The sequence below is a fragment of the Haemophilus haemolyticus genome (genome assembly GCF_003493685.1).
Classification (GTDB): Bacteria; Pseudomonadota; Gammaproteobacteria; order Enterobacterales; family Pasteurellaceae; genus Haemophilus; species Haemophilus haemolyticus_O.
In genome coordinates this window covers 345,738-400,126 of record NZ_QQJW01000001.1, presented here as the reverse complement: position 1 = coordinate 400,126, position 54,389 = coordinate 345,738, and the positions used below count along the sequence as shown (strand labels likewise).

Sequence of the window (54,389 nt, the reverse complement as noted above, 5' to 3'; positions counted from 1 at the left end):
AAACGGAACCATCATCACAAAGCCCATATAAGATATGTGGATAAGGTCGATTATCGCCTTTTACCGAATGGTTATGCATAACAATTTGAACAATTTTTCTCATTTTTAACCTCACTTTTACACTAATTAACCCTAAAATCCCCCAAGCTCTCGCCCCAACCAAAGGCTTGAGCCAACGGAATTTTTTCTTCTTTAATGAAAACTTCATCGTTTTCACAACAAATCCACCGATAGTCATTAAGCCGTAACCGTCCATGGCGTATTAAAAGATCAATTTGTGACGGTTTTAATGGCGCACCAATAGGCAACATCAATAAATTAGCTTGCTGTTCAATTTTTGAACGGTTACAGTTATTGACACAAGTCCAAGCGGCGCGATGCGCCTTGTTTGTTTCGGTGGGCTCCGAATTAAGTGCGGTGGAACCCAACGCACTTTTCGCTGATTTAATCACCCAGTTTTTTAATTTGGTGATGATTTTCTTTTCTGTGAATCTGTTTTTTACCCCCACAATTTTCTTACGAATCTCCCCGTATTTATTCGGTTCGCATTCCTCGTAGTCAATACAAATCGGCTGATCACAACGTTTTGTCATTGCGCCACCTTGCACTTCTATATAGCTTGCAAAACAGCTTACATCTGCCACAACACGTGCAATATCCAACGTTTCATCATCTGCTACCTCAGACATAGAATCATCAATTTTGCGTAGCTCACGCCACGCGGAAATAGAAGGAAGTCCAAAGAATTGGAATTGACGAAGCCCCCAAATATGATTCCAAGCTGTTGCACGTATCACGTTTTCACGTAAAGTTAAGTTTTTTACTTCATCGGATTTCTCATCTGCTTGATTACCAGCATAAATATTTTTTGACATGTATTTCATTACATAGCCAATCGCTGAACCTTTTTCGCGGTCGATAACTTCTACTTTGCAGCGATATTTTTTAGCACCAAACTCATGACCGTCCATTTCCAAGGCTTTTTTCTTGAATAGTCGGATCACTTCATCTTGATATTTCGGCGATGTATAAACTAATAAATGCCAGTGTGGTGTGCCGTCGTGGTGTGGTTCCACGCCACGATAGCCATAAATCCCTATACCACGTTTAGCATATTGAGCCCGTAATTGTGCCCAAACTTTATTTAAATAAGCCTGCGTATCGCGCGGACTTGCTCCTTGCCATTTTTTATTGCTGGTTCCATTACTGTGCGTAGCATGGAAAGACGATGGGGCGGTTAATGTAAAAAATAGTGCGACATCATTATTTTTTTCTGCATAGTCATCGACACCACGCAATTTATTAATCGTTTCATAGAACTTAATGAGCGGATTCGCGACAGATTTTTTCCACATTTCTATCAATGGCAACTGTTCTGTTTCATCTTCGAGATTCACAAGCATCATTTGTTCGAGATATTCCATATTTGCCGCGCGTTGCGTTTTATATTCATTTAAAGCACTTTGCGACACATAAGGGCTCACTTTTGCCGATACTGCACCACAGCCAATCTCCACATGTTCTTTCAATCGTTTTTGTGCCGTAGTAAGTTGGCGTTTCCAATGTTTTGGGCAAACTGATTTATTCAGATCAACCTCAATGTCATTTACATCTAAGAAACGGTTATCTTGATAAGCGAACCAGTGCTTCAACGGAAAACCAATATCTGCACACACTTCGCCCACTAAACGATAAAGGTCACGAGAAAGTGCGGTAAAATCATCAAAAGATATTTCCCCACGTTCTTTCCGCTCGGCTTGTTCAGTGACAAAATCAGACTGTAATTTCGTAAACAACAGGGCTAATTTGTCTGCCATTTCTTTTAGCTGATGATCACCTAACAAATAAAACGGAAAGTTAGCCGCCTTTTTGCCTTTAGAAAGTGCGACCACTTGTGAATGCGTATCACGGTCAATCAACCAATCAAGGCTAACCTGATAATGTTGAAAAACGGCTTTCAAGCGATTAGTGAGGATTTCACGCAAATAGGTATTGGCATACGCTGCCTGTTTATTACCAAATTTAAACCCGATAGAACCATCATCTTTCACACCGTTGAACGCACGCAACCAAACATGGCGAAAATGCTCACGTTGGCGTTTGCGAGGGAGCGTAGAAAGCAGTTTTTCAACATAATCGAACTGGTGCGGCGCAACAGAAAATAATTCCATTTGCGCCGATGTCGCTTGAACAGTATCGAAAGTGCGGTCAATATTCACCGCACTTTGCATCATCACTGCACGTGCATCTGCCATCGCTTGCTCACGTTTGGCAAGATTGGCATTGCACTCAAGTTCCCAGTTCATCATCAAGAATCCTTACATTGCCGTATTGGCTAAATATTCACTGTGATATTCAAAATATTCTTTGATTTTGTTGTTGGTCGAACTCACTGCACTGAGTAATTCTTCCAAACTCAACACTTCATATTGGGCTAAGTCATAACGGCGTACTTCTTCGATTGCGCCCCAAATGGTATTGTGTAAATTGCCCACCGTTCTTGTTTTTTGTTTGCCATACCAACTATCTTGATCGCCAATCACTTCAACCACTTGAAAGCGGGTGCCAATCGGTAAAATTTCTAGCGTTGCGCCACAATCTAGCGCGATACAAATATTGTTTTCCATCATTTCTCCTTACCAGCGTCTATCTAACCAATCGACAATCAACGCAATTAATCCCATTACCGTCACAGCCGCGCCAAGCACAGCAAATACGGCCATTAAAAAAATCATAAAAAGCTCACTCATCACGTTTCCCCATAAATTGCTTAAAGTCATATTGGCGGGTCTTTTCCTGTTTGATTTGCCCTTCCTCAATCCCTTTTTTGAAACAATATTCAGCGCGTGCAAAACTCCAGTTTGTTTGAGTTTCGGTTGGTGCCGCTATCCACGCTGAACGCCATTGTTTGGCGGCTAAGCCATAATTGCCTTGTTGCTCACTTTCTTTTGCGTGTTGCGCATGGTCTAAATAAGTTTTAATCGCTAATTTTTTCATTTTGCATTTCTCGCTAAGTAAATTACCGCGTCGGCAGCATCAATCATTTTGGGAAAAATCAAATCGGCGTCGTCATCACACCCTTGTGCTTTCAACTGCAGCCACAGCGCGCGAAAATAACGATATTTGAGGTGCCATTTCTGCGCGGATTTATTGGCAAGGTTGGTCATCTTTTTCTCCCCATTTGTCGATTTGGAAAAATTCACTGGCAGTGATGCCTTGCGGAAAAGACTTGGAAAGTTCCCGCACTTCATATAAGGCATTGGCAATCTTACGTTTTCCATCATCGTTAAATTGAGCTAGCTTATTACCGCGGCTGTAACGGTTGATCAGATACAGGCTACGCACTACGTCCGCATTTTTGTTTTCTGGTGTAATGTCAATGCCAGCCCACTGCAGCAATTTGGTGCGTAAATAAGGCGAAAGCTCATTGAATGCACGCTCTACGCGATAACGGCTTTTGCCGGTGAAATGCAGCGCATCGGCATAACTGCGCACCTTCGGTACCGCCACCTTATGCGCCCAACACCATTTCTCTGCCAGTGATTCCGTTTCATCGTCAAAGCAATAAGGCATTAAGGCCATCACTCACCCCCATTCATTTATTTACGGAACCACCGTGCAACGCGTTGGAAAATACTTTGTTCACGTGCCCACTGTTCTTCTTCAAGTAACGCAATGCGATCACTGAGTGATTCATTCAGCAATACTTGCTGTGAGTTCACGCCTGCTTGGTGCGAAATAGCCCGTTGTAAAAGTAAAATATGGCGCGTTTGTTCATTCAATTTTTGTTGTAACTGCCACACATTCACACGGCTACGCGGCGTGTTTTTTTCTTTACTGTACACATATTTTTTGCTTGTCATTTGCTCAAACTCCTAAATTTTGGTTGCAAAAATCCTGTCGAATGAATTTCTTCAAACGACGGCGGTTAAATTACTGTTGGAAAATTAAGAATTAATCGGTTTCGATTTGAATCTGCCGAGGGTCAATATTCTTGCGTGATTTTTCTGATGCTGTCCACGTTGCAATCTCATGAGCATCACGCATACCAAGGCTGCGTTTAAAATTGGACAGAATGATTTCAAAATCGCATTCAAAATCACGACAACGCGGATTACAGCACACGAGATGACCTTTAAAATAGGTCAAACTAATTGCACTTGATGTATCAATGTTTAAAGGCCCTTCACAAATTGGGCATTTCACTAATGATTTAACGGTAAAACTTGGATATTGAGACACACACACCACCTTTTGTTATACTGATTATCCCATTTCGTTAAAAAAGGAATTTTTATGTCATTAGAACAACGCATTGAAAAACTTGAAGCGCAAATGCAAAAACGCATTGAACGTTATGCTTTGCTATCAGACTTGCTTTATCAACAAGTAAAACTTCAAAGCATTATTCTGCATCATTTAAAGACACGCGAGACGTTGCTTGGATACGATCCTTTATTTGCGCCACTTCTTGAGCAACAACTCGCCCAATATGATCAGATGTTATCTGAGCTTGCTCTGGAAGATACGGTTGCCCGTGAATATATACATTCACTAAAAGATCTCCTTGAACCGTAATATTCATTCCTGATGTTGTATTACTAAGCTCAGTCCCCGCTGGGCTTTCTTTTTTTTCACACATACACACCTTCTTTTTTGTTCTACGCTCTCCACATTCCCCAATATGGATTGCACGGTTATTAAAATTAAAAGATAATCAACACCATAAAGCACGACACCATTGAAAATAACGCCACGAGGTATGCCATGCTGACTCGATTTTTACGATTTCTCATATTTATCCTTAACTGGTCTATTGTTGCTGGAATTGTTTGGCTTAATTTCATCTTATTAAGTAACAATCCCACTCTTACCCTGCTTGATTACACTTTTAACCCACGTCAACTGTGTTTTTTTAATGCGTTGTTAATGGGTTTATTCACTTACAAAGAACGCCACTGCATAAAACAAGAAATCATTCGTTTCGTTCGTTGGTTTAAAAGTCTTTAATTCCTTTCAAACACCTGTTTCAGACTTTCGTAAATTGTTGACCAATCTACATCGGGTCTGAGTTCGGTTGGGTTTACTTCAAATTTTGTGGCTTGGATGATGGGGGGAATATATTTCACATCCATCATATTTTTACCACAGACCCATTTATTCACAGCTTGCTGACTTGCTCCGCAAGCTTGAGCTAATAACTTCTGTTTTCCGCAGATTTCAACTGCTTTTTTAATTCCAGTCATAGTCCACCTTTGCTATTCAAAAGGCATTTTACAACCTTATGGTTGTAATTTACAACCTTAATATATAAAAATCAACTACTTTTGTTGATTTATTTTATACTACTTAAGTTGTAAAATTAAAAAATAGGAGATTGATTATGCAAACTTTAGCTGATCGCATACGCATTGAATTAAGTAAAAAACGTCTTTCACAACAATGGTTAGCAGAACAAGTCGGTGTTTCACAACAAGCCATTGCAAAAGTTGTGAATGGCGATACGAAGTCACCAAAAAATATCGTTGAAATTGCGACCGCACTTGGTGTGGATGTGAATTGGTTAAAAACTGGGGAGGGGGAGCCAAACTCCGATTATATTCGTGTCGTCAGTATGTATGAACCGAAAGTTGAAAACACTATCCGAGTAGAAATATTGGATATTGAAGCCAGTGCAGGAAATGGCTCGTTTTTAACTCGGACAGAACAAGGCTTATTAGCACAAGAGTTCGACCTGGATTTCTTTCGTCGCCAATTTGGGCGCACCGATGCTAAAAATTTAAAAATTATTGCGGTGAAAGGCGATAGCATGGCGCCGACATTGGAAAGCGGCGATTTGCTTTATGTCGATGTATCAGAAAATTATTTTAGTGCGGATGGGCTTTATGTGTTCACGTTTGATGATCACACATTCATTAAACGCTTGCAAAAACGTGGACGTGAAATGTGGGCGATTTCTGATAATAAAGAAGAGTATAAAGAGTGGGAGATAAAACAGGATGATCCTGTCTATATTCACGGACGCGTGGTGTTTAGTTTGCCGATGAAGATGAAGAAGTGGTAGCGATTAACTCGAGGGATTTGTAGGGGAAAATTATCATCGACATAACAAAAGATAAAAATGGATAGAGAAAATGAACTTTGTTTCACTTATTACAAATGATGCTGATTTTGAGGTTTTTGCGGTTGCCTGTTGTGCTAAGATTCTTGGGCGTGGTGTAGTCGGATTTTCTAAAGGTCCAGATGGTGGGCGTGATGGCTTATTTTCTGGAACAGCAAATGATTTTCCAAGTGCAGCCAAACCTTGGAAAACAGAAGGAAGTAAGATAGTTGTTATTCAGGCAAAACATACCCAGAAATTAAACCTCACGACAGGACTTAAAGATTTTAGAGATATTATTGAAGGGGAACTTCCTAAACTGAAAAAAATGGTAGAAGAAGGAAAAATCGGTTTCTATTTATTGATAACGAATAGAAAAGAAACTGGTAAGCCTCATTCAACTCTTATTGATCTTATTCATCAAGAAACAGGGTTGCCTTATGAAAATATTGCAATATTAGGCAGAGAATATCTTGATCGTTTAATTAGTAGCTATCCAGAAATTATCAGGGAAGCAGGGCTTGAGCACTTAATTGAAGTTTATGCGGAGTTATTGACAACTAGTCATATTGCAGATGTAATAAGAAAATGTAAGTTATTAGTTGCACTAACAAATAGTCAAACGCAAGACGATAACAGCCTGTTAGAACGTTGTGATTTAGCCACAAAGAACGAAAAAAACAATGCGTCACCTAATTTTGCTGAAATAATGATGCGTTATTTTGACCCTTACATTAAACAGATTGATGATGTATTACGCAATCCAGAGAATAGTGCGTTAAAAGAAGACTATAAAGATCTTGTTTTAGATACTAAAGCCAAACTTGAAGCCCTTTATAGTGATAATTATATAAATAGAAGATTGGAAGATTTAATTTCTCATTTTGTTGAAAGTGAAAAGAGCCATGGCAAAGATTTTGAGAAAAGAGTTCGAGTATTGGTTTATTATATGTATTGGAATTGTGATATAGGTCGCAAAGAGTAGGATATGATAAAAATTCAACCTGATAAATATACGGATCCTGACAAATCAGTTATGTATGCTGCAACTTTAATGTTGAAATCATTAAAGGAAGGTAGATACATCTCTTTTGATGAATTACTTTCCGTTGTAAAAAAAGCAACGGATTGCGATTATGTTTTATTTATGCCAGCAATAAATTTACTTTATTTATTGGGTTTGGTTGAGTATCACTCAACAAATGATTCCTTTGAATATATAGGAAAATAAAATGCGATTAATGAAGCTTTACTCAAATAAAGAGAATATTTTTAAAACCTTAATGTTCAATAACGGTGTTAATGCAGTTGTTGGAACAGTTATGAGTGAACAGAAATATTTAGATGATGGAAAAAAGCATTCCCATAATCTAGGTAAATCTACATTAGCCCAAATTATTGATTTTTGTTTGATTTGTGAGCATCAAAAACATGTTTTATTATCCGTAGATAAGCTTAATGACTTTGAGTTTTACCTTGAAATATATTTAAATGATTCAAAAACGGAAGAAATCCCCCAGTATTTAACAATTTGTAGAACTGTGCGTAATCCTTCAAAAATAAGTTTTAAGAAGCATACTTCCCCAAATCAAGATTTTCGGGGATTAATGCCGGATGAGTGGTCAGCTTATCAACTAAGTTCCAGGGAGGCTCGTAGCTATTTAGAAGGTCTGTTAGGATTTAAATTTCTAAGAGGGTATTCTTATCGTAAATTTTTTGCTTACTTACTTCGTACGCAGTCTGATTTTACAGATGTATTCAAATTAAGTCGTAATAGCCGTTCAAAAGATAAGGATTGGAAACCTTTTCTATCTCGTTTGTTGGGGTTTGATGATGAGCTATTGAGCCGTCTGTATAATAAAGAAGATGAAATCAAGGCGTTAAATGAAGAAATTAAATTAAGAAAAAAAATTAATCGGATAGATAATAAAGGATTTTCAGAAATCGAGGCACAAATTGCATTTATTAAAACACAAATTTCTAATGCTGAAATTGCATTGTCAAAACTTGATTTTGGAAGTGAAGATAAAGAAAGTATCCGAAAATTGGTCGATAATATTGATGATAATATTGTTTCATTAAATGCTCAGTTGTACCAACTAGAAGGGAGAAAACAACGCCTTGAAAGCTCCTTAAAGCCAACAAAGATTCTTTTTGATACAACAGAGGCTGACTCTCTTTTTAAAGAAGCAGGCGTGTTTTTTTCTAATCAGTTGAAAAAAGATTTTGATCAACTGATTAGGTTTAATCAGGCTATTAACCAAGAGAGAAATGAATACTTATCTGATGATTTGGAAAAAACAAATTCTAGAATAGGAAGTATTCAATCTCGCTTGATGGAACTAAATCAAGAAAGAAGTGAAAAATTATCATTTCTTAATGAAAAGGAAATTTTTGAAAAATATAAACAAACATCTGCGTTCTTAGATAAAAATAGAGTTGAGCTCATTCTTTTAGAACAGCAAAAAAGCGTTATTGAAGATCTCTCTAATGCAAATACTATTTTAACTGAAGAAAAACAGAAACGTGGTGATTTGGTTCAATCTATTGAAAAAGACCTAACATATAAAGTGCGAAATGATTCAAATAGTCAGTTCATCAAAATTCGGGATTATTTTGTTTCAATTATTATGGATGTCGTTGGAGAGCAGGCAATTATTAAGGTTGAGCAAAATACAAAAGGATATATTGATTTTGATGCTTATTTCGAGAATCAAGGTATAAAAAATCATAAAGATAAAGGAACATCATTTAAAAAGTTACTATGTATTGCATTTGATATGGCAATCGCTCGTTATTATGCTGAGCAAGGTTATCATTCTTTTATTTATCATGATGGGATCTTAGAATCGCTTGATAATAATCCTAAAAGGAATTTATTAAATGTTATTCGTGAGTATTCACAATTTGGTATTCAGCACTTTATTACATTATTGTCAGATGAAGTTGTTTCGTTATTAGATGAGGGCGTTAAACCTGATGAAATTACTCTTGCATTAAATGATGCAGAAGATAATACAGGAAGATTATTCCAAATGGATACTTGGTAACAGATAGCCTACGCAACACGTAGGCTTTTTTACAAGGAAAACCCATGAAAAAACTCATCGCACTTTTTGCCTTACTGCCGTTTGTTTCGCACGCTGCGATTCTACCCAATGCGGCGATTGCGGAATTTGATGAATTTGAACGCGTGGAAGATGTATCATTAATGCATAGGGAGCTGACGGTGCATACGACGCACGAAAGCCTTTCTAAACAATTAGGCAAATATTATGCCTTTGGCGCGTGTGAAATTGCTGGACTTTCTGATGAATGGCGTGATGTGCAGTTTAATCGCATTCGTGTGGAAAATTTATCTGGCAATCAGGGCGTGAAATGGCAAATTAGCCGCGAGGAATGCAAGAAAATTATGGGGGGCGATTATTCTGATGTTCAAATTGAAAAAGGTTATTTAGGGCGTAAACGGTTTCGTCAATTCTAGGGCGAAGATTCGCCCTACTATGCTTTTTCGTTCATTTCCTCTAACATTAATTCACATTCTATTTGGCTGGTGAAGCCGTTTTCTGGTGTGATGTTATGTGTCACGCGTGTGATTAGCCAGAGAGAACCATCAATTTCTGTTTTAAACCCACTCACTTCAACTGGCATTTCTGGTATCAGTTCTGCATTGCCTAGAGCTAAATTCAGGTTAAATTTTGCTGTGCCTCGTTTCAGTTTTTTGAAGGTTTTTTCTGCAAGCTGAATGGCATAGCTTCGGCTGGCATAGGTGTGTGGTAAGGTTTTAATGCTTTCGGCATCACTTTTGATTTGTGTGCCTTTTACATCATTAATCATTCTGCTCTTTCCAGTTTGATAGCGGGTGTCTTTAATGCTTTTGCCATTTTCACCTTTGATAAGTTCGCCTTGTTGATTGCGTCGGGCGCGTGTTACTTTTCGCATTGTGGCTTTTTTGATTTGAATGCGTTGGGAATGTTTATCCCAAAGTACTTCGCCGCGCTTGCCAGTGTTGTTATCGTGCCAATAAACTTTCACACCGTCATAGTTTTCGCTTTCTGAAATGGAAAAATGGTGACTATCGCCCGATTGACGCGTAATCATCAACGGCGGTATGGGCTTTCCGTTCACGGTTTTGGCTTCACCAGCTTTCATAAACAGCAAGTAGTCATTTTTTACACCAGCAATGGCATCATAGGCTTCCGCAAGGCGTTGTAATAAATTGAGCGAACTTTCATTGGTTTGATCTAAGTGAGAAATCTCAATTTGTGCGAGGCTTTCGCTAATTTGCGCGGTGAGTTGATTTTCTTGGGCAATTTGGCGAACAATTTGACCTAATGTGGTGTGATGAAAACTGCGCTCAAAGTGATTTTTTAGTGAACCGCGCAAATCCGCACTACGCGCTCGAATGGTGAGGCTATCTGGTGCGCCACTATGTTCGACTTCATCCACGATATATTCCCCTTTAAAAATCAGCGGTGCCCCTTTCCACCCCATACCTAGTGATAATAAAGCACCGCGTGCTGGGATGGCTAATTTGCCGTCACTATCGTCTAGTTGGATATCGAGCTGATCGGCTTCAAAACCGCGGTTATCCGTAAGCGTTAAACTCATCAAACGGCTGGATATTAAAAGGGAAATATCCTCTTTTTTGCCTTTTTCCGCTTTCGGGTGAACCGTTAAATGCACTTGTGGAATGGGGTGGGTTTTATCAAAATTAAACATTAAAACATCCCCATGATAGATTCAGCAATATCGATTAGCATTGGATCATCGGTGCGTTTTAGGCTCATGCTGAAATCAATCGCACGAGGTGCACCATCGCCAAAAAATTCTGTTCGGGTTTCTTGCACGCTTTCGATCACAAAAAAACCGATAATTTCAAAGGTTGCACCGTCAATTAGCGGAAATGCACCGCCACTGTCTGCCATTAATTCCAGGGCTTTAATGGAAAATCTACCGCCAGTGATTTCTGGGATTAATCTGCCACTAATCGTCACAGTTTCGCTTTCTTTGCCGGTGAACTGTGTTTTTGGCATTGCTCCAACAATGGCATTGGTTGGATGTCGCCAATTTGATGTGCGGTCTAAACTTTGAAAAGGCACGGTTTGCCGAGTAAAAACAAACATACCCAATGTGGCAAGTGCGAAGTTTTGGAACATAAATAATCCTAAAGAAAAGTGCGGTCAAAAAATCCCATGATTTCTGACCGCACTTGATGAATTAGCAAAATAAAAACGCAATGCCGAAAACGACAAGCAGCCAAAAGATAATTGAGAGGGTGATTATCCCTCCCCATACCATGTATCTTGGTAAATTAAACAGGTAATTAATCAGTTTCTGTTTCATTTCGTTCTCTTGCTTTTTCTCGCCATTGCATTAATTCGGAAAATGTCATTTGCTCAAAGGCTTGTGGTTGCCAGTGGAAGATGATGGCAATGTCTGCCATGGCATCTTCCACTGTGGCGGCAATCATTACTCGGTCGCTTCGGTTTCCACTTCCGAGTTCTTCCCTAAAAAACCGACAGCCGCCGCAGCAAGCTCGGTAAAATCCGCCACTTCCATGGTGACAAAATCGGATTTATGCAAAACAGGGGTGGTGACACGTACAAGTAAAACTTGTAATGCGTCCACATCCATTTGCAACACATCAAACATTTTTAAGCCTTTTAATGCGGGCACCGTTGGTTTATTGACGGTGATTTCCGTGATTTGGTTTTCGCCACGAGTAATAGGGGTGGTTAAGGTGATGATTTTGGTGTTTTCTGTTTTCATTTTATGTTTCCTTTAAAATCCCTCTTTTTTTGTAAAGAGGGGTGGGGGATTTAATAAAAGCCCCTTTCGGGGCAAGGTGTGTGAATTAAATACCGATTGCAGAACGATGCTCAGCTAAACGATCAGTGCCACCGACAATGAAAACGGAATTGATTAGGTCAATTTCCACAAGGTCTTTGCCGTTTTCGATGATTTTGTAGTAGGTTAATGGCACAGTGTAGCTTTGTTCGGTGTCATCGCCCGATTTACTGGTGCCGTTGTCAATTTCGCTGAAACGACCACGCATGACCAGTTCGATTGAAACCACTTCTTCGGTGTCATCTTGTTGATAGGCGCCCGCAAAACGTAATGCTGTGCCGTCAATTTTTCCGCCAAATTCTTTGATAAGTTCGGTCATATAACCGCCCATCTTGAATTGTGCTTCCAAGCCTTCCACGCCTAAATTCACTTTTACTGGACCAAACATGCCGCCTGCGCGGTATTCTTCCAGTTTCATGGCTAATTTAGGTTGGGTAATTTCGGTAACTTGGCCACGGTAAGAATTACCGTCAGCCAAAAAATTCATTAATTTGAGTTTACGAGGTAATGCCATTTTTTACGCTCCTACTTTTGCAATGTTTGCGGCAAATTCCACAAGGTATTCATCGCTAATGTATTGGTTGAAACCAAGTTGTTCTAACGGTGGAACAGGGCAGTAGTCATAAGACACAAGCAATTTTGCATCTTTTAAGGTTGCGGCAGTATTGAGGTTGGCATTGATAAATGCTTTCCCACCGATTAAATAACCTTGTGCCACATATTCACGCCATTTCGCATTGATTGCTTCCACGATTTCTTTTACCAGATTCACGGAAATATCTTTATCCATCGCCCAGTCAAAGGATTGTGCAATGGTGTCTTTCAACACTTGTGCCGTGCGAGTGTAGTTTTCGTAGATAAATAATTTATCTGCCGAACGAGTGCGTAATCCCCAGAACTTAAAGCCATTGTGGTTTACACAACAAGTAATGCCTTGTTCATTGAGATAGTTCACGTCGGTTGCACTGTCGTTAATATCGAAAGAAAGCGGTTTAGTGACACCTGTCACACCAGTTAAACCTTTGTTTGAAATGGAGGTATGCCAGCCGTATTCTTTGTCTTGATATGCACGCATTGCGGCAGCTCGAACAACGGCATAATCCACTTCGGTTTGTTTGGTGTTTGGGTTAAACGATAAGAAATCGCCGAAAATCAGCATTAATTCACGTTGTGAGAAATTGCGACCGTATGTCACTGCTTCTTCTTTGGTTTTTGCTGTGCCGCAAGAGGCATACACAAAGCCATTGAGTTTTTTCGCTACGCTTAACAATTCAGTGGTCACATCTTGGCTGTCATATTTAGGTATACAGAAAATACGTGGTTTAACGCCACAAACTGCAGCAGACACGAGGAACGCTTTTAAGCCAGTGTAATTGCCTTCGTTATCGACTGAACCGATCACATTGGCTTTCATGGTGCTTTCATCTTCGTTTTCTTCCACACGAATGACGACAACTTTACAATTCACAATGTCCGCAATGCCGTCTAATGCACGAGATAACGTGCCTTTTTTACCTGCTTTGGATTGCATTTCAGCGGTGATGCCAGTTAAAAGAGTGGGTTTGTTGAGTGGGAAAACCGATGCATCTGCATCTGGTGCGGTTGCCACTAAACCGATAACTGCGGTGGATGATGTGGTGAGTGTTCGCAAGGCTTCGGAAATTTCCGTTACCTTGACCCCATGGAGATATTCATCAGACATAATTTTAGCCCTATGGTTTCTGCTGATTAAAAGATAGGGCTATTTTGTGGGAATCTTTTGAGATGTGCGAGCAGTGGGGAATGTGAGAGAAAGATTAACTTATGCCAAAATCTTTCGATAATAGAAAAATTGTTCGGCGATTTCATAAAAACGCGCCATAATTTGCTTGTCTTCAGCTGTTTCTTGTTGGGCTATTTGGTGTGCTAATGGTTCTGGCAAAATCGTGATAAGTAAATAATCCTGATCATCTTGCACATAAACCAAGCAAGTGTCGCTGGTTCTACGTCTACCGCTTTCCCAATTTTTATCCCAGCGTTGTTTATTTTCAAGATTAATCACCGGCACAATATGCACGTGGCGCAAGCCGTGTTGAATTGGGTTATAAAATCCATCTTTGCCAAAATAATAACTACTATTTTCGCCGTTTTGTTTCCATTCGCGAAATTTTTCAATAAAAAGCACAAGATCAATGCCTGATGCTTGTGCATAGCGTGTCATTATTTGAGTATGAGAAATGTTCATTGAACCAAGCCCATTAATGCCATTAAATCTTGTTTTGTCATTTGTTGTGCGCTTTGCTCAATGCGTCCAAAGAGTTGTTTTTCTTGTGCGTTTAACTGTGGAATGGCTTTTTCATTGCGTGGTTTGACACCATTGCGTAATGCGGTTGTCATTGTCGGTGTGGTTGAAGTAAACATAACGCCTCCTTTTTATCCGATCATACTTTCCGCATTATCGCTTGTCAAATGCGGCGAAAATTCACCGCACTTTCCTACTTAAAAATCCATATCGTGCTGTTTGCCTTTCTTCTCACTTTCATACGCCGTCAAGCAATGGCGCGGATCGCGGAATAAGCCGTTAATCACGCGATACAGCACACGCCAGCGTTTTTTCGGGTTTTCCGCTAATATCGCACCGCGATAAGTGCGGCTGGAAAGGGTTTCATCTGCTGCGCCACCTGTTAAGGCGTTAAACAGTTGGTCTATGGCAATGACCATGTGATAGCCATAGCGTTTTAATTTGTTTGGAATTGCCATTGTTCAATCTCCTGTTCAAGTGCGGTTAATTCCTGTGGTGTTTTTAAAGCCTGCAAACGGTCTTCAAATGCCTGACGTTGCCCAATAATGATGCCAATCGCCACAGCAAACTGAGCGGATTTTTCAATCACTTTGCTAATAAGCACCTCTAGCGGCACACCGCGCACGCGAGCAATTTGTGAAAGCATCGGTGTCGGTGTGCTGTGGTCGGCTTGCCACGCTAACGCCTCTTTTTCCTGACGGTAAAAACTTTCAATTTCCGTTTGTGGATAGCCCGTCAGTAATCCATTTTTTAGTTGGTCGGCTTTATACGCTAACTTATTGAGCAAGCTTTCTTTTTGTTGTGCAAAAAGTGCGGTTTGTTTTTCAGCTGAAATTTCCCAAGTGAGCGTATCAAGATTTAACACATGTGCCGCACTAGGTTGTGGGTCAATTAATACAGGGTAGCCTGTTTTGTCTGCGATGATTTGCTTGCCTTGAGCTTGACCGTTAAGCAACTCAATATATTTATCTTGGTTAATTTCCACTGCACCTTCTGGCACAAAACCACCATAAGAATCGTCAAAAAATCCGTCTTTAAAATACATTGTCATTATTTCCATTTCCCGATTGCGATAATGTCAACAAAAAATGCAGCGTTATTAACATCTGAGTCATATATGACAAGAGTAAATTCTGATGCACTCTCCTGGATGACTGATGCTGTTGCATTGGCTGTATCTATGTTGCCTTGTAGAGCCTGTGTGCGATAAGATTCATTTGTTTCTTTGTAGATGATTGTGGCACTCATCCTTAAATCAGCATCTGCAAAAGCTAAAGCCCAATTTAACGTCCTTGCGATAGTTGTTCGGTTTGTTATTGGAATATTGACACGACAACTCTGGATCATCGTCCCATCAGGATATTTTCGTACCTCAAAATCGCCGATTTTTTGGTAGGTAAAATCAGCTAAATTAGCTTTTTGCGCAACTAGTTGTCGTACTTGCTCTATATCATTGAGTTTTACCCAAGGCGACCAACTGTTTGTTTGGCTACTAGTCTGATACCGCCCGTACATATCTGTGCTATAAGCAATATAGGCAATTTGACGACACCAAGAGCTATCGCTCCCTGCAATAACTTGGATGTGACAACCATGGTTAGCTACGGGTAGATTCTGCGAGCGATCTGCTTGTGTAACGGCGTAAATGCCGTCTGTTTGTAGCGAGTTTACATTGCCAACAAAATTCTCAATTTTAAAATTTCCGATGCCATAGCCCGCTAAGGTTGTAGCGGGGGATTGTTTGTTATTGGCAAGGTCATAAGCCGTTTTAACCGCCGCACTGGTTGCAACGGTGTCTGCGCTATTGCTATCTACTGCAGAGGACTTTTTGCTGTTTGGGATAAAATTACCAAGTGAGCGAGTATTGGAGTCAATCAGTTGCTTGAGCTGATAAGCGGTTTTAGGTGTTAATGCTAAATCTTCACTTTGGCTATCGTAGCCTGTGTGGAGTTGGGTTATACCTTGTTGTGTGGTGCTTGCCTTGGCTATTTCGTGGGTATGACCGCTTTCATCAAATCCATTTTGCGTTGTGGCAGTAATGGTTTTTGGTGCCATTTGTTGGCGAGTCACAAAAATCACACTGTTATCGATGGATAATGTTACCGCACTAGAGGATTCTACTTTTAAGATCATTCGAAGTACTTGGACTTTACCACTGCCGCTACTTTCTGTCGGTTTAAAACTTTCAGGACAGTTTGCGTAGGCAATGAGTTTGTTTTGTGAGTCAAATACGCCCATTTCTCTTATGTAAAAACCGCCGACATTTTCAGGAATGGTTAATTCAACGATGACTTGTTTATTATTGCGAGGGTCCAGAGAAACTGCACTTACAGGTGCGATGTGCGTTTGATGCACAAGTGCTGTGGCACTTGCTGTTGGTGTAACCGCTTGTCCATTGCCATCGCCTACAGCAAATTGAGTAAGTTGTAATGGCTGCCCTTGGCTTAATGCCTGAGCAAAAGCCCGTGTTCCGTAGTCGGTTAAGATTGCAAAATATTGTGATGCCATAAATATTCCTATTGTGGATATACCGTGATGATTTCGCCCCACTGCTGACCAACAAAGACACTAAGTGTCCCTGTTGGGGAGAGGGCGATAGCGAGCTGATTGAGATGTCTTGAGACGGGTTTTACATCGTTAATAAGTCGCACGAGTTCATTATAGGTTTGTTCATTTAAACCACTTTCAGACACTTCTACGGTTAAGCTAAATGTTCCTGGCGTGCCTTGTGGGTTGGTTTGAAACCATTCTTTCAGTTCAATAAGATAGCCTATTGGCTCAACCACACGTTTTACTGCGCCAATTGTGCCTTTGTGTTTGTGTACAAAATAAGATTGTTTAATCGCAATGCGTTTAACTTCTTCCGTCCAGTTTTCGTCCCATTTATCCACCGAAAACGCCCAAGCTAAATAAGGCAGTAAATCAGCGGGACAACGTTCAGGATTGATTAAATCTGCAATAATAATAGGATTTTCTACCGCACTTTTTAGAATTTCAGCCGCACGTTTTTCTAATGGCGTTGAGCCTATCGGCAGTAAATGATTAGTAATCATCACTTGTCACGATCTCCAAATTAATTGCCGTGCAGTAGGCTGATTTTGAGCTTGGTAGCACAATGTCGGCGGTAGGCGAGATAAGCTCTACTCGTTGCACCCCTTCCAAGTGTAATGCGGCATAAATACCCGATAGGCTAATGTCTCGCCCTAAACGGTGTTTTTCTTCGGTGTAAGCCGTCAATTTTTTTAGAGCAGCCGCTTTGATTGGCTCGTATTCTGGGCCACGATAAAGATGTAATTTGGCACGGATTTCATAAGATTGGATTACTGCACTTTGTACAATAACGCGGTCGCCAATAGGGCGGATGTCATCATCGTTAAGTTTTGCTCGAACCACATTTAAAAGACTTTCCTCTGCCTCGCCTTGTCCATTGCGACTTAAAATTGTCACGGTAACATTAGCGGGCTGAGGGGAAACCACCGACACATCTGCAACATCAGGGTGCGCAGAAAGTGCGTGGAAGATATAAGCAGAGCGAGGACCCGCCACAGAAAGCCCCTCAAAGGCTAATTGAGTACGCAATCTTAATGAAGTGTCATCTTCTAAAATTTCGGGGATTTTAGGCGTAACATTATTATTCGCCTCTTGAATGACTTGTCTTTTTACATTGTAATTGGCTGCAATCACATCTAAATCTGAACCGCTTGCATAGGCTAACATTGTGGCTTTTGCCGCATTATTGATGCGGTTTCTTTCCATTAACTGTAAGTAAACCACTTCTTGTAATAATTTCGTGATTGGCTCACTTTCTAAACTTAATCGTGCTTGCCAAAATGCTCTTTCATCTTGTGGGAAAAGCGCGATAAATTCCGCTTTTCTGTCTGCGAGCAAACTTTCAAAATCTAAATCTTCCAGCACTTTCGGTGCATCTAGTTTTGATAAATCGACTAATTCGCTCATTGTTTATGTCCTAAAAATAGTTTTTCGTTGTGCATTTCTTGGTTATCTTTACGACTGCGTGCGACATAACTTGCCACAATGCCACCTTCAACCAACTCTGGTTTAAATTGTGTGATTTGTACGCGTGGTTCCCAGCGATTAATTGCTGTGACGGCACAAGCTGCCAGTTGTAATAACAATGTGTGGCTAATTGGTCGGTCAATTAGCAGAGGAATTAAACTGCCATATTCACGCCGCTGAATACGTGAGCCAACAGGGGTTAATAAAATATCGGCAATGGATTGTTTAATGTGGTCGCTTTCGTTTTTTAATATTTCGCCAGTGTATCGGTTCATACTATGCCTTTGCGTTAGAGGTTCGTTGGCCATCGCCTTGTTCAACGTGAACGTGGTTTTGTAAACTAATCGCTCCGCCTTTTATATCGCCACTTGCGGTCACACTGCCTTGCGTGCTGATATTGCCTTTTGTGGTGCTTGTGCCTGTGGTTGATAAAGAACCGTCAATATTCACATTGCCTTTGATATTGATAGTGGGGCAGTCAATATCAATTTGATTAGCGGCAGTAATACTGGCGGTTTTGATACCTGTTACAACCAATGCGCCACTTGATTGGTTGTAGGTAACTTTGGCACCGTCAGCAAATTCAATAACGTGTTCGTCGGCTGAATGGCTAGGGCTGTTTTGTGTGTAAAGCCCAACTAATATGCAGGCAGTAGTAAATTCACCGCTAACTGATAGCATCACACATTGTTCGCCCACCGTAGGCGGCGACCAGGTTTTGGTTGTACCCGCTCGAAATGTAATAAATGGTAAAAACTCTGTGAGAATGTCACCGCTCTTTACGCGAGCACGTGCGGTGGCGTAATTCACTTCAGCGATCACCCCAAAGCGGATAATGTTGTCTAGTTTTCGTTGTAATTCGGCAGACATAGGCATTCACAGTTAAAGAAAATGCCTTATTGTTGGCAATATTGTGTGGTGTGGCGAGTGGGGGAGTATGTGGAATAGTAGGTAACAAAAAAGCAAGTCAGGCTACTTGCTTATTCTGTTCGATCAATGATTGGATTTGGAGTATCCCATGCACGAGGGAATGGCTCATGTTGTGGTGAGAACGCTATAATCACAATATGTTCATCTGATATTTTTTGGTAATGAATTACAGGTCCAGATGTTTCTCCGTTCAAATTCATTTTTAGGTCGCTCATTGGGCAATAGCTAGTGCCATTATCATAAGGCCCGCAATGATAATGCCAAATATTATTTTCTTGATAAACTTCGGTATTTGGAATGTCATTGAGATTGTCATCAATCCAAGATGGTTTATTTTTACCTCTTAATTGTTTTCCTTGTTCAATGGATTGCATAAAATCAAAGATGAGCTTCAATTCTTTATCTGACATCGCTTGAATATCTTTAAAAAAGGGCGTGTTTAAACGCCCTTCTTTGAATTGTTTCGATAACTCAATCTTCATTTGTTATCCTACATCATCACTGCTTTTTTGAAATCATCAAAAGAATGTGACGATTTGTAGGTATACCCTGCATCTTCAGATTTGTGATAAATGCGTGATAAAACCACTTCATCTGATTGTTGTTTGTATTTTTCTGATTTCATCATATTGCAAAGTGTATGCATTTTATTGCTGAATGATTGTAGTGTTGTTGATAATTCTGGAGATTTATTGTTAGCTATAATATTGTGAACTAAACCATCATATTTGTTAATTTTATTTTCCAGTCTTAGAACATCATTTAAATCAATATAACTTAATGATTCGGTCGTAATTGACGCAATAACAAAGTCAGTGATAGCAGAAACAGCTTTCACCATATCAATAATCTTTTCTATATCTTGTTGATTGAGCGATTTGTTTTCATACGCTTTAACACTGAAAATATTTACTGTGTGTGTTGAGTGACGAACAGGATGATTCATTGCCAATGGCGCAATAAATAACGCAGACATTGCTGCGACTTTTAATTGCTTAAAAATTGGCGCAAAACTTTCAAAAATAGGATTTAATGATAGATTTGTCATAAGTCACCAAAGAATAAAACTTTGCGAAGTTTACAATTTTTTAAAGAAATATAAAACTATTTTCTGCAATGTGCAACTAAAAAAGGGCTTGCGCCCTTTTATTATGATCTATCCCACATTGAACTTCTTGCTCTTGCTTGGCGTTGGTTTTCGATGCGTTGTATTTCTTTTGCCACTTGTTGTGCAATGGCTCGTTCGTCCATGCCTTGTGCGGCATTGATGGTGATATTTACGCTCATTGGTTGGCTGGATTGCGTCACCACTGGACGAGCAGAAATGGGTGCACGAGTATCCACTTGCACAGGGGCGGCAGTTGCAACGCTGATCCCCAATCCGCCCGCAATCAGTGCTTGTTTACCGTAATTAAGGGCGTTGAGTGTATTGACGCCAAGTCGAGATGTGGCTTCTTTGGTCATCACGTATTCGCCACCGTGGACAATGCCCATGGGCTGATATTTGCCACCGTTGCCAGTGTAGCCGCCATTGGAAAAGCCTGTATTTGCTGCCATTTTAGCTGTTTCGCTGAGTTGCTCTGCATGTTTTTTGGGTATAAGTGTATTAGCGATACTACTGACACTCGGCATATGATCTATTACCCATTGAATGGCATTTTGTAATAGCTCCAAAGGTTTGAGAGCTAAATCTATACCTGCTGCTATCCATTCGCCAAATTTTTTACCTGCACTGGCTGCAGCGTCTAAATCATCTTTAGTACTTTGTACAGGAGACAATAAATCAGTAAACCATTTCACCGCTTTTTCAATCCAACCGACGACCACACCAAATGCAGTGCCAAGCGGTTGGAATTTTTCAAGGACGGGGGCGAGACCTGATTTTAAGCCCTCCCAAAAACCGCCGAAAAATGACCGCACTTTATCCCAATATCGATAAATCATCACACCTGCTGCGACAAATGTAACAGCGAGTAAACCTATTGGAGAAAGGAGAAAACCTATGATTGACGTTAATCCCATAAAGAGCATTCTAATAGGTGCAAAAGCAATACGAAGTATTGTTTTTAGTCCATTTAGCCAAAATGAGAGGTGTCTCATCTTTTTAATGAGTTTAACAAAGACACTCGGCATTTTTTTCAATCCGCCATACAACATGACAGTTCCTGTTTTAGCTGAATTGAGGGTGGTTTTATAAGAAAATAAATGTTTATTTGCCTTTAAACTTTCAACAGAGACTTTTTTTAATGATTGACTTAATAAATGATTAATGCCTGTAAAACGCCCTACACCTAATAAAATGCGTGCAACAGGATAAAACAGAAAACTAAATGCCATACTTAATGCACCTAATGCTGTAATACCTCCTGCAATTGATGCACTCCATTTAACAATTTGTCGAGTAAGTTCAGGATTAGCTTTTATCCATTCGTTCACTTTTCGCACCATTTCGGTCACCGACTGTATTGCGCTTCGAATATCATCTGAAATAGTATCATAGATCGCAATGCCTACGGCTTCACGCGCAGACTCTAGATTTTTTATATCCCCCATTAAGTTATCCGCCATAACTTGCGCGACTTGCTCTGCACGACCTGCGGAATTTTTTAATTTTTCCGTCATTTCTTGAATGCCGTGGATGCCTGCCTGTCCAACTAATTCAACCATAGCTGTCGCAGCTTCTGTACCGAAAATGTCCTTGTAATAAGCCATTTTGTCGCCAGATCCCATTTTGGCAGTTTTCTTTTCTACATCAACTAAAATGTCGGTAAGTGCACGCATATTGCCACGACTATCTTTTGCGGATACGCCTAATTTTTTCAATGCTTTTGCTGCCGCTTTAGGTGGAGCGGAAAGTCTGAGCATGGCAGAACGTAATGATGTCCCCGCTTGAGTGCCTTTTATCCCAACATTACCTAATAATCCAACCATCGCTGACATTGTTTCGAAATCTTGACCTGTTGCCGTGGCAATCGGACCTAAATATTTCATTGTGTCGCCTAAGCCTTCTAAGGTTGTGTTGGATCCACTAAATGTTGCAGTAAGCACATCTGCTACACGCCCCATTTCATCGGCAGGGATTTTAAAGCCAGAAGAAATATCTGATGAAATATCTGAAACTCGCCCCATTTCGATGCCTGCGGCTTTTGTCATTGCTAAAATAGCAGGCATTGATTTTTCGATTTGGTCTGCATTGAATCCCGCCATTGCTAAATAGCCTTGACCTTGTGCGACTTCTCCTGATGTAAAGGATGTTGTTGCACCGAGATGAATCCCTTGTTTACGTAGTCGAGCAAGTTGTTCCGCTTGTTTTGGATCAGTTTTATTTAACCCAGTTAAAGCTTGCACCTTAGAAAAATCTTGTTCAAAATCTAATGCAGGTTTAAGCATTATACCAGTGAGCGCATTGCCTGCTGTTCCTGCGATCATGGCAGATTGCCCAAATCCCTTTAATTGCTCACTTTTCGTTTTTAAATTATCTACGCTATTTCGATAAGCTAGGTTTCTTGCTTGTCGCTGTTGCAGTTTTTTCATGGCTGCATTTTGTTTTTCAATGGCGGCTGTGGATTGACTAAGCTGTTGTTTAAGTTTTTCCTGACTTTCCTTAAATTTTGATGTATTAAAGCCACCAAGTTTTAATTCTTGGCGGAGTTTATTTAATTGTTTACGCTGATTTTCTTGCACTTGTGCCATTTTATGCGCTGCTTTATGTGCTTCTGTGACTTGGCGTTTAAATGCGGCTGTCGGTGCGGCAGTATTGCGTAGTTGTTCGGCTAATTTTTTTGCTTTTTCTCGTGCTTCAACTAATTTCTGATTATTTTGCTGCAGTGAGTTTTGCAAATTTTTAAATGAATCAGCGGTTTTATTTTGTTGTTTTAGTTTATTGAGTTCATTGGTCGCACCTTTTACTTTAGATTGCAAATTATCCATTTGTTTTTGCACACCTTTTAAAGGGGCTGTGAGTTTATCAACTGCACCTAGAATTACTTTAAGCTCTAAATTTTTCATTTTCACCCACTTTTTCTTGACATTTTAGGAATAAGGAACAAATAATGAACAAACTTAACAGGGAGAGAACGATGGAAATTTTTGTTTTGCTCATTGGTTTGCCGATTATTGTTGGTTTACTTATTGCATTTGGTACTGCAGTATTAGCCGCATTTAGTTATATTTTTGTTGGCGCATTATCTTTAGCAATTAATTTCTGGTATATCACGTTAGCAGTAATGCTTGTTTTACTTGCACCTCTTATTTATTTAAATAGTTGGTTATTTTGGATTTTGGCTGCAATCGTTATTTTCTTTACTGTTGCTTGGTTTTTTGGTGGCGATACCGAACAAATCAAAGCAGAAATTGAACGTAAACGTATTGCTAAAGAGCATAAATTGTAAATTAACCCAATTAAAATTCTTTACCCGCTATAGCTCTAAGCACAAATCTTTCAATCATTTCAATATCTTCTTCTGTAAAGCCCAGCAATTCACGCTGGGCATATAGCACCTTGAAATCTTTATATTTAGATGGGCTGGAGCTTAAACCGTATTGATGCACTGCAGCAATGGCGGCACTTGAGCCATTAAAACCCACTGAAACTTCGTTCCCATTTGATTGCACTTTTAAATGTCGGGCGGTACGAAGTTTGGCGAACATGGCTTTGCGTTTGATTCGCCCTTTCTTTTTTCCAAATTCTTTACGTGGTTTTCTCGGTTCAAAGGCTGAACCATCGGGATTTTGTTGGCGTGCAATTCGGTTCGATTGGCTTTTTCGTAAGGCTTGCCCGATTTTTCGCCCAAGCTGTCTGCGCGCCTGTGGAGAAAGATTGGCAATAAGTGCGGTCAATTTTGCCTGAATTTCTTCTACTGTTGCCATTAGACTATATCCCCCTCAAAAATTGGCGAATCCCAGTTTTCCAAATAGACTTTTACTCGGGTTGGTTCATCCCATACTGGTTCTTTTGCGTAATGGATCTGAACGTTATTACCGTCTTTTTTCGACACGACACGTTCAGTGAGTTGGATTTCGAAACTAATATCTGCGGTGTTGTTATTGTTGTAATCCACCTGGAATTTAAATGCGTTCTCTCGAATTTGTGGATTTTCTAATATTTCAGGTTGATTTGTGCGGAGATAAGCCATCATTGGCACAATCAAGGTGGCAATATCGCCTGCATAATCAGTCACCACGACATTGAGTGTGTAACGATATTCAAAACTAAATGATGCGGCACCCGTTGCGACGATTTGCCCACCGTCCACATAAAGTTGTAGATGGTCGGGGTTTTTTACAAAATCGGGATGGCTTTGTTCAAGGATTTTGCGCAGTTGGTTGGGCTTTTTCATTAGTTTGCTCGTTACCGTGGGTAGGTATACCCACGGTTAGTTATCGTTTATAGTGCTTCCCCTTTGGGGAACCGTTGCAATTAACCTTGGGTATACTTACCCAAGGCATTATGTTCTAAATTGCCGCTGCCGTTTTTCCTCTTGTTCTTGGCAAGTCACACAACGTGTTACGCCTTGAATCATTTGTCTGCGTTTTTCTGGGATGGGGGCATCGCAATCTTCACAATAAAGGCGACTTACTGCTTTAAAAGTGCGGTGTTTTTTGAGGGCGATTTCACGTTGCATTTCTTCGAGCTGTTGTGCTCGGTCGAATTGATCTGTCATGGCTGTTCCTTTTTATTAAATTCATCCATGCATTTTTTTAAACTCGAGTTTTCAATGATGCATAAATCAAGATGGTGCTGTGTCTGTAAATAGGCTTCGGCTAATTCGCCATTAGTGCGAATTTGTGGCGAATACGCACTGCACTCTGTGGTTTGCGGACAAAGAATCGGTGATTTAATAACTTCCTGCTGAGTTGAGCACGCGTTTAACATCATCAGGCAAAGGGCGGTCAGCCCAATCTTGGTTTGATTTAAGTACATTTTTTAAATCCTGTGTTTGTTGATTTTGGTTTGCTTTGAGGTTATTTACTGCTTGGATAAGCTGTGCTTGCTGTTCGGCAAATTGTTGCACGCTATGATTTAACTCAATGTAAGAGTTTTGCCATTTCAGTTTTAGCTGTTCTTCTTTGAGCATTTCTTTTCGCCAATAATTAGCCTCAAATCCCAGGAAAATAATGAGGAGTACAAGCACTATTGGTCCGATAAGTAAAATGCCTCGTTCTTTGGCGGTTAAGAAATTAAACATAGGTTTTTCTCCTTTTGACGGCGTTCAATTAATCCTTTTAGCGGTTTTCCTGCTGCGTAAATCCAACGTTCGAATTGACCGCACATGGCTTTGCTGTAGCCTTGGCGTGCCATTTTAAAAAGTGAGCTATTTTTTAATTTGCCGCATCCCACATTAAAGGTAATGGAAACTAAGGCATCAAATGCACCTTGTGGCATAGTTTGACCGTTGGCATATTGATTAACGCATTTTTCTGATTGTTTAATGCCTTTTACGTATAACTCGACAATTTCTTGCAAGGTGTAAATTTTATTGCGGTCAATTTTTTCAACGGCATCGGTTATGCCTATGCCGACTGTTAAAACATCGGCAGGGCATTGATAGGGTTTTTTCATGCAACCTTCTGCATTGCCAATCAGTAACAAGCCTTTTTCGGATGTTCGAATTTCATTCCCATGAGTGGCAATTACCAGTCCAACAACGGCGGATATGGCGCAGATGTATTTGGCGGAACGTTTAATCATGATGATGGATCCGTTGTTCGAGTTCTTTTTCTTTTAATTCAAAATCTTTTTTCTTGTAATACCAATTCACAAGAAAGGTGGCGACACCAATCACAATACCTGTAACCGATGCGACATCAGCCCAATTTACATTTGAGAACATATCGGCAATGCGTCCAATCAAAAAGGCGAATATTCCTGATATGTAAGATGCTTTTGATGGTGTGTCGTGCATATCAGCTCCAAAGTTGAATCGTGTCATTTGCTACACTGATTTTTTCTGTATCGGCATCTGGCAATATGACAGGGGTACCAATGGGAATAATGGGCTTATCCATTAAATGTGGATTGAGTTCGCAGGTTATTTCGAGTAAGCCTTCACTTCGTCCAAAATGGCGATAAAGAATGGCGTCTAAATTGTCATTTTGTTGTGCGTAAACTTGCATTAGATTAACTCCGCATCGACGCGTTTTCTGCCCAATATGTCGCTAATCGCAAAGCGAGCATCACGACGTAATTCATCAATGCTGTCTTTGAGTTGCGCCATTTTCTTTTCGCCATCGTTAGTGCTGTCATAGCTTGCATAGCGTTCATAAAGGTTTGCCAGTGCCAAGCAACTTACCGCACGTTTATAACGATAAATCAGCACGCTTTCGCCATTGATTGATGGGGCAGTGATCTGTTCTAAACTGTCATGTTTACTTTGCGTTTTAAACGTGGAGAGTTCGGCATTGACGCTTGCCATGCCCTCAATCAAAGCATCTTGTAAACGTTGTGTGGTAATGGTACCGTCTGCACGATATTGATTGCGAAATTGGGAAAGTGACATGTCGGGGAAGAAACCGTCATTACTGATAATGTCATCTAACGTATCGTAATCATTTAACTGTTGCTGCACTTCGCCCATTTCATAATCGGGGGCAAGTTTGACTGATATTGCGCCGTCGCTCATTGATTTACCCTTATAAAAAAAGTCGGGTGAGGATTAAATTAAGCACGGCCAATAAATCCGTCAGAATTTGACCGCACTTTTAATCCGCCCGACGGCTGCGTGGTTTGCTCGATTTATATTCTTTCTTGCTTGTGCAAGAAAGAACCAAAGAACACACCCCGATTAAATCGCTTTCCTGCCCTTTGTTGTCATTTTCTTAACGGAAAATTTTTAACTCGCTACGCTCAAACAAGAAAAATTTTCCTAAAAATGCCAAGTCGGTCAGGCGATTTAGACGGGGCATTAAAACAACATCAATATTCAGTTGTTGATAATTGTTTTTTTTAGTTTCTTGATGTCGCCTTTTACGCCAATTTTTTGATCTAAACCCAAAGCACGTTCTAAATATGCCAGTGCTTGTTCAGGGTGCTTATCAACCAATAACAAGCCCAATTCACGCAATAATCGCGCACGGCTTTCATCGGGCATATCGCAATCAGCGGTGATGCGTTGGACTTGCTCTAAGTAAGCCACTTCGAACGGTTTATTGGCGGCTTGTGCGGCTTTGGCTTGGTCGGCAAATTCTTCTGCTAACAAGGTGCCAAGAGTTCGGGTGAATGGCTCGGGCAAGCGTAAATCATGAAATACGGCATAATCGGCAATCTGTAAGGCTAGATGATATTCGCCACAGTCAATCGCCCATACGCACCATGTCATCAAGACGTTATCTTGTTTACCACTTCCGACCGATAACGCCCCTTCAATCCATGGTAGATAGTCAGGCAAAATTTGCTTTTTAAATGCGGCTTTGCGTTCCGTCGATTGGATGTTTTTTAAATCCTTTCGATGGCGAGCAAGAATACGGCATATTTTGTCATATTCCGTAAAGTCGCTTAGATCTTCGGTTTCTGCCGCATTAGCAATAGCGGCAGAAACTTCTAGAAAATGGCGTTTGGTTGGGCGCATTATTGATTCCGTTATGCTGCCACAGGCGAAATAGGCGCAGGTGCCTCAAGAATGGTGATATTTTTCGCCATGGCGACTGCCTCGTAGTTTTCCACAACATAGGCTTCGTTTGACGATAAATAATCTTCCACACGATTGCGTTCTGGCACATCTTTTAAGTGACGACGCACTTTGCCTTCCTGCACGTAGATTGACAAGTTGTCGAGCGATGTGACTAACACAGTGCCTTTCGGGAAGAATGGAACAGATACGGCTTGTAACCCGCCTACACGTTTTTGACTAATGACGGTATCGCCTGCCAAAATTTCGCTTGGTTTTTCTTGGTTGATTAATGGGAAGTATTTATCGGCTAATAAGTCGCTACCCATAATTGCAACCAGTTTTGTATCGTCACGGTATTGCGCTGGAATGAAATCTTCTTTTAATGCAAAGACAAGGGCATCAAGATTTTTATAGGTTTTACCTGCACCGATTTCGATTTTGCCACTGCTTTTTTCAATTTCTTTTAACACACGGGCTTTGGCTTTATCTTCGATTTGGACTAACCAACCCTTATTCACATCTTGCAATAATGGATTTGAGGTACGGTTTGTGGTTGTTGCTGCACTTGTGCCATTCCAACCGATCATAATGCGGTCAAGTGCAATGCGTTCTGCTTTGAGTTTGCCCACACGTGCGGCAAAATCAGGGAATTTCGCCCAACTGTCTAAGGTTGGATAATTTAAATGTGTGTCAAAGTTGGTTTGTTCGCAAGAATAGGTGTTTTCTTGCAAGCTGTGAATGTCTGTGGTTTCACGTGCTTTTGTGTTGGTGTCGGTGCGACTTGCCACTGGTGAAAGCACACCTAAACGCAATGCAGAACCTTTCATTTCTTGCACCATCACGACATTGATGCGTTTCAAGAAATCAGAACTTTCAAGCACGGCATTTTCTAATTTTTGTTGAATAGTTGGCTCAACGGTAAACTGACCGCCATTCGCAACGAATGCCACATCTTCGCCGTTATCTTGTGCAACACCAGCAAGGTAAGCATTAAATTTTTGTTTGGTAAATTTATTCATTTGGTTTTTTCCTACGATAAATTAAAAGAAGCGGCCGTCAGTTTCAGGTTGTTCACCGTAAACTAAAGGGCGAGGATTTTCGGGTTCTACAGGTTTTTGGAGTTCTGCAAAAGTTGCTTGGATTTCTGCATTACCTGCTTTCATTTCTTCGATTTCGGCTTTTTGTTTGGCTAAATCGCCAGAAAGTGCGGTTAATTTTTCTAAGGTTTCTTTGGTTTGCTCGGCTAAAAGTTCAATGGCTTGTGTTTGATCAGAAAAGCGTTCATCGTCTGATTTTTCTTTTTTCGCAAATAATCCTTTGATTTTTTCAAAGATGCTTTGTGTTTCTTCCACAAATTCCAATTCAGTTTCAATAGCGGCAGTGAAAATGTTGTCCGCTTTTAACTTGCGAGCATTTAAGCCATTATTGGTAAAGGCAAGCATTTCTGTGCCTAAACTTGCTGGGTTGTCGGTAACGGCTAAACCGACCAAATAGGCTTTTCCCGTGTCGGCAAAATTGGTGTCAATTTCAACTGACGTGTAAACTTTTTGCCCTTCTTTGTTTAAGGCAATAAGTGCATCAGTTGGCTGTAATTGAGCTAAAAGTTGTAATTTGCCGTCTTCACGTTCTTCTGTTTTTACCGCTAATACATCGCCAAAGCAATGTGAGTTCGCCATTTCTGGCAGATAAACTGAAAATTTGATGTGATCTAAATTGATTCGTGCGCCGTAGGTATTTTTCGGGTCATAGCTTTCTGCCATTTCTGAAATCCAGTTGCGCTGAATAGTGCGTCCGTCTGTGGTTGCGCCTTCTGTCGCCACAACCACCCATTTAGATTTTTTTGCCATTGGCTTTCTATCCTTTCGATGAGTTGAATCATTGCGCTCATTCTGAAAGAGTTTTCAAGGCGTTGCCACGTCTTGCCGTTGTTGTCTTCCCTTTCACAAAACGCCCCAAAAGACGACCGCACTTTGAATTTCTATGATGACAGGCAAGAAAAAACCGCACCTAAGTGCGGTTGAGAATTAGCAAATTTCGTTATTGAGATAGCGTGTGAGATGATGCCATTTTTCAGGGTTATCTGATTGGAGTTTATCCAGCAGTTTTTTAATGAGCGGTTTGGCGATTTTATGAACTCGTTTGTATTCAGTGACGTTACCATATACTTGCGGAGCAAAAGGAGAATTTAATAATGCCAACGGCTTATACAGATTTTCCAATAAGAAACGCATTCTTTCGTGGGAAAACAATAACCATACTAGGTTGTCAATGTCTTGTTGGGAAAAAGATTGCGCATAAGTGGGTTCTGGCATAGGCAAGGCAGATTGGCTTATTTCATATTTTCCTGTTTTGCGGATTTGCGGGAGGACTTCTTCAAAGATCCAGTTTTGAAACTCTATCGCTTCGGCTTTGTTGGAGCGGAAAATAATGCGGTAAAGGTTCGGTTCGTTGATGAAGGTAAGTTCTTGATGACCTCCATCTGTAAGGGTTGCAATTTTATTGCATCCCTCTTTATTCAATCGGAATGCTTCAGCACTTCTGCGATTTACGCCTAATACTTGGCAAACATCAGATAAACAGAAATAAGGTTCATTGTTAAAAGATTGAATACGAACTGGAAAGGATTTGAAGTTGAAGGTAGAAATTTGAGTTGTCATTTTGTGATTTCCTTTTGAGGGCTTTCCCGAAAATCGGGCGGTCGAGAGCTCAAAACTCGTCACAAATCGAGCGGAGTTATTCCCTTGCGGTATTGTATTCCTCGCACTCTCGACCATTGATAAAAAATTGTTGTTTTTGACCGCACTTTTTGCGGGTACAAAAAAATCACGCTGACGGGGTGAGTTACCGTTTGTGAAAAGGGCTTTTGAGACCCTGTAAGCAGTATCCTACGCTTGAGAGCGGGGCTTGTCAAGCGTAGGGGAAAGGTTACATTTCTTCGCTTGCTCTAGCATAAAGTTCTTGATGAGCTGCGATAGCAAAGAAATGATCGCGTGTTTTGTAGAAATTACCCATTGCGTTGATACGGCGATCAATGCGTTGCAAGAGATAATCAGGCACGTTGATTTCGATTTTATGCTTTTCTTTAAGATAAGGCGTAATGTCAATATCAACAAGCAACCAAGTATCACAATGAGCATATTCAGGATCATTTTTATAGTGAGTGACGCCTTTATCCTTGAGAGAAGTAATATCAAAATCATCTTGAGCCATAGATTCTAGGGTTAATTTGATGCTGTCAGTCACCATTGGCTGAAGTTCTTCCACTTCATCTGCGGCACTAATACCGCCCCAATGGAGATCGTAAAGTACAGGAACGATCATGCCGTAAGCTGTATCGTCATTATCGGGTGTTTCTACACCAACAGTAAAAATCATAGGGTTCTCCTTATGATAGGGTTAGATGGAGTTTTTGATTTAATGCTTGCGCGAGCTTATCAAGCTTATCAATGCCGCTTTTATACCACGGGTTAAGCAGGCGTTGCATTTCGGCAGGGGTAAAGCCCGCGAGTTTACCGAGTTCGGTTTTGCTTAGTTTACGCTTTACGCGTTCGTTGTTGATGAGCATTTTGACTTCAACCAATGTAGGCATTAAAACAAGGATTTCGCCTTTTTGGGGCTTTCTAGGTTCAGGGAAAATTTCTTCATCTTTGATCGCAAATTCCACTGAACCGACAAGGCTTGATTCTAATTCGGCGATAGTTTCGGCTTCTGTTTCGCCTTGCGCATTGGCAAAACTGTTTTCGCTAAATTGCATTGAGCCGATGTAATAAGTTTTGCCATGTTCTTTGACTCGTTCAAGAGTGGCTGGGTAATAACGCATTGATTGCTCCTTATGGGATTAAGTGCCCAAACAAGCCCCCTTTCGAGGGCTTAGATTATTGAATGTTTAGCTGCTTTTTGATTTTGCTGATTGTAGCTTCTGCAATATCTTTTGAGCTTCTTGTAAGCTGGGTATTTTTCCCATTTCGGTATAAGCGGTAATGCTTTGTGCCTTGTTGGATTTCAACCCCTTGGCTTTGCAAGTATTTCAAAAATTGTTTGGGTTTCACTAAATCTCCTCTGTTTGTTTAAGATGGGTTTATTATATACGTATAAGTATATTCAATCAAGTTATTTTTATACATTTAAGTAAATATTTTTTAATGGAAAAATTCGACAATTCACAACAAGACACCACAGCCGACACGAAACGCCAAGCGCAAGTAATGTATTTCAGTGGTTATAAAATCGCTGAAATATCTCGTCAGCTTGATATTCCTGCATCAACGATTGCCAGTTGGAAAGACAGAGAAAAGTGGGATGATATTGCGCCTGTTGGTCGGGTTGAATTGGCACTTGAGACAAGGTTGAATTTGCTGATTGCGAAAGAAGAAAAGAGCGGTTCAGATTACAAAGAAATTGATTTACTTGGTCGCCAAATGGAACGGATGGCGAGAGTGAAAAAGTATTCTTTTGGTGACGGCAATGAAGTGGATTTAAATCCGAAACTGGCAAACCGCAACAAGGGCGACCGCAAGAAAGCCGAACCCAATGCTATTAGCCAAGAGCAAGAAGAATTGCTGATTAATGGCTTTCTTGATGGGATGTTTAATTATCAACGCATTTGGCACAAGGCAAAAGAGCACCGAATTAGAAATATTTTAAAAAGCCGACAAATTGGGGCGACTTACTATTTTGCCCACGAAGCCTTTGTTGATGCTTTGACGACGGGGCACAATCAAATTTTCTTATCTGCCAGTAAAAAACAAGCCTTACAGTTTCGCTCGTACATTGTGAATTACGCCAAGCAAACGGCAGATGTAGATTTAAAAGGCGAAACCATCAAACTTCCAAATGGGGCAGAATTGATTTTCCTTGGCACGAACTCCGCTACGGCTCAATCCTACCACGGCAATTTATATTTTGATGAAGTGTTTTGGGTACCTAAATTTGATGTGATGCGAAAAGTGGCATCAGGTATGGCGGCTCAAAAGATGTATCGCCAAACTTATTTTTCTACGCCGACCACGATTGCACATCCTGCTTATGCGTTCTTTTCAGGCAAGGCATTTAATCGCAATCGTACGAAATCAGAAAAAATCGAAATCGATATTTCTCACGCAAACTTAAAGAGTGGGAAACTTTGTGCCGATCGGCAATGGAAACAGATTGTGAGTATTTATGATGCAATGGAAGGCGGGTGCAATCTATTCAACATTGACGACCTAATCGCAGAAAACAGCAAAGAAGAATTTGAACAATTGTTTTTGTGTCAATTTGCCGATGATAACAGTTCTGCTTTCAAGTTTTCCGATTTGCAACTTTGCCAGGTGGATAGTTTGGAAGAATGGCACGATTACAAGCCATTTTATCAACGCCCATTCGGCAATCGTGAAGTTTGGTTAGGTTATGACCCCGCATTTACTGGCGACCGTGCAGCGTTAGCTATCATCGCTCCGCCTAAAGTGGAAGGCGGTGATTATCGTGTTTTGCATTGGCAAACATTTCACGGCATGGATTATGAAGCACAAGCGAGCAGAATTAAAAGTTTCTGTGACGATTACAATGTCACCCGCATTGTGATTGATAAAACAGGGATGGGGTCGGGCGTATTTCAAGAAGTAAAAAAATTCTATCCAATGGCAATCGGTCTTGATTACAACGCCGATTTAAAAAATGAGATGGTATTAAAAACGCAAAACTTAATTCAGAAACGCCGCCTAAAATTTGATGGTAACGAAATCATCACCAGTTTTATGACAGTTAAAAAACGTATTACCGGAACAGGTAAGATTACTTATGTTTCTGACCGTTCAGAAGATGCAAGCCATGGCGATTTATCATGGGCGATTATGAACTGCATTTTAAATGTGCCTTATGGTTTCGGCGGCGATGTATCAAGCAACAAATCAACAATATTTACCTTTGAATAGGATAATCCAATGAGCAAAAACACAAAAAAATCCACCGCACTTTCAACTGGAAATCAAGCACAGGCGTTCAGCTTTGGAGAGCCTATTCCAGTAATTGACCGTGCAGAAGTACTGAATTATTTCGAAAGCGTGGTGATGTATGAAAAATATTACAATCCGCCAATTAATTTAAGTTACTTGGCTAAAGCCTTAAATGCCTCAGCCCATCACAATAGTGCGATCACGGTGAAGAAAAATATTTTACTTTCAACATGCAAAACCACCGCACTTTTACCTCGTACCCAATTAGAAAAACTGGTGCAAGATTACTTGGTCTTTGGCAATGCTTATGTTGAGAAAACTGTAAATTCGTTTGATAAGGTTGTCTCGTTAAAATCCCCTCTTGCTAAATATATGCGTGTCGGTGTTGAAGCTGGCGTGTTTTATCAGATTGTGAATGGATTTGATGAATATGAATTTAAAAAAGGTGCTGTCTTTAACTTGATTAATCCCGATGTGAATCAAGAGATTTATGGCGTGCCAGAATATTTGGCAGCGTTACAATCTGCTTTTTTAAATGAAAGTGCCACATTGTTCCGCCGTAAATATTATTTGAACGGTGCGCATGCGGGTTCGATTATTTACATGACCGACCCAACACAGAACCAAGATGATATTGAAGCAATCAAAACGCAAATCCGACAAACAAAAGGGACTGGCAACTTTAAGAATTTGTTTGTGTATATCCCAAATGGTAAGAAAGATGGGATGCAAGTTATTCCGTTGTCTGATGCTATTGCTAAAGATGACTTCCTAAACATTAAGAACGCTAGCCGTGATGATGTGTTAGCTGCGCACCGTGTGCCACCTCAATTAATGGGGATTATGCCGAATAATACAGGCGGCTTTGGTGACGTTGAAAAGGCAACGCGAGTGTTTTTTATCAATGAGATAATCCCATTGCAAGAACGATTGAAAGAGATTAATAGTTGGGTAGGGGAAGAAGTGATCTCGTTCAATGAGTATAAACTATTAGAGTAGTCAAACTGTTTACTGTATGGCGTGATAATCATCACGCCTTTTTTGATCTTTTTATTTGTTCGAGTCCGTAATCTGCACCCGAATTATCTCTGACAGATCTTTTGCATTGACACACAAAAGGGCATTTGTTTTCTCTTTTCTTTTTAATATTCCCCCAGTTTATTACACCAAACCACCCAATAGCACAAAGCGAAAAAACCAAATTTGCGCTGACTTTCCGCCCAAAATCCGCATGAAAAATCGCAGTCAAACCCTCGCCACGCCCGCACACTAAAGATGTCGATTTCAACGCAATTTTAGATCCTTTACAAAGCCTTTTCAGTAATAGCACTTTTCAGATCCTTTATTTCAGATCTTTTAACGCAAACAAACGCAGAAAAGTGAAAAATCAGATCTTTTGGTAAGCAAAAAAAGTTATGTGTCTAGATGTGTCGTCAGTGTGGCGTGGAGGGCGATTTTTTTATGGTATATTAAAATTGTTGCAGTTTTGATTGATTGGATAACTGATTGAATTATTTGTTATTTATTTTCTTAATGGCTACCAACTATTCACAGTTTGCATAACTCCAAAACCGGGTGTTGGGAGTTCGATCCTCTCCGCCCCTGCCATTAAAATATTCTTTTCAATTGATCATAAAATATCTTTATACTCATACCTTTTTCATATTATTTAATAATTCTTTTTATTTTTCTTTTTGAATTAGATATATAATTATTGAGTTCAATATATAAAAATAATTAGTATGAAACCTCAATATTATCTTGGCATGATGTCTGGAACTAGTCTAGATGGAGTGGATGTTGCTCTCGTTGATTTTTCTCTAGAGCCTCGACTTATCTTATCTGATTTTTTTCCTATGCCAGAAAATTTACGTCAGAAATTAACCAAACTCATTCAAGCTGGTGAAACTACTCTACAAAATTTAGGCGAACTCGATCATGAGCTTGCTTTACTGTATTGTGATTGTGTAAATACTTTTCTACAAAAATATAATCTTCTTCCAAGCCAAATTAAAGCTATTGGTTGTCATGGACAGACAGTATGGCATTCTCCTGCTTCAGAATTTCCTTTCACGATGCAACTAGGCGATATGAATTTATTGTCAGCGAAAACGGGAATATCTGTTATTGGTGATTTTCGTCGTAAAGATATGGCTTTAGGCGGACAAGGCGCTCCTCTTGTACCCGCTTTCCACAAAGCTGTATTCTCAAATACTAATTTTGCCACAGTTGTTTTAAATATTGGTGGGATTAGTAATGTTTCTATATTGTTTCCTAATCAACCTGTAATTGGGTTTGATACAGGGCCAGGTAATACATTATTAGATCAATGGATAGAAAAACACCAAGGCCTTCGCTATGACAAAAATGGTGAGTGGGCTTCAAAAGGCAATGTGAATCAAATTCTGCTTGAGGAATTATTAAATGAACCTTTTTTCTCTTTACCCGCTCCAAAAAGTACAGGGAGAGAGCTATTTAATCTTGAGTGGTTAATTGGCAAAGTAGAAAAAGCATCTAAAAAACTTACCGCGCTTTGCTCCAAAATCATATTATCCCCAGAAGATGTGCAAGCGACGCTTGTTGAATTGACGGTAACAAGCATTGTTAATGCACTAAATCAACTCCAAACAGATTTACCAAAACGTTTACTAGTATGTGGCGGCGGTGCAAAGAATAGCTTAATTATGCGTGGATTACATGATAATTTACTCGATTGGCAGGTTGGTACAACGACAGAGCAAGGTTTTGATATTGATTATGTAGAAGCCGCTGCCTTTGCTTGGTTGGCTTATTGCCGAATGAACAATTTACCAGCAAACCTGCCTAGCGTAACTGGCGCAAAAAGTGCGGTTAGTTTGGGGGCTATTTTTCCTAAAGACTAAGGTCAAAATATGAATGACATTATATTAAAAAGTTTATCCACGTTAATTACGGAACAGAGAAATCCTAATTCAGTTGATATTGATCGTCAAAGTACATTAGAAATTGTTCGATTAATGAATAAGGAAGATAAACAAGTTCCTTTAGCTATTGAAGCATGTTTGCCAGAGATTTCGTTAGCGGTAGATAAAATCGTTCATGCTTTTAAACAGGGCGGGCGTCTAGTATATATTGGGGCTGGGACGAGCGGTCGTCTTGGCGTATTGGATGCATCAGAATGTCCTCCTACATTTGGTGTATCTTCGGAAATGGTCAAAGGTATTATTGCGGGAGGCGAACATGCTATTCGCCATCCCGTAGAAGGGGCTGAAGATAATATGAAAGCTGTACTTGAGGATCTACAAAGTATAAATCTCTCAAAAAATGATGTATTAGTCGGAATTGCTGCAAGTGGCCGCACACCTTATGTTATTGCAGGTCTTCAATACGCGAAATCTCTTGATGCGTTGACAATTTCTATTACGAGTAATCCAAAATCTGCGATGGCTGAGATAGCCGATATTGCGATAGAGACGATTGTTGGTCCTGAAATATTGACGGGTTCTAGCCGCTTAAAATCTGGTACCGCACAAAAAATGGTTTTGAATATGCTGACTACGGCAAGTATGATTTTACTGGGTAAATGTTACGAGAATTTGATGGTCGATGTACAAGCCAGTAATGAAAAGCTTAAAGCACGCGCCGTGCGTATCGTAATGCAAGCAACGGATTGTGATAAAGTGCTCGCTGAGCAGACATTAATTGAAGCAGAGCAAAATGCCAAGCTTGCAATTATGATGATTTTAAGTAATTTATCAAAATTAGAGGCCAAGGCATTATTAGAAAGACATCAAGGTAAATTAAGAAATGCACTTTCTAAATAAGACAAAAACCTGATTGTAAAATCAGGTTTTTATTTTGGAATTCCGCGTAGTAATCCTACGGGTTCAAAAGGTTCCAGTGAAGTTGGGGCAGGCATTTCTGTAAATAATAAAATAAATGGTTTAGGCGGGATTACTTTTTCATTGCGCCATAAGTTGCCCATTCCGACAAGTTGGATATCTTCAGGTAAATTGTTAAGACCTGCTTGTAACACCGCTATTGTATTTGGACGAGGATGTCCTATCGCAATCGCTGTACCATGTTTCCTTGCATATTGAATTGCAGCTTGAAATTGATGTTGAACGTCAGCTAGTTCGTTACTGTCATCTAAAAATATGTGGCGATCTAATGAACGAACCCCTTGTTCTTTTGCTATTTTTCCTGCTACAGATTTTCCTATTGTTCGACTATCTAAAAAGAATAAATGTTTTTCTTGAAGTGCGGTCATTAAATAAGTCATTAATTGGGGATCGGCCGTAGCCGCACTGCCCATGTGATTATTCATGCCAATTGCATAATTCACAATATTTTTGGCCGTATTTACCCGATCATTGACCTGTGCTGAAGACATTCCTAAATGCAGCCCTCCATCTTCTATTTTCACCGCACTCACTGGTTGCATCGGCATATGAATTAAAATGTCTCGGCCTTGAGATTTTGCTTCTTGATTACGTGCTCGAGCATGAGGTGCAGCAGGAATAATTGCGACGGAAATTTCACGCGGCATTGCAAAAATAGCCGCATCTTCTTTGAGATGATAGCCGACATCATCAATAACAATAGCAAGTTTATTTTGCGCAAGGGAGATGGAAGTATAAAGTGCGGTAGAAAAAATGATGAAATTTTTCACCGCACTTTTTATGAGAAATTTCATTAACGAATCCATCCAGTTGGATTCACTGGAGTGCCTTTTCGGCTAATTCCAAAATAGAGTGCGGAACGCGAAATTTCACCAGTATTGCCCACTTGAGCAATAGTTTGTCCCGCAGAAACAAGTTGACCAACTTTTACCAATACGGCTTGATTAAAACCATACAAACTTAAGTCGGTTTCACCATGTTTGACGATGACCATATAACCGTAGCCATTCAAATACCCAGCTAAAATGACACGTCCAGCCGCAATCGCTTTGACTGCAGTTCCAGCTGAGGCTCTAATAACCATACCTTTCCAACGAACTTCACCCGCCTGAATAGTTCCAAAATTATGTAAAGTAGGCCCTGAAACTGGAGCTGAATATTGTTTTTTTGCAATCCCTAAACCACTTGTGCTGCTAAGCAATTGACGTTCTTGTGCTGTCGGTTGATAAGGCTTTGAAGTCCGTTTTTCTTCAGCTTGTTGTCGTTGTGAAAGCGCTTCACGCTCTCTTTTTTCTTGTTCTAAGGCCGCTTTTTCAGCACGTTGAATTTCTTGACGGAGCGCTTGTTCATTAGCCTTTAGGCTATCCAATTTATTTTGATCTCTTGCCAAATTCTTATTAAGTTCATTTAGCGTAGATTGACGTTCTTGTTGTGATTTTTGTAATTCTTGTTGCTGTTTTTTTTGCGTTAAAAGTTGATCTCGATGATTTTTTTGCTGACCTAAAATTGATTCTTTTTGGGATACAATTTGAGCTTGTGTTGCTTTTAAACTATCAATTATTTCTATTCGAACTTGGTTTAAATGTTGATAGTACACTTTCATGCGTTCTGCTTTTTCCGCATTTTTAGAAAACATTCTTTCAATGACGGAAGGATTTAAACCTGAGCGATAAATCATATCCATTTGTTTCGCTAAGCGTGATTTTTGTTCAGATTCTTGTTTTTCCAATTGTTTGAGTTGTTTATCTGAATCAGAAATTTGCTTGCGAATTTCTTTCAAGCTCATTTCCGTTTCATGTAACTCGCCCACGACAGCATTAATTTTACTTTCATGGTTTTTTAAATTAGCTTGTAACTTAGCTTGCTCACGTTTTTGTTCAGCAATTTTAGATTCTTGTTGCTTAATTTGCTTTTGAATCTGGTTAAGATCGGAAGCATGGCTTATTGGGGAAAAAATCAACAAACCGCAGCTAAAAAGTGCGGTGAAAAATGGTGATATTTTTTTGTTTAATCCCGAATACAGCATAATTTTTCCTAAATTCTTAAAATCGCACAAATCTTATCATATTTGTTAAAAGGCGAAAAAGTTTAGCCTCTATTTTTTGCTAAAGATCAGGAAAACTCGCCTTTTTGCTTTTAAACATACTCAATTTTTGCTATAAAGTGCAAGTTATCTTTTACTTAAATTTTAGGAGATTCTTATGGAATTAGTATTTATCCGTCACGGTTTTAGTGAATGGAATGCGAAAAACTTGTTCACTGGCTGGCGTGATGTAAATTTAACAGAGCGTGGCGTAGAAGAAGCAAAAGCAGCGGGCAAAAAATTATTAGATGCAGGCTATGAGTTTGATATCGCATTTACATCTGTGCTAACTCGTGCAATCAAAACTTGTAACATCGTGTTAGAAGAATCCCATCAATTATGGATTCCTCAAGTGAAAAACTGGCGTTTAAATGAACGTCATTATGGTGCTTTACAAGGTTTAGATAAAAAAGCGACTGCGGAACAATACGGTGACGAACAAGTTCATATTTGGCGTCGTTCTTATGACATTTCTCCACCAGATCTAGATCCACAAGATCCAAATTCTGCACACAATGACCGCCGTTACGCAAATATTCCATCTGACGTAGTGCCGAATGCAGAAAATTTAAAAATTACTTTAGAGCGTGCACTTCCATTCTGGGAAGATCAAATCGCACCAGCAATGCTTTCTGGTAAACGCGTTTTAGTTGTTGCTCACGGTAACTCACTCCGTGCGTTGGCAAAACATATTATTGGTATTTCTGATGCTGAAATTATGGATTTTGAAATTCCAACTGGCCAACCTTTAGTATTAAAGCTAGATGATAAATTAAATTACGTAGAACACTACTACCTTTAATTTATCGCTTTACTTTTTTAATTTAACATTCAAAGTGCGGTTAATTTTAACCGCACTTTACGTTTAAGGAGACATGAATGAGAAAATTGATAACGTTCATTTTGGTGTTGTTGCCATTTTTTACAACATCAGTTACTGCAGCACCAGTACATAAAAATCAAATAAATAAAAAAATTGTAGTAACCAAATCTTTAGATAAAAAACAACAAACTAAAAAAACGAAAGAAACTAAATTAGTTCTAACCAAGAAAATGAGTACTAAAAATAAAAAACAAGCTGTGAAATTGACAGACAAAAAGCCTAAAGCTTTGGTAAAGGAAATTAGCTCGAAACCTAAGACATCTATTGAGAAAAAACCGACAACAGTTTTTTCAGCAAAACATGAAAAAACAGCAAAGGAGAAACCAGTTTATAAGCCAGTTATCGTGCCACAATGTAATGATTTTTCTGTGTCAAAAGTGCTATCTGATGCATTTAAGCAGCAAGGCGATTTAACTAAAACCAGTATGATGGTAAAACAAATTCTTCAAGCAAGAGAAACGCAATTTTATCCACAAAAAGGCATTCGAAGCTGTCATGCTTTAGTAGTGACGGATGGAAAAAGTTATCAAACAGATTACAGCGTTATTTTGAATGATAAAGGATTTTTCGTTCAGGTTGAGAATGCGATGAGTTTGTAAACTAGTTTGTTGAAATGAGCAACATTTTATCTTCTTGATAAAACAAAACCCCGCAAATTGGCGGGGTTTTTTAAACAAGTCCAAATTATTTTGTGCTTGGAATTTTGAAACGGCTGTTGAAACGCTCAACACGACCACCAGTATCAACAACACGTTGTTTACCAGTGTAGAATGGGTGGCAGTTACCACACACATCAAGATTGATGTCTTTACCTAAAGTTGAACGAGTTTTGATCACATTACCGCAAGAACAGGTTGCTGTGATTTCTTTATATTCAGGATGAATACCTTGTTTCATAGAAAACCTCAAAATGAAGCCACGCCGCTATAAGAACTTTCTCCCCACACCGCGTGAGTTAATAATACGCCATAATTGGCACCAAATAGATCGCGGATTATACTGAAAAAATACAGATAAACAAGCCTTATTTTCGTGTAAAATCATTAGGATTTTTAACCGCACTTTTCTTTTATGTTAGCAAAATCTTCAAGTAACGCACCTTTTGCACAATCGGTGCTGAAATGGTATGACAAATTTGGCCGTAAACATTTACCGTGGCAACAAGATAAAACGCTTTATGGTGTGTGGCTTTCTGAGGTGATGTTACAACAAACACAAGTCGCGACAGTCATTCCTTATTTTGAGCGATTTATTAAAACATTTCCAAATATCATCGCACTTGCCAATGCTTCGCAAGACGAAGTTTTGCATTTATGGTCTGGTTTAGGCTATTACGCTCGGGCGCGTAATTTGCATAAAGCGGCCCAAAAAGTGCGGGATGAATTTAATGGAAATTTCCCAACAAATTTTGAGCAGGTTTGGGCGTTACCAGGCGTGGGGCGCTCGACAGCTGGAGCTATTTTATCTTCTGTATTAAATCAGCCTTATCCGATTTTAGACGGAAACGTAAAGCGAGTGTTAGCTCGCTATTTTGCTGTTGAAGGGTGGCCTGGTGAGAAAAAAGTAGAAAATCACTTGTGGACGTTGACGGAACAGGTTACACCCACAGATCGTGTGGCAGATTTTAATCAAGCTATGATGGATATTGGCGCGATGGTATGTACGCGAACCAAACCAAAATGTGAGCTTTGCCCATTAAATTTTGAGTGTTTAGCTTATCAAAATCATAGTTGGGAAACGTTTCCTGCCAAAAAGCCGAAAAGAAATATGCCTGAAAAAGACACTTATTTTTTGATTTTATCTAAAAATGGCAAAGTGTGCTTGGAGCAGCGAGAAAATTCGGGGTTATGGGGCGGATTGTTTTGTTTTCCACAATTTGAAGATAAAGCTTCGTTGCTTCATTTTTTAGCGCAAGAAAAAGTCAGCTATTATCAAGAATGGCCAGCTTTTCGTCATACCTTTAGCCATTTCCATTTAGATATCTATCCTATTTATGCAGAAATGGACGATGGAATTAATACTGAGCAAGCGAATTTAGATTGGCGCAAAGTTGTAGAAAGTCCAAAAGAATATCAATCAAATCTATCAAGTGCGGTCAAATATTGGTATGATCCGAAAAATCCTGAACAGATCGGGCTGGCTCAGCCTGTGAAGAATCTTTTAATACAATTTGCAAGGAATTATTATGGCAAGAATGGTCTTTTGTGAGTATCTCAAACAAGAAGCGGAAGGTTTAGATTTCCAACTTTATCCTGGAGAACTAGGTAAACGAATTTTTGATTCGGTGAGTAAGAAAGCTTGGGGCGAATGGATTAAGAAACAGACAATGCTAGTTAATGAGAAAAAACTCAATATGATGAATGCGGAACACCGTAAATTGTTAGAACAAGAAATGGTAAATTTTTTGTTTGAGGGTAAAGATGTTCATATTGAAGGTTATGTTCCTCCATCAAATTAATTGGCTGTTATACAATGAAAAAGTATTTAGTATTAGCGTTATTACCGCTTTTGTATGCTTGTAGCGATTCGTTGAATCGTGGGGGCATGAATTATGATGAATCCTTTGCAAAAGACACGCAAGGGTTAGATATTCTCACAGGGCAATTCTCGCATAATATTGACCGTATTTGGGGCGTCAATGAATTGTTAGTAGCTAGTCGAAAAGATTACGTGAAATATACAGATTCTTTTTATACGCGTAGCCACGTGAGTTTTGATGAAGGTAATATCGTTATTGAAACCCAGCAAGATCTAAATCGATTACATAATGCTATTGTTCATACCTTGTTAATGGGGGCGGATGCAAAAGGTATCGATTTATTTGCATCTGGAGATGTACCGATTAGCTCTCGCCCATTCCTTTTAGGACAGGTTGTGGATCATCAAGGGCAACAAATTGCTAATCAAGTTATCGCAAGTAATTTCGCCACTTACTTGATTCAAAATAAATTACAAACTCGTCGATTACAAAACGGGCATACTGTGCAATTTGTTGCGATTCCAATGATTGCAAATCACGTAGAAGTGCGCGCACAGAAATATCTACCATTGGTTCGTAAAGCGGCTGAACGTTATGGCATTGATGAAAGTTTGATCTTGGGTATTATGCAAACAGAATCGAGTTTTAACCCATATGCGATTAGCTATGCAAATGCAATTGGATTAATGCAAGTCGTGCCTCATACGGCAGGTCGAGATGTGTTTGCAATGAAAGGAAAGGGCGGTCAACCATCAACGCGTTATTTATATGATCCTGCGAATAATATTGATGCTGGCGTGTCTTATTTGTGGATTTTACAAAATCAATATTTAGATGGAATTACGAATCCAACCTCAAAACGTTTTGCAATGATTTCTGCTTATAATAGTGGTGCTGGTGCTGTATTGCGTGTTTTTGATAATGATAAGGATATGGCGATTTACAAAATTAACCAAATGTATCCAGAGCAAGTTTATCGCATTCTAACGACTGCTCACCCATCATCACAGGCTCGCAATTATTTGTTGAAAGTAGATAAAGCACAGAAAAAATTCCGTGTCAGACGATAATTGAATTTTTTCAGATAATTAAAAATGCTCGTTGGGAAATACCATCGAGCATTTTTTATAATAAGTGCGGTTTATTTTAAAATAATTTTATTATTTCGTTGTTTTAATAAACATATTGATGATTAACTATTCAAACGCAACGTTTTTTTGTATTTTTTTAAATTTAGGTGTTGACCGAATCCCGAAAAAATAGTTTAATACGCTCCGTTGTCAGGCAGTAGCCAATAACGATAACGCCTCGATAGCTCAGTCGGTAGAGCAGGGGATTGAAAATCCCCGTGTCGGTGGTTCGATTCCGCCTCGAGGCACCATTTCCTCCTTAGTTCAGTCGGTAGAACGGTGGACTGTTAATCCATATGTCGCAGGTTCGAGTCCCGCAGGAGGAGCCAAATTCAGAAAAGCCGCTAAAGAATTTTAGCGGCTTTTTGCTATCTCTTATTCCAGCACATAAATTATTTCCCTGTTTAAAACGGAAGTTATTAAGTATTAGAATTAATTCTTTTTTCACTATCCTTTTTTCTTTATCTTCTTTCTTTTGTATTTACATTGATGAGCTGAATTAATAAAGAAAAACGTTCATATGGACCTTGTGTACATTTATAAGGATTAGATCTTATCATAGAAGAGATAATTTCTTTGATATGTTGTACAGCTTGTAATAATGAAATAGGCCTTTAGATGGTCTTAAAGAAGACGCTTTACTATATCTAATAATCGGGTTTTATCTTCTATAGTTTGTTGTTTTTGATATTTAATCCTGGAGATTGTATTGTGATTGAATATGAGACGGGAAATAAGATAAATCCAATAATAGTAGATAAAACAAAACCCCGCGATTAGTTTCACGGGGCTTTGTTTAGTTAAATGGTGCTCTGGGCGAGACTTGAACTCGCACGACCTGTGGTCACTACCCCCTCAAGATAGCGTGTCTACCAATTCCACCACCAGAGCGTTAATTTTTTATGCTAATCCTATTTTATTGTGGGATGTCGCTATTTTTATTTTCTTTCGCTGGAGCTGCTTGTTGTTGAACTTGCTCTGCAGCTTGTGATAAATCGTCAAAAGCACCTTTTTGAATATTGCCTTTATGTGAATTCATGTTACCTAAAACAAGAGCAATAACAAAAAATGCGGTTGCTAAAATCGCGCTAGTACGTGTTAAAAAGTTACCTGCACCAGCAGAGCCAAACATTGTACCTGATGCGCCACCACCAAAAGATGCGCCAGCGTTCGCTCCTTTACCTTGTTGAACGAGAATAAACCCGATCAAGGAAATCGCGACAACAACATAAATAAATAAAAGAACTTGATACATTTTTTCTCTCTAATTTGCAATTTTGCAAGAAAACTGTTCGTGAATGTTATAGAAAATTCAATTTTCTCGCAAGTGCTTTGCATAAAAAAATATTAATTGGTTTAACTTTAATCAGTTTCACCGTTTGATTTACTCGATTTTTTTACCGCACTTTTAGGTTTCACTCTATCGGATTTAATCATTTTAATGCGGCTTAATTGTCTTAATGCATTAAGATCAACAAAACGGACTAAATCAGGCAACATTTGATTCAAGTTATGCATAAATTGTTGATAGGTTGCTTGTTTTTGACTAATGTCTGTGAGTTGAGATTCCCAATGAGCCGTCATATCTGGCTGGGTGGCAATATCTGGTAATGCCTGAATTAAAATTCTTCCAGTTTCTGTGCTATGAATATTTCGCCCTTTTTTCGTTAAAAAACCGCGTTTAAAAAGTAATTCAATGATGCCAGCGCGAGTAGCCTCTGTACCCAATCCATCCGTTTCTCGCAGGATTTTTTTGAGTTCTTTATCCTGTACAAATCGCGCAATACCCGTCATTGCTGAAAGCAAGGTTGCATCCGTGAAAGGCTTTGGCGGCTGAGTTTTTTTACTCATCACTTCTCCGCGTTCACAATGCAAAATTTGACCTTTCTTTACTATTGGTAATAAGGGTTCTTGATTTTCTGTGTCGTCTTCTTTGCCTAACAATTCTTTCCACCCAGCCGTTTGTAAATTTCGCGCTTGAGCTATAAAAGTACCGCCGGCGATATTTAATGTGATTTTGCTTTTACGATATTCTGCGTCAGGACAAAATTGCATTAAATATTGGCGAGCGATAAGGCTGTAAACATTACGTTCTTCTTGTGTTAGATTTACTGGACGATTTTTGGCAGTCGGAATGATTGCATGGTGAGCTTCTACTTTTTTATCATTCCAACAGCGATTTCTCTGTTCAGTTGAAATGACATTTGGTAAGACTTGATAAGCTTCACAATGGATTGAAATTGCATTTAATACGTTATGGCGTTCTGCAAAATGTTCTTCGGGCAAATAGCGACAATCAGAACGAGGATAAGTAATCAAACGATGAGTTTCATATAGGCGTTGGCACGTATCTAATACGGCCTGAGCTGACATACCGAATCGCTTTGCTGCATCAATTTGTAACGCAGAAAGGGAATAAGGTAAGGGCGCCGTTTCTTTTTCACGAACGTCTTTGTATTCGGTTACTTCTGCAGGTTGATTTGTAATACGTTTTACAACGTTTTCTGCTAATCCTTTAGAGAGCACTCTGCCATCATCATCTTGGTAATCTTCACAAGCTTTGCTAGGTTGCCATAAGGCACTGAAAAGTGCGGTTGATTTCTCCTGAGTTTTTTCTTCTTTATTCTCTGGATTAACCCAAGCGAGTACTTCAAAAAAGTCTTTGGGTTGGAAGTGTTCAATTTCCAAATCTCGACGTACAATTAAGCCTAGCACTGGGGTTTGTACTCGCCCAACCGAAAGTACGCCATCATAGCCGGTTTGTCTGCCACGAATGGTATAGGCTCTGGTCATATTAATGCCATAAAGCCAATCGGCGCGAGCTCGTGCGAGTGCAGAGGTGGCAAGAGGAATAAAATTACGGTTGGGGTGTAATTTCTTAACTGCTTTTTCTACCGCACTTGGATTTAGGTCGCTAATCAAGCAGCGTAAAATTTTATCGCGTTTTTCGGCAGATAAATTGGCATAACTGAAGACTTCATCTACAAGTAATTGTCCTTCTCTATCAGGGTCTCCTGCATTAACAAGTGTATCAGCTTGATGGATTAGTTTTTCTACCACAGAAAGTTGTTTTTTAACTTCTTTTCTTGGTAAAAGTTGCCATTTTTCAGGAATGATAGGGAGATGTTCTAAACGCCATTGTTTGAATTTAGGATCATAAGCATCGGGTTCTGCTTGCTCGAGCAAATGCCCTACACACCAAGTTACCACATCATTATCGCCACATTTAATAAAACCATCCCCACGTTGATGAGGTTTGGGGAGTACATCAGCAATAGCGCGAGCTAAGCTTGGTTTTTCGGCGATAAATAAACGCATAATGGTATGAGAAGATTAGTCGATTTGACGACGACCAAGAAAAGAGTGAGTAAGCGTGGTACCGTCCACAGTTTCCAGTTCACCACCGACAGGAATGCCATGAGCGATACGACTCACTTTGATATTATGTTGGCGGCACATTTCAGCGATATAATTTGCTGTTGCATCACCTTCCACAGTTGGATTTGTTGCAAGAATCACCTCGTGGAAAGATTCTTCTACTAAACGTTTTTGCAGTAAATCTAAACCAATTTCACGAGGGCCAATACCATCAAGTGGTGATAAGTGTCCCATTAAGACAAAATAACGTCCTGAAAATTGCCCTGTTTGCTCAATCGCTTGAATATCTGCGGGCATTTCAACGACACAAAGCAAACCTGAATTTTGACGTCGTGGATTATTGCAAATGTTGCAAGTATCTTCTTCCGTAAAGTCTCGACATTGTGAACAATGGCCAATTTTAGACATGGCTTCTGTGAGTGCTCGAGCCAAATTCATCCCACCGCTACGATTACGTTGTAAAAGATGATAAGCCATACGTTGCGCAGATTTAGGCCCTACGCCGGGAAGACAACGTAAGTTTTCAATAAGGTGTTCTAAAAGTGGACTGCTTTGCATAGTGATTAATGAGAGGAAACTGAGAGATGACGCGTGAATCTTATCTTCACGCGCCTAATAATTAAAACGGAAACTTCATTCCCGGAGGTAATGGCATTCCAGCGGTAACTGATGCCATTTTTTCTTTTTGTAATTCTTCAGCACGACGTACCGCATCGTTAAAAGCGGCCGCGATTAAATCTTCTAACATTTCTTTATCGTCTTCCATTAAAGACGGATCAATGTCAATGCGACGGCAGTTATGTGCACCATTAATTGTGATTTTAACTAAACCTGCACCAGATTCACCTGTTACTTCTAGTTGCGCGATTTCTTCCTGCATTTTTTGCATTTTCTCTTGCATTTGTTGGGCTTGTTTCATTAAGCCGCCTAAACCGCCTTTTCCAAACATAATGTTATCCTTTATTAAGTCAAAAATTGCGTGCATTCTAGCGAAAAAATGGGCTTTTGGGAACAGTGGGGTTAATGATTTGGGGTATTTAAAATCTCAGAAAATTTTACCGCACTTTTGAAGTAAAGTGCGGTGAAATTTAGTAGGGTTTAGAATGGGAAGAGATGGTTATTCTGGTGTAATCCATTCGACAGTCCAGCTTCCTGTACCTTCTGGAACTAATGTTTTTGTCAGATAAGGCAAAATTTCTTTCATTTGGGTTTCTAATGTCCAAGGTGGATTAATTACCACCATACCGCTTGCCGTCATACCTCGTTGATCGCTATCAGGGCGAACAGCGAGCTCAATTTTTAGAATTTTTCTAATCCCTGTTGCTTCTAAGCCCTTAAAAATACGTTTGGTTTGTTGGCGTAATACAACGGGATACCAAATCGCGTAGGTACCAGTGGCAAAACGCTTATAACCTTCTTCAATAGCTTTGACGACAAGATCATAATCTTCTTTTAATTCATAAGGCGGATCGATTAGCACTAAGCCACGACGTTCTTTGGGAGGTAGCGTTGCTTTGACTTGTTGAAAACCATTGTCACATTTTACGGTGACATTTTTGTCGTCACTAAAATTATTGCGAAGGATTGGATAATCGCTAGGATGAAGTTCGGTCAATAGTGCGCGATCTTGTGGGCGCAATAATTCAGCAGCAATTAACGGTGAGCCAGCATAATAACGTAGTTCTTTGCCACCATAATTGAGTTTTTTGATCATTTTTACATAACGAGCAACATCTTCGGGTAAATCAGTTTGCTCCCACAGACGTACAATACCTTCTTTATATTCTCCCGTTTTTTCTGATTCGTTTGAGGATAAACGATAACGCCCCACGCCAGAGTGCGTATCCAAGTAAAAAAAGCCTTTTTCTTTGAGTTTAAGATTTTCCAAAATGAGCATTAAGACGATATGTTTCAAGACATCAGCATGATTGCCTGCATGGAATGAGTGACGATAACTCAGCATAATATATCCTTTGTTTAATAACGAAGGCGAGCCCATTGACTCGCCTGATTGTGCACTAAAGTGCGGTCATTTTTAGAAGAGTTCTTCTGGTTGTGCAGCAGGCGTTGGCGTATTGCCTTCATTATTTAAGCGTTGCTGTAATTCTGTGGGAACATAATAACCACGCTCTTGCATTTCCGAAAGGTAGGTACGTGTCGGTTCAGTACCTACAATAAAGTATTCTTTACGTCCACCAGCGGGAGAAAGCAATCCAGTCATCGTATCAATACTTTTTTCCATAATTTTCGGTGGTAATGGTAATTTACGTTCAGGTTTGTCGCTCAATGCAGTTTTCATATAAGCGACCCAAGCTGGCATCGCTGTTTTCGCCCCTGCTTCTCCGCGCCCGAGTACACGTTTGTTGTCGTCAAATCCGACATAAGTTGTGGTGACTAAGTTTGCACCAAATCCCGCATACCAAGCTACTTTTGAACTGTTAGTCGTACCTGTTTTTCCGCCTATATCGCTACGTTTAATGGTTTGTGCAATGCGCCAACTGGTGCCTTTCCAGTCTAAACCTTGTTCTCCATAAATCGCAGTATTTAAGGCACTACGAATGAGAAAGGCAAGTTCGCCACTAATGACACGTGGCGCATATTCTATTTTTGACGAGGCATTTTTTGCTGCTGCCATTAAATCAATCGCATCTTCTTTAAGTGCGGTCACATTTGACTGTAATTCTGGCAGTTCAGGTACCGTTTCAGGTTGTTGATCAACTTCTTCACCGTTTGTACTGTCATCTGATGGTTTTAAGGCATTCTCGCCTAAAGGAATATTGGCAAAGCCGTTGATTTTATCTTTCGTTTCACCATAAACCACTGGGAGATCATTACACTCAATACAAGCAATTTTAGGGTTTGCAACAAATAAGTCTTTACCCGTGTTATCTTGAATTTTTTCAATGATATAAGGTTCAATGAGGAAACCACCATTATCAAACACCGCATAAGCTCTAGCCATTTCTAATGGTGTGAAAGAGGCAGCGCCAAGCGCTAAGGCCTCACTTGCAAAATATTGATCACGTTTAAAACCAAAACGCTGTAAAAATTCTGCTGTGAAATCAATACCTGCCGTTTGGATAGCACGAATAGCAATCATATTTTTAGATTGACCTAATCCTACGCGTAAACGCATTGGACCATCATAACGATCAGGTGTGTTTTTTGGTTGCCACAGTTTTTGTCCTGGTTTTTGAATAGAAATTGGGCTGTCTTGTAATACACTAGAAAGTGTTAAGCCTTTTTCTAATGCCGCTGCGTAAATAAATGGTTTGATAGAGGAACCCACTTGAACTAAGGATTGTGTTGCTCGGTTGAACTTACTTTGTTCATAGCTAAAGCCACCAACAATGGCTTCAATCGCACCATTATCTGAGTTAAGCGATACTAACGCAGAGTTAGCTGCTGGAATTTGTCCTAATTGCCATTCACCATTAGTGAGTTGACGAATCCAAATTTGCTCACCTACTTTTACAGGATTACTTTTGCCAGTCCAACGCATTGCATTAGTGGATAGCGTCATTTTTTCACCGGATGCTAATAATAGATCTGCACCACCTTTTGCCATGCCAACCACAGCCGCTGGAATAAATGGCTCAGAATCTGGCAGTTTGCGTAGAAAACCGACAATGCGATCATTATCCCAAGTAGCTTCATTTTTTTGCCATAAAGGCGCACCACCGCGATAACCGTGACGCATATCGTAATCAATTAAGTTGTTACGTACGGCTTTTTGGGCTTCAGCTTGGTCTTTTGAAAGCACAGTGGTAAATATTTTATAACCACTGGTGTAGGCGTTTTCTTCACCAAAACGGCGAACCATTTCTTGGCGAACCATTTCAGTGACATAATCTGCACGAAATTCAAATTTTGCGCCATGATAACTGGCAACGATAGGCTCTTTTAATGCCGCATCATATTCTTCTTTGCTGATGTATTTTTCATCTAACATTCGGCTTAGCACCACATTGCGGCGTTCTTCTGAACGTTTCAAAGAATAAAGCGGGTTCATGGTTGAAGGCGCCTTCGGTAAACCTGCGATAATGGCCATTTCCGATAACGTCAATTCATTTAATGATTTACCGAAATAGGTTTGTGCAGCAGCTGCAACACCATAAGAACGATAGCCTAAAAAGATTTTGTTTAAATAAAGCTCTAAGATTTCTTGTTTGGTGAGGGTATTTTCAATTTCTACGGCAAGCACGGCTTCACGAGCTTTACGAATAATAGTTTTTTCTGGGGTTAAGAAAAAGTTACGCGCTAATTGTTGGGTGATCGTACTTGCACCTTGTGATGCGCCACCATTATTCACTGCAACAAATAACGCACGCGCAATGCCGATAGGATCGAGACCATGGTGATCATAAAAGCGGCTATCTTCCGTCGCTAAAAATGCATCAATTAAGCGTTGTGGTACTTCAGCTAATTTCACTGGAATACGTCGTTGCTCGCCAACTTCACCAATTAATTTACCGTCGGCCGTATAAATCTGCATTGGCTGTTGTAATTCAACAGTTTTTAATGCTTCTACTGAGGGCAATTCCGATTTTAGGTGGAAATACAGCATTCCGCCTGCGACTAAACCTAAAATACATAAAGTTAATAGGGTGCTAAATATCAATTTTGCGATCCGCATCGTAAAATTCTCGCTTCGTTAATGAATATTCTTGTCAAGAGACCTATGATTTGGCTGCTAAGTATAAAAGATTCAGCCTTTAAAGAATAGGAAAAAATATGCAATTCTCCCGGAAAAATCACCGCACTTTACAAATTGGTATTCACCGTAAGCAGGGGTATTTTGATTTCGTGTGGTTTGATGAGTTAGAACAACCACAATGTTATCAAATCTTTGTCAATGATAAAGATTTTAAAAATCGTTTTTTGCGACATTTAAAAACACAATCTCAAGGGAAAACCTTTTCTTTGCAGTTTGTGGCAAGTATTTCTGCTCACTTGATTTGGTCGAAAGTATTAATGTTACCGCAAATATTAAATGCGCAAGAATGTCATCAACAATGTAAATTTGTGATTGAGAAAGAGTTGCCTATTCCTTTGGATGAATTGTGGTTTGATTATATTTCTACTCCGTTAAAGCAAGGTTTTTGTTTAGAGATTACGGCCATTCGAGAGGCGAGTGCTAAAACTTATCTGCAGGATTTTCAACCATTTAGAATTAATGTGTTAAATGTTGTTCCTCATAGCATCTTGCGTGCATTTCAATATTTGTTGAATGAGCAAGTGCGGTCAGAAAATACCTTATTTTTATTTCAAGAAGATGACTATTGTTTGGCGATTTGTGAAAGAGCGCAGCAATCGCAAATTTTACAATCTCACGAAAATTTGACCGCACTTTATGAGCAATTTACTGAACGTTTTGAAGGAAAAATTGAACAAGTTTTTGTGTATCAAATTCCTTCAATTCATACGACATTACTAGAAAACTGGCAGCGGGTAGAAACAGATTTACCCTTTATCGCGCTCGGCAATGCGCTGTGGCAAAAAGATTTACATCAACAAAAAGTGAGTCGCTAAATGTCGATGAATTTATTGCCATGGCGTATTTATCAACATCAAAAGCGTTTACGTCGTTTAGCTTTTTATATCGCTTTATTTATCTTGCTTGCTATTAATTTAATGTTGGCTTTTAGTAATTTGAGTGAGCAACAGAAACAAAATTTGCAGACACAGCAAAAGTATTTTGAGCAACTTAATCAGCAACTTCACAAAACTACCACTCAAATTGATCTGTTACGTAGTGCGGTGAAAGTTGGTGAAGTTTTGCAATCTCTCACGAATGGGCAAGTTCAAAATAGTTTGCAGCGATTAAGTGAATTGCCTCTTCAGAAAGGCGAATTAAACCGATTTAAACAAGATGCCCATAACTTAAGTTTGGAAGGTCGAGCACAAGATCAAACAGAATTTGAATCGGTACATCAATTTTTAAATAAACATTTTCCCAATGTGAAATTAAGTCAGGTTCAGCCTGAACAACATACATTGTTTTTTCGCTTTGATATGGAACAAGGAGAGGAAAAGTGAAAGCCTTTTTTAACGATCCTTTTACACCTTTTGGAAAATGGCTAAGTCAGCCTTTTTATGTGCATGGTTTGACTTTTTTATTGTTATTAAGTGCGGTGATTTTTCGCTCCGTTTTAGATTATATCGAGGGGAGCTCGCGTTTCCATGAAATCGAAAGTGAATTAGCAGGGAAACGATCAGAATTGTTGCATCAACAGAAAATTTTAACCTCTTTACAGCAGCAATCGGAAAGCCGAAAACTTTCTCCAGAACTGGCTGCGCAAATTATGCCTTTGAATAAACAAATTCAACGTTTAGCTGCACGTAACGGTTTATCTCAGCATTTACGTTGGGAAATGGGGCAGTTGCCCATTTTGCATTTACAGCTTACTGGGCATTTTGAAAAAACGAAGACATTTTTGACCGCACTTTTAGCTAATACATCACAGCTTTCTGTAAGCCGGTTGCAATTTATGAAACCCGAAGACAGCCCATTGCAAACCGAGATCATTTTTCAGCTAGATAAGGAGGCAAAATGAAGTATTGGTTTTACCTGATTACATTATTTTTTATGAATTGCAGTTGGGGACAAGATCCTTTCGATAAAACACAGCGTACCCATTCTCAGTTTGATAACGCACAAACAGTACTCGAGCAGACAGAAATAATCTCCTCAGATGTATCTAATAATCAATGCGGAGCGGATGAAAATCGCCAAGCAGCTGAAATTCCTTTGAACGCTTTAAAATTAGTGGGCGTAGTGATTTCTAAAGATAAAGCCCTGGCGTTATTGCTGGATCAGGATTTGCAAATTTAC

Annotated in this window: 71 protein-coding genes, 3 tRNA genes and 1 pseudogene (2 of these 75 cut by a window edge); 22 read left to right on the top strand and 53 right to left on the bottom strand. The window is 39.6% G+C overall.

Annotated features, from left to right (window positions below):
• From DV434_RS02155 to DV434_RS02125, 8 genes are all read right to left on the bottom strand, one after another.
• Window positions 1-103: the 5' portion of a hypothetical protein gene (locus tag DV434_RS02155; protein WP_118811443.1), read on the bottom strand. It extends 92 nt beyond the left edge of the window; only the first 103 of its 195 coding nucleotides appear in the window; the start codon lies at window positions 101-103; its stop codon lies off the left edge, out of view.
• A gap of 19 nt (window positions 104-122) precedes the next feature.
• The gene (locus DV434_RS02150) at window positions 123-2,309 is read right to left on the bottom strand and encodes a replication endonuclease (protein WP_118811442.1); all 2,187 of its coding nucleotides are present in this window, start codon (window positions 2,307-2,309) and stop codon (window positions 123-125) included.
• Window positions 2,310-2,318: 9 nt separating this feature from the next.
• A complete protein-coding gene (locus tag DV434_RS02145) occupies window positions 2,319-2,627 on the bottom strand; it encodes a hypothetical protein (RefSeq protein WP_118811441.1) in 309 nt (102 codons plus the stop codon).
• A 115-nt stretch (window positions 2,628-2,742) separates the two neighbouring features.
• The gene (locus DV434_RS02140) at window positions 2,743-2,997 is read right to left on the bottom strand and encodes an ANR family transcriptional regulator (protein ID WP_118811440.1); all 255 of its coding nucleotides are present in this window, start codon (window positions 2,995-2,997) and stop codon (window positions 2,743-2,745) included.
• Window positions 2,994-3,167 (bottom strand): hypothetical protein, encoded by a 174-nt coding sequence (locus DV434_RS10750; RefSeq protein ID WP_192882513.1) that lies wholly within the window; start codon window positions 3,165-3,167, stop codon window positions 2,994-2,996. The genes DV434_RS02140 and DV434_RS10750 overlap by 4 nt, the downstream gene beginning before the upstream one ends.
• Window positions 3,148-3,582 (bottom strand): hypothetical protein, encoded by a 435-nt coding sequence (locus DV434_RS02135; protein WP_118811439.1) that lies wholly within the window; start codon window positions 3,580-3,582, stop codon window positions 3,148-3,150. Before DV434_RS02135 ends, DV434_RS10750 begins: the two co-directional genes overlap by 20 nt.
• 17 nt (window positions 3,583-3,599) lie before the next feature.
• Window positions 3,600-3,863: a hypothetical protein gene (locus DV434_RS02130; protein ID WP_118811438.1), complete on the bottom strand. Its 264-nt coding sequence runs from the start codon at window positions 3,861-3,863 to the stop codon at window positions 3,600-3,602.
• 91 nt (window positions 3,864-3,954) lie between these two features.
• The gene (locus DV434_RS02125; protein WP_042593897.1) at window positions 3,955-4,242 is read right to left on the bottom strand and encodes a hypothetical protein; all 288 of its coding nucleotides are present in this window, start codon (window positions 4,240-4,242) and stop codon (window positions 3,955-3,957) included.
• Window positions 4,243-4,296: 54 nt separating this feature from the next.
• Between DV434_RS02125 and DV434_RS02120 the strand changes: the two genes are divergently transcribed.
• Window positions 4,297-4,578, top strand: coding sequence for a hypothetical protein (locus DV434_RS02120; protein WP_118811437.1), 282 nt, complete (start codon window positions 4,297-4,299; stop codon window positions 4,576-4,578).
• A 428-nt stretch (window positions 4,579-5,006) separates the two neighbouring features.
• On the opposite strand, the gene DV434_RS02115 is transcribed toward DV434_RS02120, so the two are convergent.
• Window positions 5,007-5,246, bottom strand: coding sequence for a helix-turn-helix domain-containing protein (locus tag DV434_RS02115; protein ID WP_118811436.1), 240 nt, complete (start codon window positions 5,244-5,246; stop codon window positions 5,007-5,009).
• A 137-nt stretch (window positions 5,247-5,383) separates the two neighbouring features.
• On the opposite strand from DV434_RS02115, the gene DV434_RS02110 reads away from it, so the two are divergent.
• The 5 genes from DV434_RS02110 (at window position 5,384) to DV434_RS02090 (ending at window position 9,584) form a co-directional block, all read left to right on the top strand.
• The gene (locus DV434_RS02110; protein WP_118811435.1) at window positions 5,384-6,064 is read left to right on the top strand and encodes an XRE family transcriptional regulator; all 681 of its coding nucleotides are present in this window, start codon (window positions 5,384-5,386) and stop codon (window positions 6,062-6,064) included.
• Window positions 6,065-6,134: 70 nt separating this feature from the next.
• On the top strand, window positions 6,135-7,085 hold the full coding sequence (locus tag DV434_RS02105; protein WP_118811434.1) for an ABC-three component system protein: 951 nt from the start codon (window positions 6,135-6,137) through the stop codon (window positions 7,083-7,085).
• A gap of 3 nt (window positions 7,086-7,088) precedes the next feature.
• Window positions 7,089-7,331, top strand: coding sequence for an ABC-three component system middle component 8 (locus DV434_RS02100; protein ID WP_239994341.1), 243 nt, complete (start codon window positions 7,089-7,091; stop codon window positions 7,329-7,331).
• Between the two features lies 1 nt (window position 7,332).
• On the top strand, window positions 7,333-9,150 hold the full coding sequence (locus DV434_RS02095; protein ID WP_118811433.1) for a DUF2326 domain-containing protein: 1,818 nt from the start codon (window positions 7,333-7,335) through the stop codon (window positions 9,148-9,150).
• A gap of 44 nt (window positions 9,151-9,194) precedes the next feature.
• A complete protein-coding gene (locus tag DV434_RS02090; protein WP_118811432.1) occupies window positions 9,195-9,584 on the top strand; it encodes a hypothetical protein in 390 nt (129 codons plus the stop codon).
• Window positions 9,585-9,601: 17 nt separating this feature from the next.
• On the opposite strand, the gene DV434_RS02085 is transcribed toward DV434_RS02090, so the two are convergent.
• From DV434_RS02085 to DV434_RS02000, 18 genes and pseudogenes are all read right to left on the bottom strand, one after another.
• Entirely contained in the window at window positions 9,602-10,822 is a 1,221-nt protein-coding gene (locus DV434_RS02085; RefSeq protein ID WP_118811431.1) for a phage late control D family protein, read from the bottom strand.
• Window positions 10,822-11,259 (bottom strand): phage tail protein, encoded by a 438-nt coding sequence (locus tag DV434_RS02080; RefSeq protein ID WP_118811430.1) that lies wholly within the window; start codon window positions 11,257-11,259, stop codon window positions 10,822-10,824. Before DV434_RS02080 ends, DV434_RS02085 begins: the two co-directional genes overlap by 1 nt.
• Before the next feature lie 167 nt (window positions 11,260-11,426).
• On the bottom strand, window positions 11,427-11,573 hold the full coding sequence (locus DV434_RS02075; protein ID WP_005633772.1) for a GpE family phage tail protein: 147 nt from the start codon (window positions 11,571-11,573) through the stop codon (window positions 11,427-11,429).
• Window positions 11,573-11,872, bottom strand: coding sequence for a phage tail assembly protein (locus DV434_RS02070; protein ID WP_118811429.1), 300 nt, complete (start codon window positions 11,870-11,872; stop codon window positions 11,573-11,575). Before DV434_RS02070 ends, DV434_RS02075 begins: the two co-directional genes overlap by 1 nt.
• An 85-nt stretch (window positions 11,873-11,957) precedes the next feature.
• Window positions 11,958-12,464 (bottom strand): phage major tail tube protein, encoded by a 507-nt coding sequence (locus DV434_RS02065; RefSeq protein ID WP_118811428.1) that lies wholly within the window; start codon window positions 12,462-12,464, stop codon window positions 11,958-11,960.
• 3 nt (window positions 12,465-12,467) lie between these two features.
• Window positions 12,468-13,652 carry a phage tail sheath subtilisin-like domain-containing protein gene (locus DV434_RS02060; RefSeq protein ID WP_118811427.1) on the bottom strand — a complete coding sequence of 395 codons (1,185 nt, stop codon included), beginning with the start codon at window positions 13,650-13,652 and terminating at the stop codon, window positions 12,468-12,470.
• Between the two features lie 99 nt (window positions 13,653-13,751).
• On the bottom strand, window positions 13,752-14,150 hold the full coding sequence (locus DV434_RS02055; protein WP_204638280.1) for a type II toxin-antitoxin system YafO family toxin: 399 nt from the start codon (window positions 14,148-14,150) through the stop codon (window positions 13,752-13,754).
• Window positions 14,151-14,170: 20 nt separating this feature from the next.
• Entirely contained in the window at window positions 14,171-14,350 is a 180-nt protein-coding gene (locus tag DV434_RS02050; protein ID WP_118811425.1) for a hypothetical protein, read from the bottom strand.
• 78 nt (window positions 14,351-14,428) lie between these two features.
• The gene (locus DV434_RS02045) at window positions 14,429-14,689 is read right to left on the bottom strand and encodes a DNA helicase UvrD (protein WP_118811424.1); all 261 of its coding nucleotides are present in this window, start codon (window positions 14,687-14,689) and stop codon (window positions 14,429-14,431) included.
• Complete coding sequence (locus tag DV434_RS02040; RefSeq protein WP_118811423.1) at window positions 14,668-15,282, bottom strand: hypothetical protein; 615 nt, start codon at window positions 15,280-15,282, stop codon at window positions 14,668-14,670. The genes DV434_RS02045 and DV434_RS02040 overlap by 22 nt, the downstream gene beginning before the upstream one ends.
• A gap of 662 nt (window positions 15,283-15,944) precedes the next feature.
• Window positions 15,945-16,739 (bottom strand): annotated as a pseudogene (locus tag DV434_RS02035) (phage tail-collar fiber domain-containing protein); the annotation flags it as partial.
• 8 nt (window positions 16,740-16,747) lie between these two features.
• Complete coding sequence (locus DV434_RS02030; RefSeq protein WP_118811422.1) at window positions 16,748-17,284, bottom strand: phage tail protein I; 537 nt, start codon at window positions 17,282-17,284, stop codon at window positions 16,748-16,750.
• The gene (locus DV434_RS02025; RefSeq protein ID WP_105892718.1) at window positions 17,274-18,188 is read right to left on the bottom strand and encodes a baseplate assembly protein; all 915 of its coding nucleotides are present in this window, start codon (window positions 18,186-18,188) and stop codon (window positions 17,274-17,276) included. The genes DV434_RS02030 and DV434_RS02025 overlap by 11 nt, the downstream gene beginning before the upstream one ends.
• Window positions 18,185-18,523, bottom strand: a complete 339-nt coding sequence (locus DV434_RS02020) for a GPW/gp25 family protein (RefSeq protein WP_105899297.1) — start codon at window positions 18,521-18,523, stop codon at window positions 18,185-18,187. Before DV434_RS02020 ends, DV434_RS02025 begins: the two co-directional genes overlap by 4 nt.
• Window position 18,524: 1 nt before the next feature.
• Entirely contained in the window at window positions 18,525-19,124 is a 600-nt protein-coding gene (locus DV434_RS02015; RefSeq protein WP_118811421.1) for a phage baseplate assembly protein V, read from the bottom strand.
• Window positions 19,125-19,228: 104 nt separating this feature from the next.
• A complete protein-coding gene (locus tag DV434_RS02010; protein WP_118811420.1) occupies window positions 19,229-19,660 on the bottom strand; it encodes a hypothetical protein in 432 nt (143 codons plus the stop codon).
• Window positions 19,661-19,668: 8 nt separating this feature from the next.
• Entirely contained in the window at window positions 19,669-20,226 is a 558-nt protein-coding gene (locus DV434_RS02005; protein WP_118811419.1) for a hypothetical protein, read from the bottom strand.
• Window positions 20,227-20,327: 101 nt separating this feature from the next.
• The gene (locus DV434_RS02000) at window positions 20,328-23,186 is read right to left on the bottom strand and encodes a phage tail tape measure protein (protein ID WP_118811418.1); all 2,859 of its coding nucleotides are present in this window, start codon (window positions 23,184-23,186) and stop codon (window positions 20,328-20,330) included.
• 44 nt (window positions 23,187-23,230) lie between these two features.
• Between DV434_RS02000 and DV434_RS01995 the strand changes: the two genes are divergently transcribed.
• Window positions 23,231-23,569, top strand: coding sequence for a hypothetical protein (locus tag DV434_RS01995; RefSeq protein WP_153065757.1), 339 nt, complete (start codon window positions 23,231-23,233; stop codon window positions 23,567-23,569).
• Between the two features lie 10 nt (window positions 23,570-23,579).
• Here the strand turns inward: DV434_RS01995 and DV434_RS01990 are convergent, their stop codons facing one another.
• The 16 genes from DV434_RS01990 to DV434_RS01915 all read right to left on the bottom strand — a co-directional run bounded on the left by DV434_RS01990 (window position 23,580) and on the right by DV434_RS01915 (window position 31,836).
• Window positions 23,580-24,047 carry a phage virion morphogenesis protein gene (locus DV434_RS01990; protein ID WP_118811417.1) on the bottom strand — a complete coding sequence of 156 codons (468 nt, stop codon included), beginning with the start codon at window positions 24,045-24,047 and terminating at the stop codon, window positions 23,580-23,582.
• Complete coding sequence (locus DV434_RS01985) at window positions 24,047-24,517, bottom strand: phage tail protein (RefSeq protein WP_118811416.1); 471 nt, start codon at window positions 24,515-24,517, stop codon at window positions 24,047-24,049. Before DV434_RS01985 ends, DV434_RS01990 begins: the two co-directional genes overlap by 1 nt.
• A gap of 108 nt (window positions 24,518-24,625) precedes the next feature.
• The gene (locus DV434_RS01980; protein ID WP_044364285.1) at window positions 24,626-24,841 is read right to left on the bottom strand and encodes a TraR/DksA C4-type zinc finger protein; all 216 of its coding nucleotides are present in this window, start codon (window positions 24,839-24,841) and stop codon (window positions 24,626-24,628) included.
• Window positions 24,838-25,101: an Rz1-like lysis system protein LysC gene (gene lysC / locus DV434_RS10930; RefSeq protein WP_005672206.1), complete on the bottom strand. Its 264-nt coding sequence runs from the start codon at window positions 25,099-25,101 to the stop codon at window positions 24,838-24,840. Before lysC ends, DV434_RS01980 begins: the two co-directional genes overlap by 4 nt.
• Window positions 25,016-25,366, bottom strand: a complete 351-nt coding sequence (locus DV434_RS01970) for a chemotaxis protein (RefSeq protein WP_118811415.1) — start codon at window positions 25,364-25,366, stop codon at window positions 25,016-25,018. The genes lysC and DV434_RS01970 overlap by 86 nt, the downstream gene beginning before the upstream one ends.
• Complete coding sequence (locus tag DV434_RS01965; protein ID WP_118811414.1) at window positions 25,351-25,869, bottom strand: lysozyme; 519 nt, start codon at window positions 25,867-25,869, stop codon at window positions 25,351-25,353. Before DV434_RS01965 ends, DV434_RS01970 begins: the two co-directional genes overlap by 16 nt.
• Window positions 25,862-26,083 carry a phage holin gene (locus tag DV434_RS01960; protein WP_005633803.1) on the bottom strand — a complete coding sequence of 74 codons (222 nt, stop codon included), beginning with the start codon at window positions 26,081-26,083 and terminating at the stop codon, window positions 25,862-25,864. Before DV434_RS01960 ends, DV434_RS01965 begins: the two co-directional genes overlap by 8 nt.
• Window position 26,084: 1 nt before the next feature.
• Window positions 26,085-26,294, bottom strand: a complete 210-nt coding sequence (locus tag DV434_RS01955; RefSeq protein ID WP_005668467.1) for a tail protein X — start codon at window positions 26,292-26,294, stop codon at window positions 26,085-26,087.
• On the bottom strand, window positions 26,294-26,800 hold the full coding sequence (locus tag DV434_RS01950) for a head completion/stabilization protein (RefSeq protein WP_118811413.1): 507 nt from the start codon (window positions 26,798-26,800) through the stop codon (window positions 26,294-26,296). The genes DV434_RS01955 and DV434_RS01950 overlap by 1 nt, the downstream gene beginning before the upstream one ends.
• A 300-nt stretch (window positions 26,801-27,100) precedes the next feature.
• On the bottom strand, window positions 27,101-27,745 hold the full coding sequence (locus DV434_RS01945; RefSeq protein ID WP_118811412.1) for a phage terminase small subunit: 645 nt from the start codon (window positions 27,743-27,745) through the stop codon (window positions 27,101-27,103).
• 11 nt (window positions 27,746-27,756) lie between these two features.
• Window positions 27,757-28,806 carry a phage major capsid protein, P2 family gene (locus DV434_RS01940; RefSeq protein ID WP_118811411.1) on the bottom strand — a complete coding sequence of 350 codons (1,050 nt, stop codon included), beginning with the start codon at window positions 28,804-28,806 and terminating at the stop codon, window positions 27,757-27,759.
• A 21-nt stretch (window positions 28,807-28,827) separates the two neighbouring features.
• A complete protein-coding gene (locus DV434_RS01935; protein WP_118811410.1) occupies window positions 28,828-29,634 on the bottom strand; it encodes a GPO family capsid scaffolding protein in 807 nt (268 codons plus the stop codon).
• Window positions 29,635-29,811: 177 nt separating this feature from the next.
• Complete coding sequence (locus DV434_RS01930) at window positions 29,812-30,444, bottom strand: BRO family protein (protein WP_118811409.1); 633 nt, start codon at window positions 30,442-30,444, stop codon at window positions 29,812-29,814.
• A 268-nt stretch (window positions 30,445-30,712) separates the two neighbouring features.
• Window positions 30,713-31,162, bottom strand: a complete 450-nt coding sequence (locus tag DV434_RS01925) for a type II toxin-antitoxin system HicB family antitoxin (protein ID WP_118811408.1) — start codon at window positions 31,160-31,162, stop codon at window positions 30,713-30,715.
• A 10-nt stretch (window positions 31,163-31,172) separates the two neighbouring features.
• Complete coding sequence (locus DV434_RS01920) at window positions 31,173-31,607, bottom strand: type II toxin-antitoxin system HicB family antitoxin (protein ID WP_118811407.1); 435 nt, start codon at window positions 31,605-31,607, stop codon at window positions 31,173-31,175.
• A 55-nt stretch (window positions 31,608-31,662) separates the two neighbouring features.
• Entirely contained in the window at window positions 31,663-31,836 is a 174-nt protein-coding gene (locus DV434_RS01915) for an mRNA interferase (RefSeq protein WP_118811406.1), read from the bottom strand.
• A gap of 93 nt (window positions 31,837-31,929) precedes the next feature.
• On the opposite strand from DV434_RS01915, the gene DV434_RS01910 reads away from it, so the two are divergent.
• The 4 genes from DV434_RS01910 (at window position 31,930) to murQ (ending at window position 37,523) form a co-directional block, all read left to right on the top strand.
• The gene (locus DV434_RS01910; RefSeq protein ID WP_118811405.1) at window positions 31,930-33,699 is read left to right on the top strand and encodes a terminase large subunit domain-containing protein; all 1,770 of its coding nucleotides are present in this window, start codon (window positions 31,930-31,932) and stop codon (window positions 33,697-33,699) included.
• Between the two features lie 9 nt (window positions 33,700-33,708).
• Entirely contained in the window at window positions 33,709-34,719 is a 1,011-nt protein-coding gene (locus DV434_RS01905) for a phage portal protein (RefSeq protein ID WP_118811404.1), read from the top strand.
• A gap of 743 nt (window positions 34,720-35,462) precedes the next feature.
• Window positions 35,463-36,602, top strand: a complete 1,140-nt coding sequence (locus tag DV434_RS01895) for an anhydro-N-acetylmuramic acid kinase (RefSeq protein WP_192881492.1) — start codon at window positions 35,463-35,465, stop codon at window positions 36,600-36,602.
• Between the two features lie 9 nt (window positions 36,603-36,611).
• Window positions 36,612-37,523, top strand: a complete 912-nt coding sequence (gene murQ, locus DV434_RS01890; RefSeq protein ID WP_118785476.1) for an N-acetylmuramic acid 6-phosphate etherase — start codon at window positions 36,612-36,614, stop codon at window positions 37,521-37,523.
• A 29-nt stretch (window positions 37,524-37,552) separates the two neighbouring features.
• Here murQ and DV434_RS01885 read toward each other — a convergent pair whose 3' ends face one another.
• Both DV434_RS01885 and envC read right to left on the bottom strand, forming a co-directional pair.
• Window positions 37,553-38,395: a divergent polysaccharide deacetylase family protein gene (locus DV434_RS01885; RefSeq protein ID WP_118785475.1), complete on the bottom strand. Its 843-nt coding sequence runs from the start codon at window positions 38,393-38,395 to the stop codon at window positions 37,553-37,555.
• A complete protein-coding gene (envC, locus tag DV434_RS01880; RefSeq protein WP_118785474.1) occupies window positions 38,395-39,627 on the bottom strand; it encodes a murein hydrolase activator EnvC in 1,233 nt (410 codons plus the stop codon). Before envC ends, DV434_RS01885 begins: the two co-directional genes overlap by 1 nt.
• 175 nt (window positions 39,628-39,802) lie before the next feature.
• On the opposite strand from envC, the gene DV434_RS01875 reads away from it, so the two are divergent.
• On the top strand, window positions 39,803-40,486 hold the full coding sequence (locus DV434_RS01875) for a 2,3-diphosphoglycerate-dependent phosphoglycerate mutase (RefSeq protein WP_005625827.1): 684 nt from the start codon (window positions 39,803-39,805) through the stop codon (window positions 40,484-40,486).
• Between the two features lie 77 nt (window positions 40,487-40,563).
• Window positions 40,564-41,166 (top strand): hypothetical protein, encoded by a 603-nt coding sequence (locus tag DV434_RS01870; protein WP_118785473.1) that lies wholly within the window; start codon window positions 40,564-40,566, stop codon window positions 41,164-41,166.
• An 85-nt stretch (window positions 41,167-41,251) separates the two neighbouring features.
• On the opposite strand, the gene rpmE is transcribed toward DV434_RS01870, so the two are convergent.
• Window positions 41,252-41,464, bottom strand: coding sequence for a 50S ribosomal protein L31 (gene rpmE, locus DV434_RS01865; protein WP_005625828.1), 213 nt, complete (start codon window positions 41,462-41,464; stop codon window positions 41,252-41,254).
• Window positions 41,465-41,638: 174 nt separating this feature from the next.
• On the opposite strand from rpmE, the gene mutY reads away from it, so the two are divergent.
• The 5 genes from mutY (at window position 41,639) to DV434_RS01840 (ending at window position 44,505) form a co-directional block, all read left to right on the top strand.
• On the top strand, window positions 41,639-42,775 hold the full coding sequence (mutY, locus tag DV434_RS01860) for an A/G-specific adenine glycosylase (RefSeq protein WP_118785472.1): 1,137 nt from the start codon (window positions 41,639-41,641) through the stop codon (window positions 42,773-42,775).
• The gene (locus tag DV434_RS01855; RefSeq protein ID WP_005625838.1) at window positions 42,753-43,025 is read left to right on the top strand and encodes an oxidative damage protection protein; all 273 of its coding nucleotides are present in this window, start codon (window positions 42,753-42,755) and stop codon (window positions 43,023-43,025) included. Before mutY ends, DV434_RS01855 begins: the two co-directional genes overlap by 23 nt.
• 14 nt (window positions 43,026-43,039) lie before the next feature.
• A complete protein-coding gene (mltC, locus tag DV434_RS01850) occupies window positions 43,040-44,116 on the top strand; it encodes a membrane-bound lytic murein transglycosylase MltC (RefSeq protein WP_032826606.1) in 1,077 nt (358 codons plus the stop codon).
• Window positions 44,117-44,351: 235 nt separating this feature from the next.
• Window positions 44,352-44,427: transfer RNA gene (locus DV434_RS01845), tRNA-Phe, on the top strand.
• Between the two features lie 2 nt (window positions 44,428-44,429).
• A tRNA-Asn gene (locus DV434_RS01840) sits at window positions 44,430-44,505 on the top strand.
• A 476-nt stretch (window positions 44,506-44,981) separates the two neighbouring features.
• Here the strand turns inward: DV434_RS01840 and DV434_RS01835 are convergent.
• The 7 genes from DV434_RS01835 to DV434_RS01805 all read right to left on the bottom strand — a co-directional run bounded on the left by DV434_RS01835 (window position 44,982) and on the right by DV434_RS01805 (window position 52,190).
• A tRNA-Leu gene (locus DV434_RS01835) sits at window positions 44,982-45,067 on the bottom strand.
• A 25-nt stretch (window positions 45,068-45,092) separates the two neighbouring features.
• Complete coding sequence (gene secG, locus DV434_RS01830) at window positions 45,093-45,431, bottom strand: preprotein translocase subunit SecG (RefSeq protein ID WP_118811402.1); 339 nt, start codon at window positions 45,429-45,431, stop codon at window positions 45,093-45,095.
• 107 nt (window positions 45,432-45,538) lie between these two features.
• The gene (locus DV434_RS01825; RefSeq protein ID WP_118811401.1) at window positions 45,539-47,494 is read right to left on the bottom strand and encodes a DNA topoisomerase III; all 1,956 of its coding nucleotides are present in this window, start codon (window positions 47,492-47,494) and stop codon (window positions 45,539-45,541) included.
• Between the two features lie 15 nt (window positions 47,495-47,509).
• A complete protein-coding gene (gene recR, locus DV434_RS01820) occupies window positions 47,510-48,112 on the bottom strand; it encodes a recombination mediator RecR (RefSeq protein WP_005626527.1) in 603 nt (200 codons plus the stop codon).
• Window positions 48,113-48,173: 61 nt separating this feature from the next.
• A complete protein-coding gene (locus DV434_RS01815) occupies window positions 48,174-48,503 on the bottom strand; it encodes a YbaB/EbfC family nucleoid-associated protein (RefSeq protein ID WP_005629464.1) in 330 nt (109 codons plus the stop codon).
• A 168-nt stretch (window positions 48,504-48,671) separates the two neighbouring features.
• Window positions 48,672-49,517, bottom strand: coding sequence for a 23S rRNA (adenine(2030)-N(6))-methyltransferase RlmJ (locus DV434_RS01810; RefSeq protein WP_118811400.1), 846 nt, complete (start codon window positions 49,515-49,517; stop codon window positions 48,672-48,674).
• 72 nt (window positions 49,518-49,589) lie between these two features.
• Window positions 49,590-52,190, bottom strand: coding sequence for a penicillin-binding protein 1A (locus DV434_RS01805; RefSeq protein ID WP_118811399.1), 2,601 nt, complete (start codon window positions 52,188-52,190; stop codon window positions 49,590-49,592).
• Window positions 52,191-52,288: 98 nt separating this feature from the next.
• Here DV434_RS01805 and DV434_RS01800 point away from each other — a divergent pair, with 98 nt between their 5' ends.
• The 4 genes in view from DV434_RS01800 to DV434_RS01785 are tightly spaced (each overlapping or abutting the next) and all read left to right on the top strand, a layout consistent with a single transcriptional unit that may run on beyond the window.
• Window positions 52,289-53,086: a type IV pilus biogenesis protein PilM gene (locus DV434_RS01800; RefSeq protein WP_118811398.1), complete on the top strand. Its 798-nt coding sequence runs from the start codon at window positions 52,289-52,291 to the stop codon at window positions 53,084-53,086.
• On the top strand, window positions 53,087-53,593 hold the full coding sequence (locus tag DV434_RS01795) for a competence protein B (RefSeq protein WP_065250368.1): 507 nt from the start codon (window positions 53,087-53,089) through the stop codon (window positions 53,591-53,593). It begins immediately after the preceding gene.
• Window positions 53,590-54,111: a competence protein ComC gene (comC, locus tag DV434_RS01790; RefSeq protein WP_118811397.1), complete on the top strand. Its 522-nt coding sequence runs from the start codon at window positions 53,590-53,592 to the stop codon at window positions 54,109-54,111. The genes DV434_RS01795 and comC overlap by 4 nt, the downstream gene beginning before the upstream one ends.
• Window positions 54,108-54,389 carry the 5' portion of a pilus assembly protein PilP gene (locus DV434_RS01785; RefSeq protein ID WP_118811396.1) on the top strand. The gene runs 132 nt beyond the window's last position, so only the first 282 of its 414 coding nucleotides appear in the window; the start codon lies at window positions 54,108-54,110; its stop codon lies off the right edge, out of view. Before comC ends, DV434_RS01785 begins: the two co-directional genes overlap by 4 nt.

Bases quoted from the DNA above. Each gene is read 5' to 3' on its own strand.
- DV434_RS02150 (WP_118811442.1), bottom strand. From the start codon at position 2,309: ATGATGAACTGGGAACTTGAGTGCAATGCCAATCTTGCCAAACGTGAG.
- DV434_RS02145 (WP_118811441.1), bottom strand. From the start codon at position 2,627: ATGGAAAACAATATTTGTATCGCGCTAGATTGTGGCGCAACGCTAGAA.
- DV434_RS02140 (WP_118811440.1), bottom strand. From the start codon at position 2,997: ATGAAAAAATTAGCGATTAAAACTTATTTAGACCATGCGCAACACGCA.
- DV434_RS10750 (WP_192882513.1), bottom strand. From the start codon at position 3,167: ATGACCAACCTTGCCAATAAATCCGCGCAGAAATGGCACCTCAAATAT.
- DV434_RS02135 (WP_118811439.1), bottom strand. From the start codon at position 3,582: ATGGCCTTAATGCCTTATTGCTTTGACGATGAAACGGAATCACTGGCA.
- DV434_RS02130 (WP_118811438.1), bottom strand. From the start codon at position 3,863: ATGACAAGCAAAAAATATGTGTACAGTAAAGAAAAAAACACGCCGCGT.
- DV434_RS02120 (WP_118811437.1), top strand. From the start codon at position 4,297: ATGTCATTAGAACAACGCATTGAAAAACTTGAAGCGCAAATGCAAAAA.
- DV434_RS02115 (WP_118811436.1), bottom strand. From the start codon at position 5,246: ATGACTGGAATTAAAAAAGCAGTTGAAATCTGCGGAAAACAGAAGTTA.
- DV434_RS02110 (WP_118811435.1), top strand. From the start codon at position 5,384: ATGCAAACTTTAGCTGATCGCATACGCATTGAATTAAGTAAAAAACGT.
- DV434_RS02105 (WP_118811434.1), top strand. From the start codon at position 6,135: ATGAACTTTGTTTCACTTATTACAAATGATGCTGATTTTGAGGTTTTT.
- DV434_RS02100 (WP_239994341.1), top strand. From the start codon at position 7,089: ATGATAAAAATTCAACCTGATAAATATACGGATCCTGACAAATCAGTT.
- DV434_RS02095 (WP_118811433.1), top strand. From the start codon at position 7,333: ATGCGATTAATGAAGCTTTACTCAAATAAAGAGAATATTTTTAAAACC.
- DV434_RS02090 (WP_118811432.1), top strand. From the start codon at position 9,195: ATGAAAAAACTCATCGCACTTTTTGCCTTACTGCCGTTTGTTTCGCAC.
- DV434_RS02085 (WP_118811431.1), bottom strand. From the start codon at position 10,822: ATGTTTAATTTTGATAAAACCCACCCCATTCCACAAGTGCATTTAACG.
- DV434_RS02080 (WP_118811430.1), bottom strand. From the start codon at position 11,259: ATGTTCCAAAACTTCGCACTTGCCACATTGGGTATGTTTGTTTTTACT.
- DV434_RS02075 (WP_005633772.1), bottom strand. From the start codon at position 11,573: ATGATTGCCGCCACAGTGGAAGATGCCATGGCAGACATTGCCATCATC.
- DV434_RS02070 (WP_118811429.1), bottom strand. From the start codon at position 11,872: ATGAAAACAGAAAACACCAAAATCATCACCTTAACCACCCCTATTACT.
- DV434_RS02065 (WP_118811428.1), bottom strand. From the start codon at position 12,464: ATGGCATTACCTCGTAAACTCAAATTAATGAATTTTTTGGCTGACGGT.
- DV434_RS02060 (WP_118811427.1), bottom strand. From the start codon at position 13,652: ATGTCTGATGAATATCTCCATGGGGTCAAGGTAACGGAAATTTCCGAA.
- DV434_RS02055 (WP_204638280.1), bottom strand. From the start codon at position 14,150: ATGACACGCTATGCACAAGCATCAGGCATTGATCTTGTGCTTTTTATT.
- DV434_RS02050 (WP_118811425.1), bottom strand. From the start codon at position 14,350: ATGTTTACTTCAACCACACCGACAATGACAACCGCATTACGCAATGGT.
- DV434_RS02045 (WP_118811424.1), bottom strand. From the start codon at position 14,689: ATGGCAATTCCAAACAAATTAAAACGCTATGGCTATCACATGGTCATT.
- DV434_RS02040 (WP_118811423.1), bottom strand. From the start codon at position 15,282: ATGACAATGTATTTTAAAGACGGATTTTTTGACGATTCTTATGGTGGT.
- DV434_RS02030 (WP_118811422.1), bottom strand. From the start codon at position 17,284: ATGATTACTAATCATTTACTGCCGATAGGCTCAACGCCATTAGAAAAA.
- DV434_RS02025 (WP_105892718.1), bottom strand. From the start codon at position 18,188: ATGAGCGAATTAGTCGATTTATCAAAACTAGATGCACCGAAAGTGCTG.
- DV434_RS02020 (WP_105899297.1), bottom strand. From the start codon at position 18,523: ATGAACCGATACACTGGCGAAATATTAAAAAACGAAAGCGACCACATT.
- DV434_RS02015 (WP_118811421.1), bottom strand. From the start codon at position 19,124: ATGCCTATGTCTGCCGAATTACAACGAAAACTAGACAACATTATCCGC.
- DV434_RS02010 (WP_118811420.1), bottom strand. From the start codon at position 19,660: ATGAAGATTGAGTTATCGAAACAATTCAAAGAAGGGCGTTTAAACACG.
- DV434_RS02005 (WP_118811419.1), bottom strand. From the start codon at position 20,226: ATGACAAATCTATCATTAAATCCTATTTTTGAAAGTTTTGCGCCAATT.
- DV434_RS02000 (WP_118811418.1), bottom strand. From the start codon at position 23,186: ATGAAAAATTTAGAGCTTAAAGTAATTCTAGGTGCAGTTGATAAACTC.
- DV434_RS01995 (WP_153065757.1), top strand. From the start codon at position 23,231: ATGAACAAACTTAACAGGGAGAGAACGATGGAAATTTTTGTTTTGCTC.
- DV434_RS01990 (WP_118811417.1), bottom strand. From the start codon at position 24,047: ATGGCAACAGTAGAAGAAATTCAGGCAAAATTGACCGCACTTATTGCC.
- DV434_RS01985 (WP_118811416.1), bottom strand. From the start codon at position 24,517: ATGAAAAAGCCCAACCAACTGCGCAAAATCCTTGAACAAAGCCATCCC.
- DV434_RS01980 (WP_044364285.1), bottom strand. From the start codon at position 24,841: ATGACAGATCAATTCGACCGAGCACAACAGCTCGAAGAAATGCAACGT.
- lysC (WP_005672206.1), bottom strand. From the start codon at position 25,101: ATGTACTTAAATCAAACCAAGATTGGGCTGACCGCCCTTTGCCTGATG.
- DV434_RS01970 (WP_118811415.1), bottom strand. From the start codon at position 25,366: ATGTTTAATTTCTTAACCGCCAAAGAACGAGGCATTTTACTTATCGGA.
- DV434_RS01965 (WP_118811414.1), bottom strand. From the start codon at position 25,869: ATGATTAAACGTTCCGCCAAATACATCTGCGCCATATCCGCCGTTGTT.
- DV434_RS01960 (WP_005633803.1), bottom strand. From the start codon at position 26,083: ATGCACGACACACCATCAAAAGCATCTTACATATCAGGAATATTCGCC.
- DV434_RS01955 (WP_005668467.1), bottom strand. From the start codon at position 26,294: ATGCAAGTTTACGCACAACAAAATGACAATTTAGACGCCATTCTTTAT.
- DV434_RS01950 (WP_118811413.1), bottom strand. From the start codon at position 26,800: ATGAGCGACGGCGCAATATCAGTCAAACTTGCCCCCGATTATGAAATG.
- DV434_RS01945 (WP_118811412.1), bottom strand. From the start codon at position 27,745: ATGCGCCCAACCAAACGCCATTTTCTAGAAGTTTCTGCCGCTATTGCT.
- DV434_RS01940 (WP_118811411.1), bottom strand. From the start codon at position 28,806: ATGAATAAATTTACCAAACAAAAATTTAATGCTTACCTTGCTGGTGTT.
- DV434_RS01935 (WP_118811410.1), bottom strand. From the start codon at position 29,634: ATGGCAAAAAAATCTAAATGGGTGGTTGTGGCGACAGAAGGCGCAACC.
- DV434_RS01930 (WP_118811409.1), bottom strand. From the start codon at position 30,444: ATGACAACTCAAATTTCTACCTTCAACTTCAAATCCTTTCCAGTTCGT.
- DV434_RS01925 (WP_118811408.1), bottom strand. From the start codon at position 31,162: ATGATTTTTACTGTTGGTGTAGAAACACCCGATAATGACGATACAGCT.
- DV434_RS01920 (WP_118811407.1), bottom strand. From the start codon at position 31,607: ATGCGTTATTACCCAGCCACTCTTGAACGAGTCAAAGAACATGGCAAA.
- DV434_RS01910 (WP_118811405.1), top strand. From the start codon at position 31,930: ATGGAAAAATTCGACAATTCACAACAAGACACCACAGCCGACACGAAA.
- DV434_RS01905 (WP_118811404.1), top strand. From the start codon at position 33,709: ATGAGCAAAAACACAAAAAAATCCACCGCACTTTCAACTGGAAATCAA.
- DV434_RS01895 (WP_192881492.1), top strand. From the start codon at position 35,463: ATGAAACCTCAATATTATCTTGGCATGATGTCTGGAACTAGTCTAGAT.
- murQ (WP_118785476.1), top strand. From the start codon at position 36,612: ATGAATGACATTATATTAAAAAGTTTATCCACGTTAATTACGGAACAG.
- DV434_RS01885 (WP_118785475.1), bottom strand. From the start codon at position 38,395: ATGAAATTTCTCATAAAAAGTGCGGTGAAAAATTTCATCATTTTTTCT.
- envC (WP_118785474.1), bottom strand. From the start codon at position 39,627: ATGCTGTATTCGGGATTAAACAAAAAAATATCACCATTTTTCACCGCA.
- DV434_RS01875 (WP_005625827.1), top strand. From the start codon at position 39,803: ATGGAATTAGTATTTATCCGTCACGGTTTTAGTGAATGGAATGCGAAA.
- DV434_RS01870 (WP_118785473.1), top strand. From the start codon at position 40,564: ATGAGAAAATTGATAACGTTCATTTTGGTGTTGTTGCCATTTTTTACA.
- rpmE (WP_005625828.1), bottom strand. From the start codon at position 41,464: ATGAAACAAGGTATTCATCCTGAATATAAAGAAATCACAGCAACCTGT.
- mutY (WP_118785472.1), top strand. From the start codon at position 41,639: ATGTTAGCAAAATCTTCAAGTAACGCACCTTTTGCACAATCGGTGCTG.
- DV434_RS01855 (WP_005625838.1), top strand. From the start codon at position 42,753: ATGGCAAGAATGGTCTTTTGTGAGTATCTCAAACAAGAAGCGGAAGGT.
- mltC (WP_032826606.1), top strand. From the start codon at position 43,040: ATGAAAAAGTATTTAGTATTAGCGTTATTACCGCTTTTGTATGCTTGT.
- secG (WP_118811402.1), bottom strand. From the start codon at position 45,431: ATGTATCAAGTTCTTTTATTTATTTATGTTGTTGTCGCGATTTCCTTG.
- DV434_RS01825 (WP_118811401.1), bottom strand. From the start codon at position 47,494: ATGCGTTTATTTATCGCCGAAAAACCAAGCTTAGCTCGCGCTATTGCT.
- recR (WP_005626527.1), bottom strand. From the start codon at position 48,112: ATGCAAAGCAGTCCACTTTTAGAACACCTTATTGAAAACTTACGTTGT.
- DV434_RS01815 (WP_005629464.1), bottom strand. From the start codon at position 48,503: ATGTTTGGAAAAGGCGGTTTAGGCGGCTTAATGAAACAAGCCCAACAA.
- DV434_RS01810 (WP_118811400.1), bottom strand. From the start codon at position 49,517: ATGCTGAGTTATCGTCACTCATTCCATGCAGGCAATCATGCTGATGTC.
- DV434_RS01805 (WP_118811399.1), bottom strand. From the start codon at position 52,190: ATGCGGATCGCAAAATTGATATTTAGCACCCTATTAACTTTATGTATT.
- DV434_RS01800 (WP_118811398.1), top strand. From the start codon at position 52,289: ATGCAATTCTCCCGGAAAAATCACCGCACTTTACAAATTGGTATTCAC.
- DV434_RS01795 (WP_065250368.1), top strand. From the start codon at position 53,087: ATGTCGATGAATTTATTGCCATGGCGTATTTATCAACATCAAAAGCGT.